Origin of the sequence: Pseudomonas sp. URMO17WK12:I6, from assembly GCF_003253625.1 — a bacterium.
Taxonomy (GTDB): domain Bacteria; phylum Pseudomonadota; class Gammaproteobacteria; order Pseudomonadales; family Pseudomonadaceae; genus Aquipseudomonas.
The window spans coordinates 115,343-172,043 of sequence record NZ_QKYZ01000002.1 but is presented as its reverse complement, the minus strand read 5'-3'; the positions used below and the strand labels follow the sequence as shown (position 1 = coordinate 172,043).

Annotated in this window: 55 protein-coding genes, 2 tRNA genes and 4 pseudogenes (2 of these 61 cut by a window edge); 29 read left to right on the top strand and 32 right to left on the bottom strand. The window is 59.9% G+C overall.

The genetic code is table 11. The features are described 5' to 3' along the window. Positions 1-1,019 carry the 3' portion of a sigma-54-dependent Fis family transcriptional regulator gene (locus F475_RS04460; protein WP_111453240.1) on the top strand. It extends 85 nt beyond the left edge of the window, so 1,019 of the gene's 1,104 nt are visible here — the last part of the coding sequence; its start codon lies beyond the left edge, outside the window; the stop codon is at positions 1,017-1,019. Between the two features lie 10 nt (positions 1,020-1,029). Here F475_RS04460 and F475_RS04455 read toward each other — a convergent pair whose 3' ends face one another. From F475_RS04455 to msuE, 8 genes are all read right to left on the bottom strand, one after another. Next, positions 1,030-1,800, bottom strand: a complete 771-nt coding sequence (locus F475_RS04455; protein WP_018929026.1) for an ABC transporter ATP-binding protein — start codon at positions 1,798-1,800, stop codon at positions 1,030-1,032. 148 nt (positions 1,801-1,948) lie between these two features. After that, a complete protein-coding gene (locus F475_RS04450) occupies positions 1,949-3,274 on the bottom strand; it encodes an ABC transporter substrate-binding protein (protein WP_018929025.1) in 1,326 nt (441 codons plus the stop codon). 80 nt (positions 3,275-3,354) lie between these two features. Beyond that, the gene (locus tag F475_RS04445; RefSeq protein WP_064617655.1) at positions 3,355-4,422 is read right to left on the bottom strand and encodes a branched-chain amino acid ABC transporter permease; all 1,068 of its coding nucleotides are present in this window, start codon (positions 4,420-4,422) and stop codon (positions 3,355-3,357) included. 11 nt (positions 4,423-4,433) lie between these two features. Continuing rightward, on the bottom strand, positions 4,434-5,315 hold the full coding sequence (locus F475_RS04440) for a branched-chain amino acid ABC transporter permease (RefSeq protein WP_111453239.1): 882 nt from the start codon (positions 5,313-5,315) through the stop codon (positions 4,434-4,436). 76 nt (positions 5,316-5,391) lie between these two features. Further along, complete coding sequence (locus F475_RS04435; protein WP_111453238.1) at positions 5,392-6,183, bottom strand: ABC transporter ATP-binding protein; 792 nt, start codon at positions 6,181-6,183, stop codon at positions 5,392-5,394. Between the two features lie 14 nt (positions 6,184-6,197). After that, positions 6,198-7,352 carry an AMP-binding protein gene (locus F475_RS04430; RefSeq protein ID WP_111453237.1) on the bottom strand — a complete coding sequence of 385 codons (1,155 nt, stop codon included), beginning with the start codon at positions 7,350-7,352 and terminating at the stop codon, positions 6,198-6,200. 15 nt (positions 7,353-7,367) lie between these two features. Continuing rightward, the gene (gene sfnG / locus F475_RS04425) at positions 7,368-8,468 is read right to left on the bottom strand and encodes a dimethylsulfone monooxygenase SfnG (RefSeq protein ID WP_018929020.1); all 1,101 of its coding nucleotides are present in this window, start codon (positions 8,466-8,468) and stop codon (positions 7,368-7,370) included. Between the two features lie 46 nt (positions 8,469-8,514). Beyond that, positions 8,515-9,078 carry an FMN reductase gene (msuE, locus tag F475_RS04420; RefSeq protein ID WP_018929019.1) on the bottom strand — a complete coding sequence of 188 codons (564 nt, stop codon included), beginning with the start codon at positions 9,076-9,078 and terminating at the stop codon, positions 8,515-8,517. 392 nt (positions 9,079-9,470) lie between these two features. Between msuE and F475_RS04415 the strand changes: the two genes are divergently transcribed. After that, on the top strand, positions 9,471-10,709 hold the full coding sequence (locus F475_RS04415; protein WP_018929018.1) for an acyl-CoA dehydrogenase family protein: 1,239 nt from the start codon (positions 9,471-9,473) through the stop codon (positions 10,707-10,709). Between the two features lie 103 nt (positions 10,710-10,812). On the opposite strand, the gene F475_RS04410 is transcribed toward F475_RS04415, so the two are convergent. Both F475_RS04410 and F475_RS04405 read right to left on the bottom strand, forming a co-directional pair. Next, positions 10,813-11,046, bottom strand: coding sequence for an NIL domain-containing protein (locus tag F475_RS04410; protein WP_225609182.1), 234 nt, complete (start codon positions 11,044-11,046; stop codon positions 10,813-10,815). A gap of 104 nt (positions 11,047-11,150) precedes the next feature. Then, positions 11,151-13,277: a TonB-dependent siderophore receptor gene (locus F475_RS04405; RefSeq protein ID WP_111453236.1), complete on the bottom strand. Its 2,127-nt coding sequence runs from the start codon at positions 13,275-13,277 to the stop codon at positions 11,151-11,153. Between the two features lie 215 nt (positions 13,278-13,492). On the opposite strand from F475_RS04405, the pseudogene F475_RS30585 reads away from it, so the two are divergent. After that, positions 13,493-13,721: pseudogene (locus F475_RS30585) on the top strand (integrase); the annotation flags it as partial. On the opposite strand, the gene F475_RS04395 reads toward F475_RS30585, so the two are convergent. Beyond that, positions 13,705-13,923, bottom strand: coding sequence for an RHS repeat domain-containing protein (locus F475_RS04395; protein ID WP_371924249.1), 219 nt, complete (start codon positions 13,921-13,923; stop codon positions 13,705-13,707). The pseudogene F475_RS30585 and the gene F475_RS04395 sit on opposite strands and share 17 nt — an antisense overlap. A gap of 3 nt (positions 13,924-13,926) precedes the next feature. After that, positions 13,927-14,010 (bottom strand): annotated as a pseudogene (locus F475_RS30940) (terminase small subunit); the annotation flags it as partial. 314 nt (positions 14,011-14,324) lie between these two features. On the opposite strand from F475_RS30940, the gene F475_RS04390 reads away from it, so the two are divergent. Together F475_RS04390 and F475_RS30935 are read left to right on the top strand one after the other, a co-directional pair. Continuing rightward, the gene (locus F475_RS04390; protein WP_111453234.1) at positions 14,325-14,846 is read left to right on the top strand and encodes a GNAT family N-acetyltransferase; all 522 of its coding nucleotides are present in this window, start codon (positions 14,325-14,327) and stop codon (positions 14,844-14,846) included. A 183-nt stretch (positions 14,847-15,029) separates the two neighbouring features. Beyond that, positions 15,030-15,605: pseudogene (locus F475_RS30935) on the top strand (tyrosine-type recombinase/integrase); the annotation flags it as partial. 82 nt (positions 15,606-15,687) lie between these two features. Here the strand turns inward: F475_RS30935 and F475_RS04380 are convergent. The 3 genes from F475_RS04380 to F475_RS04370 all read right to left on the bottom strand — a co-directional run bounded on the left by F475_RS04380 (position 15,688) and on the right by F475_RS04370 (position 17,187). After that, a tRNA-Leu gene (locus F475_RS04380) sits at positions 15,688-15,774 on the bottom strand. A 195-nt stretch (positions 15,775-15,969) separates the two neighbouring features. Further along, positions 15,970-16,043 (bottom strand) — tRNA-Cys (locus tag F475_RS04375). 241 nt (positions 16,044-16,284) lie between these two features. After that, a complete protein-coding gene (locus tag F475_RS04370; RefSeq protein ID WP_018929012.1) occupies positions 16,285-17,187 on the bottom strand; it encodes an AraC family transcriptional regulator in 903 nt (300 codons plus the stop codon). Between the two features lie 301 nt (positions 17,188-17,488). On the opposite strand from F475_RS04370, the gene F475_RS04365 reads away from it, so the two are divergent. Beyond that, positions 17,489-18,799, top strand: a complete 1,311-nt coding sequence (locus F475_RS04365) for a sugar ABC transporter substrate-binding protein (protein ID WP_111453233.1) — start codon at positions 17,489-17,491, stop codon at positions 18,797-18,799. A 262-nt stretch (positions 18,800-19,061) separates the two neighbouring features. After that, complete coding sequence (locus F475_RS04360) at positions 19,062-19,835, top strand: L-iditol 2-dehydrogenase (protein ID WP_111453232.1); 774 nt, start codon at positions 19,062-19,064, stop codon at positions 19,833-19,835. Between the two features lie 30 nt (positions 19,836-19,865). Here F475_RS04360 and F475_RS30930 read toward each other — a convergent pair whose 3' ends face one another. The 5 genes and pseudogenes from F475_RS30930 to nirB all read right to left on the bottom strand — a co-directional run bounded on the left by F475_RS30930 (position 19,866) and on the right by nirB (position 25,029). After that, complete coding sequence (locus tag F475_RS30930) at positions 19,866-20,591, bottom strand: methyl-accepting chemotaxis protein (RefSeq protein ID WP_371924247.1); 726 nt, start codon at positions 20,589-20,591, stop codon at positions 19,866-19,868. Between the two features lie 132 nt (positions 20,592-20,723). Next, positions 20,724-21,479: pseudogene (locus tag F475_RS30925) on the bottom strand (MCP four helix bundle domain-containing protein); the annotation flags it as partial. A 130-nt stretch (positions 21,480-21,609) separates the two neighbouring features. Continuing rightward, positions 21,610-22,050, bottom strand: coding sequence for a CBS domain-containing protein (locus tag F475_RS04350; protein ID WP_018929008.1), 441 nt, complete (start codon positions 22,048-22,050; stop codon positions 21,610-21,612). 31 nt (positions 22,051-22,081) lie between these two features. Next, complete coding sequence (nirD, locus tag F475_RS04345; protein ID WP_018929007.1) at positions 22,082-22,468, bottom strand: nitrite reductase small subunit NirD; 387 nt, start codon at positions 22,466-22,468, stop codon at positions 22,082-22,084. Beyond that, the gene (nirB, locus tag F475_RS04340; RefSeq protein WP_064617631.1) at positions 22,468-25,029 is read right to left on the bottom strand and encodes a nitrite reductase large subunit NirB; all 2,562 of its coding nucleotides are present in this window, start codon (positions 25,027-25,029) and stop codon (positions 22,468-22,470) included. Before nirB ends, nirD begins: the two co-directional genes overlap by 1 nt. Before the next feature lie 786 nt (positions 25,030-25,815). On the opposite strand from nirB, the gene F475_RS04335 reads away from it, so the two are divergent. The 3 genes from F475_RS04335 (at position 25,816) to F475_RS04325 (ending at position 28,005) form a co-directional block, all read left to right on the top strand. Beyond that, positions 25,816-26,421 carry an SCO family protein gene (locus tag F475_RS04335; protein WP_018929005.1) on the top strand — a complete coding sequence of 202 codons (606 nt, stop codon included), beginning with the start codon at positions 25,816-25,818 and terminating at the stop codon, positions 26,419-26,421. Further along, positions 26,421-26,909 carry a copper chaperone PCu(A)C gene (locus F475_RS04330; protein WP_018929004.1) on the top strand — a complete coding sequence of 163 codons (489 nt, stop codon included), beginning with the start codon at positions 26,421-26,423 and terminating at the stop codon, positions 26,907-26,909. Before F475_RS04335 ends, F475_RS04330 begins: the two co-directional genes overlap by 1 nt. A gap of 169 nt (positions 26,910-27,078) precedes the next feature. Further along, entirely contained in the window at positions 27,079-28,005 is a 927-nt protein-coding gene (locus F475_RS04325; RefSeq protein ID WP_177431087.1) for a bifunctional 5,10-methylenetetrahydrofolate dehydrogenase/5,10-methenyltetrahydrofolate cyclohydrolase, read from the top strand. Positions 28,006-28,063: 58 nt separating this feature from the next. Here F475_RS04325 and F475_RS04320 read toward each other — a convergent pair whose 3' ends face one another. Next, positions 28,064-28,582, bottom strand: coding sequence for an SgcJ/EcaC family oxidoreductase (locus tag F475_RS04320; protein ID WP_064617629.1), 519 nt, complete (start codon positions 28,580-28,582; stop codon positions 28,064-28,066). Positions 28,583-28,754: 172 nt separating this feature from the next. On the opposite strand from F475_RS04320, the gene F475_RS04315 reads away from it, so the two are divergent. The 4 genes from F475_RS04315 to F475_RS04300 are packed head-to-tail and all read left to right on the top strand — an operon-like array spanning position 28,755 to position 33,371. Then, positions 28,755-29,939, top strand: coding sequence for a sensor histidine kinase (locus F475_RS04315; protein WP_111453230.1), 1,185 nt, complete (start codon positions 28,755-28,757; stop codon positions 29,937-29,939). After that, positions 29,936-30,586, top strand: coding sequence for a response regulator transcription factor (locus tag F475_RS04310; protein ID WP_111453229.1), 651 nt, complete (start codon positions 29,936-29,938; stop codon positions 30,584-30,586). The genes F475_RS04315 and F475_RS04310 overlap by 4 nt, the downstream gene beginning before the upstream one ends. Further along, positions 30,583-32,910, top strand: coding sequence for an ATP-binding protein (locus tag F475_RS04305; RefSeq protein WP_111453228.1), 2,328 nt, complete (start codon positions 30,583-30,585; stop codon positions 32,908-32,910). The genes F475_RS04310 and F475_RS04305 overlap by 4 nt, the downstream gene beginning before the upstream one ends. Continuing rightward, positions 32,907-33,371, top strand: coding sequence for a response regulator (locus F475_RS04300; RefSeq protein WP_018928998.1), 465 nt, complete (start codon positions 32,907-32,909; stop codon positions 33,369-33,371). Before F475_RS04305 ends, F475_RS04300 begins: the two co-directional genes overlap by 4 nt. On the opposite strand, the gene F475_RS04295 is transcribed toward F475_RS04300, so the two are convergent. Then, entirely contained in the window at positions 33,348-34,268 is a 921-nt protein-coding gene (locus F475_RS04295; protein ID WP_064617623.1) for an alpha/beta fold hydrolase, read from the bottom strand. The genes F475_RS04300 and F475_RS04295 overlap by 24 nt on opposite strands. A 285-nt stretch (positions 34,269-34,553) precedes the next feature. On the opposite strand from F475_RS04295, the gene F475_RS04290 reads away from it, so the two are divergent. Then, positions 34,554-35,234 carry a glutathione S-transferase family protein gene (locus F475_RS04290; RefSeq protein ID WP_111453227.1) on the top strand — a complete coding sequence of 227 codons (681 nt, stop codon included), beginning with the start codon at positions 34,554-34,556 and terminating at the stop codon, positions 35,232-35,234. Positions 35,235-35,354: 120 nt separating this feature from the next. On the opposite strand, the gene F475_RS04285 is transcribed toward F475_RS04290, so the two are convergent. The 3 genes from F475_RS04285 to F475_RS04275 all read right to left on the bottom strand — a co-directional run bounded on the left by F475_RS04285 (position 35,355) and on the right by F475_RS04275 (position 37,393). Continuing rightward, positions 35,355-35,684 carry a hypothetical protein gene (locus F475_RS04285; protein WP_111453226.1) on the bottom strand — a complete coding sequence of 110 codons (330 nt, stop codon included), beginning with the start codon at positions 35,682-35,684 and terminating at the stop codon, positions 35,355-35,357. A gap of 75 nt (positions 35,685-35,759) precedes the next feature. Next, the gene (locus tag F475_RS04280) at positions 35,760-36,440 is read right to left on the bottom strand and encodes a phosphoribosyltransferase (protein WP_111453225.1); all 681 of its coding nucleotides are present in this window, start codon (positions 36,438-36,440) and stop codon (positions 35,760-35,762) included. Between the two features lie 65 nt (positions 36,441-36,505). Then, positions 36,506-37,393: a universal stress protein gene (locus tag F475_RS04275; RefSeq protein WP_111453224.1), complete on the bottom strand. Its 888-nt coding sequence runs from the start codon at positions 37,391-37,393 to the stop codon at positions 36,506-36,508. Between the two features lie 261 nt (positions 37,394-37,654). Between F475_RS04275 and F475_RS04270 the strand changes: the two genes are divergently transcribed. Continuing rightward, complete coding sequence (locus F475_RS04270; protein ID WP_111453223.1) at positions 37,655-38,878, top strand: DUF3422 domain-containing protein; 1,224 nt, start codon at positions 37,655-37,657, stop codon at positions 38,876-38,878. Positions 38,879-38,896: 18 nt separating this feature from the next. On the opposite strand, the gene cobF is transcribed toward F475_RS04270, so the two are convergent. Together cobF and F475_RS04260 are read right to left on the bottom strand one after the other, a co-directional pair. Continuing rightward, positions 38,897-39,652 (bottom strand): precorrin-6A synthase (deacetylating), encoded by a 756-nt coding sequence (gene cobF, locus F475_RS04265; protein ID WP_111453222.1) that lies wholly within the window; start codon positions 39,650-39,652, stop codon positions 38,897-38,899. Next, on the bottom strand, positions 39,652-40,224 hold the full coding sequence (locus F475_RS04260; RefSeq protein ID WP_111453221.1) for a histidine phosphatase family protein: 573 nt from the start codon (positions 40,222-40,224) through the stop codon (positions 39,652-39,654). The genes cobF and F475_RS04260 overlap by 1 nt, the downstream gene beginning before the upstream one ends. A gap of 478 nt (positions 40,225-40,702) precedes the next feature. On the opposite strand from F475_RS04260, the gene F475_RS04250 reads away from it, so the two are divergent. The 11 genes from F475_RS04250 (at position 40,703) to F475_RS04205 (ending at position 50,854) form a co-directional block, all read left to right on the top strand. Further along, a complete protein-coding gene (locus tag F475_RS04250; protein WP_018928989.1) occupies positions 40,703-41,557 on the top strand; it encodes a MurR/RpiR family transcriptional regulator in 855 nt (284 codons plus the stop codon). A 2-nt stretch (positions 41,558-41,559) separates the two neighbouring features. Continuing rightward, entirely contained in the window at positions 41,560-42,204 is a 645-nt protein-coding gene (locus F475_RS04245) for an isochorismatase family cysteine hydrolase (protein WP_018928988.1), read from the top strand. Further along, positions 42,201-43,532 (top strand): glutamine synthetase family protein, encoded by a 1,332-nt coding sequence (locus F475_RS04240; protein WP_111453220.1) that lies wholly within the window; start codon positions 42,201-42,203, stop codon positions 43,530-43,532. The genes F475_RS04245 and F475_RS04240 overlap by 4 nt, the downstream gene beginning before the upstream one ends. Next, the gene (locus tag F475_RS04235; protein ID WP_111453219.1) at positions 43,516-44,268 is read left to right on the top strand and encodes an N-formylglutamate amidohydrolase; all 753 of its coding nucleotides are present in this window, start codon (positions 43,516-43,518) and stop codon (positions 44,266-44,268) included. The genes F475_RS04240 and F475_RS04235 overlap by 17 nt, the downstream gene beginning before the upstream one ends. Positions 44,269-44,321: 53 nt before the next feature. Continuing rightward, positions 44,322-45,671 carry an APC family permease gene (locus tag F475_RS04230; RefSeq protein WP_064617606.1) on the top strand — a complete coding sequence of 450 codons (1,350 nt, stop codon included), beginning with the start codon at positions 44,322-44,324 and terminating at the stop codon, positions 45,669-45,671. A gap of 119 nt (positions 45,672-45,790) precedes the next feature. Beyond that, the gene (locus tag F475_RS04225) at positions 45,791-46,807 is read left to right on the top strand and encodes an arginine N-succinyltransferase (protein WP_018928984.1); all 1,017 of its coding nucleotides are present in this window, start codon (positions 45,791-45,793) and stop codon (positions 46,805-46,807) included. Positions 46,808-46,868: 61 nt separating this feature from the next. Continuing rightward, entirely contained in the window at positions 46,869-47,903 is a 1,035-nt protein-coding gene (astA, locus tag F475_RS04220) for an arginine N-succinyltransferase (protein ID WP_111453218.1), read from the top strand. A 249-nt stretch (positions 47,904-48,152) separates the two neighbouring features. Further along, positions 48,153-48,929 carry a hypothetical protein gene (locus F475_RS04215; RefSeq protein WP_256597050.1) on the top strand — a complete coding sequence of 259 codons (777 nt, stop codon included), beginning with the start codon at positions 48,153-48,155 and terminating at the stop codon, positions 48,927-48,929. Then, positions 48,926-49,567 (top strand): transposase, encoded by a 642-nt coding sequence (locus tag F475_RS04210; protein WP_111453217.1) that lies wholly within the window; start codon positions 48,926-48,928, stop codon positions 49,565-49,567. Before F475_RS04215 ends, F475_RS04210 begins: the two co-directional genes overlap by 4 nt. Positions 49,568-49,603: 36 nt before the next feature. Then, a complete protein-coding gene (locus tag F475_RS30395; RefSeq protein ID WP_168206166.1) occupies positions 49,604-49,780 on the top strand; it encodes a hypothetical protein in 177 nt (58 codons plus the stop codon). 204 nt (positions 49,781-49,984) lie between these two features. Further along, positions 49,985-50,854 (top strand): oxaloacetate decarboxylase, encoded by an 870-nt coding sequence (locus F475_RS04205; RefSeq protein ID WP_018928982.1) that lies wholly within the window; start codon positions 49,985-49,987, stop codon positions 50,852-50,854. A gap of 51 nt (positions 50,855-50,905) precedes the next feature. On the opposite strand, the gene hcnC is transcribed toward F475_RS04205, so the two are convergent. From hcnC to F475_RS04180, 5 genes are all read right to left on the bottom strand, one after another. Further along, a complete protein-coding gene (gene hcnC / locus F475_RS04200) occupies positions 50,906-52,165 on the bottom strand; it encodes a cyanide-forming glycine dehydrogenase subunit HcnC (protein WP_111453216.1) in 1,260 nt (419 codons plus the stop codon). Further along, positions 52,158-53,567, bottom strand: a complete 1,410-nt coding sequence (hcnB, locus tag F475_RS04195; protein ID WP_111453215.1) for a cyanide-forming glycine dehydrogenase subunit HcnB — start codon at positions 53,565-53,567, stop codon at positions 52,158-52,160. Before hcnB ends, hcnC begins: the two co-directional genes overlap by 8 nt. After that, positions 53,564-53,878 carry a (2Fe-2S)-binding protein gene (locus F475_RS04190; RefSeq protein ID WP_111453214.1) on the bottom strand — a complete coding sequence of 105 codons (315 nt, stop codon included), beginning with the start codon at positions 53,876-53,878 and terminating at the stop codon, positions 53,564-53,566. The genes hcnB and F475_RS04190 overlap by 4 nt, the downstream gene beginning before the upstream one ends. A gap of 428 nt (positions 53,879-54,306) precedes the next feature. Continuing rightward, entirely contained in the window at positions 54,307-55,257 is a 951-nt protein-coding gene (locus F475_RS04185) for a hypothetical protein (protein ID WP_111453213.1), read from the bottom strand. A 182-nt stretch (positions 55,258-55,439) separates the two neighbouring features. Further along, complete coding sequence (locus F475_RS04180; RefSeq protein ID WP_007934993.1) at positions 55,440-55,763, bottom strand: hypothetical protein; 324 nt, start codon at positions 55,761-55,763, stop codon at positions 55,440-55,442. A 160-nt stretch (positions 55,764-55,923) separates the two neighbouring features. Between F475_RS04180 and F475_RS04175 the strand changes: the two genes are divergently transcribed. Further along, complete coding sequence (locus F475_RS04175) at positions 55,924-56,607, top strand: response regulator transcription factor (RefSeq protein WP_007934994.1); 684 nt, start codon at positions 55,924-55,926, stop codon at positions 56,605-56,607. Continuing rightward, positions 56,585-56,701: the beginning of a HAMP domain-containing sensor histidine kinase gene (locus tag F475_RS04170; protein ID WP_018928976.1), read on the top strand. 1,278 nt of this gene lie beyond the right edge of the window; only the first 117 of its 1,395 coding nucleotides appear in the window; the start codon lies at positions 56,585-56,587; its stop codon lies off the right edge, out of view. The genes F475_RS04175 and F475_RS04170 overlap by 23 nt, the downstream gene beginning before the upstream one ends.

Sequence of the window (56,701 nt, the reverse complement as noted above, 5' to 3'; positions counted from 1 at the left end):
AGGCGCTGCTGGCGCACCTGCAACAGGTTGCGCCCAGTGATGCCAGCGTGTTGATCATCGGCGAAACCGGGACCGGCAAGGAGCTGGTGGCCCGTCACCTGCACAACCTCAGCGCTCGTCGCAACAAACCGTTTATCGCGGTCAACTGCGGCGCGTTTTCCGAAAGTTTGGTAGAGGCCGAACTGTTCGGCCACGAAAAAGGCGCCTTCACCGGCGCCCTGAGCGCCAAAGCCGGCTGGTTCGAGGAAGCCAACGGCGGCACGCTGTTCCTCGACGAAATCGGCGACTTGCCGATGCCAATCCAGGTCAAGTTGCTGCGGGTGCTGCAGGAGCGTGAAGTGGTTCGCCTGGGTTCACGCAAAAGCATCCCAATCGATGTACGGGTGCTGGCTGCGACCAACGTGCAGCTGGAAAAAGCCATCAACGCCGGGCACTTTCGCGAAGACCTCTATTACCGGCTAAACGTGGTCAGCCTGGAACTCAGCCCGCTGCGCGAGCGACCGGGCGACATCCTGCCGCTGATCCGCCACTTCATCGCCGAGTACAGTCGTCGGCTGGGCTATGGCGAAGTGGTGCTGGATACCGAAGCCGAACAGAAGCTGGTGAATTACTCATGGCCGGGCAATATTCGCGAGCTGGAAAACGTCATTCACCACACCTTACTGATCTGCCGTAACAATCTGATCCGCGTCCAGGACTTGCACCTGTCCAACCTGCGTATCGAACGCCTGGACGCCAGCAATACCGTCCAGGACGACAGTGCCGACGCCCTGTTGCAGCAAGCCTTCAAGAAGCTGTTCGAGGAAGAAAGCGGCGCCCTCCACGAGCGGGTCGAGGAAGCGCTGTTGCGCGCGGCCTATCGCTTCTGCCACTACAACCAGGTGCACACCGCCAGCTTGCTGGGGCTGAGTCGCAACATCACCCGCGCGATGCTGATCAAGGTCGGTGAACTGGTGGTGAACAAACGCCGCCCGGTACAGGACTCCCAGACGGTCAAAGTGGTCAACCTGTCGATCTGACTGGTGGCGGTCAAGCAGCAGCTCCTTTACCCGCTGTCCCGCCCCCCAGGTAGAAGTCCTGAATATCACTGCGCGCGGCCAACTGCCCGGTCGTGCCTTCGCTGACAACCCGGCCGCTTTCCAGCACGTAGCCGTACTGGGCGTAACGCAGGGCCAGGTTGATGTTCTGCTCGGCAATCAGGAAGCTCACGCCGTCGCGCTGATTGAGCTGCTGGATGATCTCGAAGATCTCCTCGACGATCTGCGGTGCCAGGCCCATCGAAGGTTCGTCCAGCAATACCAGCTGCGGCCGGGCCATCAGCGCCCGCCCGAGCGCAACCATCTGCTGTTCACCGCCGGAGGTGTAGCCGGCCAGGCTTTTGCGCCGCAGCTTGAGGCGCGGAAACTGGCTGTAGATACGCTCAAGATCGGCCTTCAGTTGCCCGCGGGACACCTGACGCGCAAAGGCACCCGTCAGCAAGTTTTCTTCCACTGTCAGTTGGGCAAAGCAATGCCGGCCTTCCAGTACCTGCACCAGGCCGCTGGCCACCAGGCTATGGGGCGTGCTACGGGTGACATCCTCGCCTCGATAGAGGATCCGCCCCTGCACTACCTCGCCCCGCTCGGCGCGCACCAGATTGGAGGCGGCCTTCAAGGTGGTGCTCTTGCCGGCACCGTTGGCCCCCAGCAACACCACGATCTGCCCTTGCGGCACCGCCAGCGATACCCCGCACACCGCGAGGATGGCCTGTTCGTACAGGACTTCAATCGCGTCGATCCGCAAGATCGGTACTTGGTTCATACGCCTATCCCCATGCTGTTCAATTAATAAAAGCTTGAAACAAGTGACTTGTGGCGAGTGACTTGCTCCCTCGCCACGGGATGTGTATTGAGCAGACATTGCCTTAACGGAAAAGCATTGGGGACGCCTCCCCGACCCGATTCACATCTCAGCTGTCCTGGCTGCAATCGCGCGGTGTGATGCCTTTTTCCTTGGCGTACTGGTGCGACGAGGCTTCGATGATCGGCCTGAGCAAGGCACGGTCGGCCTGCACCCAGTCACTGATCAGTTTCCACTGGCTGCCATCCCACTGCTGGAAGCGCACGGCACCACCCCCTTCATGGTCCGAGCACGACAGCTGCAATGGTTGCACCAAGCCCAGTGCACCCAGCTCCTTGAGGCGGGCATCGTCCAGTTTGAGGTGCTCGAAGCCCCAGCGCACCTGCTCGCCGGTGAGCGGTTGCTTGCCGAATTTCTCCTGGGCAATGCGCACCGCTTCGACATTGAGAATGCCGTTCACCACACCGAGGTTGTAATACACGGTGCCGAAGCGTTTCGGATCGGCCAGGTCACCATTACCCCTGGCCACCACCTGCTGCTGGATGCCTTGCAGGACCGGGAAATCGGTGCCCGTGGGGTGCGTGGTGATCGCGATAAAGCCTTTGGCGGCGGCACCGGCCGGTGCGGCATCGTCCTCGGAGTTACTCCAGATGTTGCCGATGATGTGATCCGCCGGGAAGCCGACTTTCTGCGCGGTTTTCAACGCCACCGGGTTCATCACGCCCCAGCCTCGCAGAATCACCCAGTCGGGTTTTTCCCGGCGAATGTTGAGCCATTGCGACTGCTGTTCGTTACCCGGATGGGGCACTTCCAGCAGGGTCAGCTTGAACCCGTACTTGTCGGCCAGGGTCTGCAACACCTCATTGGTTTCCTTGCCGTAGGGCGAGCCATGATACAGGGTGACTATCTTCTTGCCCTTGAGCTGGTCCAGCCCCCCGGCCTGCTGGCCGATGTAGTTGATGATCGCCGAGACTTCGGAATACGGGTTCAGCTGCAACGGGAAGACATAGGGGAAAACGCTGCCGTCAGTGGAGTCGGTGCGGCCGTGGTTGATGGTGATCAGCGGCAGTTTGTCCGCGGTCGAGCGCTCCAGGGTGGCATAGGCGATTCCCACCGACAGCGGGTTAGTGGCGGCAGCCGGCGCACCATTGAGGCCTTTTTTCAGACGCTCGTAGCACTCCACGCCCTTCTCGACCACGTATTCGGTTTCGCACTCGCTCCAGGTCAGCTTGACGCCGTTGACCCCGCCATTGGCATTGACGTACTTGAGGTAGTCGATAAAACCACCAAAAAACCCGGTACCACCGGCGGCATAAGGACCGACCCGATAGCTCTGCAGCGGGAAGTACTGTTCGTTATCCGCCTGCGCAGTCAATGTGGCAACGCTCAGGCTGACGGCCAGGGCGAGGCTACTGAGTAGAGATCGTTTCAACATCGGTATTTTCCTTATCAATGATTCAATCGCACGTTTGCCGCAGGAGGATCGAAGCGCAGTCCATGCCTGCGCCGGTTTGCTCAGTAGCGCAGGGGCCACAACCGAGCGCGCTCGCGGAACTTCTGCCAGAGGCGCGCCAGGCCCTCCGGCTCCTTGACCAGGAACACAATGATCAGGGCGCCAAATGCCATCTTCTGCAGGTTTTCTATCTGCCCGGCATCGATCAGCCCGGCCGGCAACAAGGCCACCAGGTTCGACAGCAGCACCGGAAACAGCACAATGAACGCCGCGCCCAGGAAGTTGCCGAGGATGCTGCCCAGGCCACCGATAATGATGATGAACAGGATCTGGAAGGACCGATTCAGATCGAAACCGTGGGGCTCCACGGTGCCCAGGTAAGTGAAGGCCCACAGCGCTCCGGCCACCCCGAGAAAGAAGCCGCTGATGGCAAACGCCAGCAGCTTGGTCTTGAGCAACGCAATGCCCATCACTGCAGCGGCCGTGTCCATGTCACGCACGGCCATCCAGTTGCGTCCCAGTTCACTGCGCACCAGGTTCTTGCCCAGCCAGAACAACGCCACCACCACCCCCAACGTCAGCAGATAACGGCCCACCGGTGAGTTCAAATCCACCCCGAGTATCTCCAGGCGCGGTGCACTGATCACCCCCGAGGCGCTGTTATTGGAGAACCAGCTGAAGCGGGTCAGCGCCCAGGTCACAAAGAACTGTGCCGCCAGGGTCGACACCAGCAGATAGAAGCCCTTGATCCGCAGGCTCGGCAGGCCGAACAGCACCGCCACCAGCGCTGCCACTCCCCCGCCCAGGGCCATGCTGAGCAATAACGGCGAGCCCGGCACCCGCAGTTCAACGTTGTAAGTGGCAAAGGCGCCCACAGCCATGAAGGCCGCCGAGCCCAGCGACAACTGCCCGGCATAGCCGGTCAGCAGGTTCAGCCCCAGCCCGGCCAGTGATAGCACCAGAAACGGAATCAAAATGGCGCTGAACCAATAGTCGTTACCCAGATACGGCACACCTACAAAGGCCAACAGCAGCAAGGCAACCAAGCCGTAACGGTCCTGCCGCAGGCGAAACACCCGGCGGTCCTGGGCATAGCGAGTACTGAACTGACCAGCTTCCTGATAAAACATCACGCCTCTCCTTAAACCCGCTCGATCGCGCGGTCACCAAATAGCCCGGCCGGCCGCACCAGCAGGAACAGCAACGCCAGCACATAGGGAAACCAGTTCTCGATACCGCCGCCGATGACGGGGCCCAGGTACACCTCGGCCAGCTTCTCCGAGGCGCCGACGATCAAGCCGCCGACAATCGCCCCACTGATCGAGGTAAAACCGCCGATGATCAGCACCGGCAATGCCTTGAGTACCACCAGCGACAGCGAAAACTGCACCCCCAGCCGCGCGCCCCAGAGCAGGCCGGCCACCAGACCGACAAACCCGGCCACCGTCCACACCAGCACCCACACCCGTTGCAGGCGGATGCCCATGGCCAACGCCGCCAGCGGGTCATCGGCCACGGCACGCAACGACAAACCGATACGGGTCTTGTTGAACAGCAGCGACAGCGCCAACACCAGCAGCGCAGCGGTCACGGCGGCAAAAATGTCGAACTGCGACAACAGCATGCCGCCCAGTTCCAGTGGCTCGTCACTGATGCCCAGTTCCAGGCCATGCACCTGGGCGCCCCACAGCGCCTGGGCGCCCCCTTCGATCACGTAGGACAAGCCGAGGGTGGCCATGAACAAGGTGATTGGCGAGCGGTTGACCAGCGGACGCAATACCACCCGCTCCACCGCCAACGCCAGCAGCACCATCGCCGCCAGGCTAATGACAAACGCCAGCCAGAACGGCACCCCGCGCTCCAAGAGGCTGACAAAGGTCAGCGCCGAAAACAGCACCATCGCCCCCTGGGCGAAGTTGAAGACGCCGGAGGCCTTGTAGATCAGGACAAAACCGATGGCCACCAGGGCGTACATCACCCCGGCCAGCAGCCCACCGATCAACACCTCTAAGAAAAATTCCATGAGCCTTCCTGTTTTGCGGGCAAAGGGTTCCTGGCCACCAGGCGGCTGGCGGCTGGCGGCGCTATCGACCCAGGGGTTAGTGGCGCGTGCCGAGGTAGGCGGCGATCACCTCGGGGTTTTGTCGCACTTCTTCGGGTGGGCCGTCGCCGATCTTGCGGCCGTAGTCGAGCACCACCACGTGATCGCAAATGCCCATGACCACGCCGATGTCGTGCTCGATCAACACCACCGTAGTGCCCAACTCACGGTTGATGTCGACGATGAAGCGGCTCATCTGCTGCTTCTCTTCGGCGTTCATCCCGGCCATCGGTTCGTCCAGCAACAGCAAACGCGGTTCGGCGGCCAGGGCACGGGCGAGTTCCACCCGTTTCTGCAAGCCATAGGGCAGCTTGCCGACAAGGGTGTCGCGCCAGGGCTGGATGTGCAGAAAGTCGATCATCCGCTCGGCGGCCTCACGTTGGCGGTCGTCCTCGCCAGCGGCGCGGCCGATGCGCAGAGCCTGCTCGATCCAGCTGCTGCGACGCTTGAGGGTGCGTCCGGTGAGCACGTTGTCGAGCACACTCATGCCTTTGAACAAGGCGATGTTCTGAAAGGTGCGGGCAATGCCGCGCACCGCCGCATCATGCGGGCTCATGCGCCGGCGCCCTTCTCCGGCAAAGCGGATGCGCCCCTGCTGGGCCTGGTACACGCCGTTGATCACATTCAGCAGTGAGCTTTTACCCGCGCCATTGGGGCCGATCAAGGCGCAAATCTCGCCGGCGGCCACGGCAAAGCTGATGTCGGTCACCGCCTTGACGCCCTTGAACGACAAGCCAATATTTTCCAACACCAGCAGATGTTCAACCTTTGTCGCCTGTGTCTGTGCCATGAGTCATGTCCTTGTCAGGCCGGTTGCGTGCTGTCTTCGATCCAGCCGTTGACCAACGGGGCTGGCCAGCGCGCGGGCCGGTGCCACTGTGCCGGGTCAGGCCAGGTGCGTACTTCAATCGCCAAGGCCTGGAAAAACGCCTGGGTGTGTGGCGCCAGCGCCTCGCCCACCACCAACGGCGCGCGGGTGCGGGAAAAGCCGAGGATGTCGCGCAACGGCCGGCGGATCAGCCAGTACCCCAGATGCCGTTGCAGCGCACCGGGGTGCGCCACCAGCGCCCAGTCCACCAGACGCCGACGCCAGCTGCCTGGCTCCGGCAAGCGGGCCAGGACCTGGGCATGCAGGCGCTCGTAGGTTTTCCGGGTGCCGGCCACCAGCGTCGGGCCCAACTCGCGACGGTCCTGGTCGCGAGTCGCCAGGTTCTCCGGAAAATTCAGTCGAAAGCCGGCAATCAACCAAGGCGCCAGCAAGTAACGCGCTTGACTACCCGCGGCAAACGCTCGCGCCGCCAGGGCTTCTTCCTGCCGCCCCAGCTGCTCGCTGTGCACCAGGCGCCGGCCTTCCTTTAGCAACTCGGCGTGGCTAATGCGCTGCTGCTCGATGCGCTGCCCCACACCCAAACGGTAGAAGGTAAAAGCTGTGCGCTCGGCTCGGGCCTGGGGTTCCAGCCGGTGATCGCTGCCCAGCAGCAGTTGTGCGAACGCCAGGGTGTCACCGGTCTGACTCACCTCAGCCATGCCGCGGCCGTCGGCGTAAATCAGCAGCCTGGGCGCCAGTCCGGCGGCGCGCAGGCGCTGAATCTCCTCATGGCCTTCGGCGAACACCCATTCACTGTGCAGCTCACGCAACAGCGGCACCTGTGCAGCCGCTGCCTCCAGCGGATCCAACAGCGCGGCCACCCCGCCCAACCACTGTGCCGCCAGTACAGCGATCAACGCCTCCGGCCGCGGGCGGCTGACAATCACCAAGCTCGCGCCAGGCACAAAACCACGCACCTGCAAGGCCATTGCCAGGTGTTCAACCTCAGCGGCCAGTTGGCGCCAGGTTCGCACCTGCCACACCCCCAGGCGCTTATGTCGCAGGGCAATGCCCGTCCCTTGCTGACGTGCCTGCTGTTGCAGCCACTGCGGCAAGGTGTCGGATTGCGTGTTATCAGTGAATGTCGCCATGACCTTTCCCGTCCTTTAGGCGAGCGCCGCAGCCTTGGCCGCGACCGCCTCGCGCTCCAGCTCACGCACCAACGGCAACACCTTGCGGCCGAAGTACTCCACTTCTTCATGAAAGTGCAGGAAGCCAGTGAGCACCAGGTCCACGCCCACCGCCTTGAGGGCGACGATGCGTTCGGCAATCTGCTGCGGCGTACCGATCAGGTTGGTCTTGAAGCCATCGTTGTACTGCACCAGGTCTTCGAAGGTGGACTTGGCCCAGTTGCCTTCGCCTTCAGGGCTGGAGGCGCCGGCGTTCTTCGCCTCGCTGCCGAAACCATTGACGGCCTCCGGATCGGCCTTGGCGATAATTTCCTGCAATACCGCTCGGGCTTCAGCCTCGGTTTTGCGGGCAATGACAAAGGCGTTCACCCCAACTTTCACTGAGTGGCCATTGATCGCGGCCTTGGCCCGAATGTCGTCGACCTGGGCCTTGATGCCTTCGACGCTGTTGCCGTTGGTGAAGTACCAATCGGAAACCCGCGAAGCCATGTCCCGCGCCGCGCGCGAGCTGCCACCCTGGAAGATTTCCGGGTGCGGTTGCTGCAGTGGCTTGGGTTTGAGGGTGTAGTCATGGAAGCGGTAGAAATCGCCATGAAAACTGAAGTTGTCCTGGGTCCAAATGCCCTTGAGCGCCTGGATGAATTCTTCCGAGCGACGATAGCGCTCATCGTGGTCCAGCCACGGCTCGCCAATGGCCCGGAACTCGCCCTTGAACCAACCCGACACGATATTCACCGCGACCCGACCGTTGGTGAATTGGTCGATGGTGGCCAGCTGTTTGGCCGCCAGCACCGGACTCCAGGGCCCAGGCAGGATGGCGGCGATCACCTTGAGCTTCTCGGTGGCGGCCAACAGCGCGTGGCTTATGGTCACCGACTCGTGCTGGTTTTCGGCGCCATAACCGGCGGTAAAGCGGATCTGTGACAAGGCGTATTCGAAGCCGGCCTTTTCGGCGATTTGCGCCAACTTGCGGTTGTAATCGATGTCCCAGCTGGTGCGCTGTTCGATCTTGCTGACCACAAGGCCACCGCTGACGTTGGGAACCCAATAGGCAAACTTGATGTTGTCCTGGCTCATTGTACGTACTCCATTTACTCGTTGAAATGAGGGTTGACCCGGGACGTCAGGCAGCGCTGGCATCCCGGTGAACTTTCGGATTGAGGCTCAGGACCGCCGACTCGACAGCGCGCTCGATGCGTTCGAGCAACTGGGGGCTGGTGATCTGGTAGTCGGTGAAATCGGCTTCGGCGGCATACACACCGATGGGCAAGCTCAGGGCCTGGAAGAAACCAAACAGCGGGCGCAACTGGTGATCGATGATCAGGGCGTGGCGGTCCGAGCCACCGGTGGCGGCCAGCAACACCGGCACGTTGTTCAACGCCTGGTGATGGACGAAATCGAACAGGTGCTTGAACAGTCCGGTGTACGAGGCGCGGTACACCGGGCTGGCAGCAATCAGCAGGTCGGCCGTTTCAATGGCCTGCAGATCGGCCTCTACCGCAGCGGGCAAGTCTTCACGGCACAGCACCCCGGCAAACTGCGGGCCGACCTCGGACAACTCGATCAGGTGCAGCGCGATCGGCAGCTGTTGCGCAAGACCGGCGACCAGAGCCTTGAGCAGCACCAGGGTGCGCGTAGGCCGCTGCACGCTCCCGGATACCGCGACCACTTTCAGTGTGTTGCTCATTGCCCGTCCTCATGGTGGCAGAGGCCACCGCGGCACCTGCACAAGGACTAGAGCAGCAACCGTGCCATCTCTATAATTCAATAAAAATCAATAAGTTATACGGTTTTTCGCAAAACGCCGCAGTGTCGTCCACCGGGCAGGCTGTTGATCAACTGTTGCGCTCACAACAGCTGCCTCACTGCCCATGCCGTGCAGCGCGCCCAGGCCGCTGTTGCCGGGCAGTCAGCGCTTCAGCAAGTTGCCCGGCAGACGACAGCAACCACCCTGGCGAACAGCCCTGCGCGCCCGATTAAACGGCTTTTGCAGTGCCAGGCACGACCTGTGCACTGGCAGTAGTACGCAACAGATCGACTGCACTGTTGCTTCTCTTGCCTTCCATAAGGAGCTGCACCATGACTGTCCAGCAACAGCACCTGCCACACCCCCTCTCCAGCGGTACCGACTACCAGGCCCTGGCCGAGCGCTTCCGGCCGATCTTTGCACGCATCGCCGCCGGCGCACTGGAGCGCGAGCAAACTCGCAGCCTGCCCTTTGAACAAGTGAAGTGGCTGAAGGAAGCCGGCTTTGGCGCCGTGCGCGTGCCGGTGCAGTACGGTGGCGCCGGCGCTTCCCTGCCCCAGTTGTTTGAGTTGCTGATCGAACTGGCCGAAGCCGATTCCAATCTGCCGCAGGCGTTGCGCGGTCACTTTGCCTTTGTCGAAGACCGCCTCAACGCCCATGCCGATGCGCCCCAGGACACCTGGTTCAAGCGTTTTGTCGACGGCGATCTGGTGGGCAACGCCTGGACCGAAGTCGGCAGCATCAAGATCGGCCAGGTTGGCACCCGTGTCTCGCGTCTGGGTGAACAATGGGTGGTCAACGGCACCAAGTACTACAGCACCGGCAGTATCTTCGCCGACTGGATCGACCTCTATGCCCAGCGCGATGACAACGGCGCCGATGTGATTGCCGCCGTTCGCGTGCAGCAACCGGGTATTGTGCAGAGCGACGACTGGGATGGCTTTGGTCAGCGCACCACCGGCAGCGGCACCTCGGTATTCGAGAACGCCGTGGTGGAGCCCGAAAACCTGCTGGACTTCACCACCCGCTTCAAATACCAGACGGCCTTCTATCAACTGGTGCTGTTGGCGGTCCAGACCGGTGCCGGCCGTGCCGCGGTGCGCGACATCACGGAAGAAGTACGCAAGCGCACGCGCATCTTCAGCACCGGCAACGCCAGCCACGTCAGCCAGGATGTCCAGGTGCAGCAAGTGGTGGGCAAGGCTTCAGCGCAGGTCTATGCCGCACACGCCACCACCCTGCGCGCCGCGGCTGCCTTGCAGGTGGCCTACGAAAGCCGCTTCGCCCATAACGACGAAGCCGAACGCGATGCCAACATCGCCGCCGAACTGGAATCCGCCCAGGCCCAAGTGGTGATCGCCGACCTGGTGCTACGCGCCACCAGCGACCTGTTCAACGCCCTCAGCGCCTCGGCCACCAGCACCGGCAAAGCCCTCGATCGTCACTGGCGCAACGCTCGCACCGCGGCCTCGCACAACCCGCTGATCTACAAGGAACGCATCATCGGCGACTGGGAAATCAACGGCACCGAACCGCCCTACGTCTGGCAGATCGGTGGAGGATCGAAGTAAGTCGACATCACGCGGGTGCCAGATACCCCGGCACCTGATCGGCCAGCGACGAAGCACGGGCCAGCAACGCGCCTGGCCCCTGGCTCGTCGCTACGCCCAGGAGTCAACGTCCCTGGGCGCGGCTCTGGATACGCTCGATACCGCCATGCAGCAAGCTGACCTGCCCACCCAGTGCCTGGGCGATGCCCAGCAGATCGGTCGCCACGGCCGGTGACACCTCGTGTTGCGGGTCACCAAAAATCTGCCACACCTCGCCCTGCTCCACGATCCGCCCACGGTCAAGCACCAGGCACGAGCGACCTGAGATAAGCTGACGGCTGACCTGTCTGTAGCTCAAATCTGCAACTGTCGCCTTTGCAGGATCCACAGACTCTACTGCTGACGCACATCGCCTCACTTCCAGCGTTATCGAGCTTGCTCAGCGTGCGCCAGCAGAACGCACTACAACGTGTAGGAAATGCCGACTTGCACAGTTCGTGGCGCACCCGGATAAGCGTAAACATTGCCGAACGCGCCTTCTTCATAATCGCGATCAAACAGGTTTTTCACGTCAAGATTGAGCCGCACCTTGTCATTGATCTTGTAGAAGCCAAGCAAGTCGACAACGGTGTAGCTGCCCATCGAAAACGCAGTGTTGGCGGTTTGTCCGGCGCGCTCGTCGACGTATTTGAATCCGGTGCCCAAGCCCAATCCCTTGAGGGTGCCGTCCTGGAACTCGTACATATTCAGCAGGCTGAAGCTGTTTTTCGGGATGTTCAGCAGCCGCGTGCCAGAGCGCAGTACGTTGTCTTTGGTCACTTCGGCATCGACATAGGCGTAGCCGCCAATCACGCGCCATTCGGGAGTGAGGTTGCCGGCAACGTTGATGTCGAAACCACGGCTTCGCACTTCACCGGCAGCAACGCTGAAGGTGGAATCGACAGGGTCGGTGGTCAGCACGTTACGCTTCTCGATCTGATAGATCGCCGCATCGACACTCAACCGCTGATCCAGTGCTTCCCACTTGATACCCATTTCGTACGACTTGCCCTTCTCCGGCGCAAACCCTCCCCCGAGGCGGCTTGCGCCGGTGTTGGGCTTGAACGAGCGCGCGGTGTCGGCATAAACCGCTAATGTCTCGGTCAAATCGTAGGTCACGCCGATGCGCGGGGTCACGGCGTTGTCACTCGCCTGCCAACTCTTGCCGCCCGGGACATAGGTTTCGTAGTCATGTTCGAAGCGTTCGAAACGCGCCCCTGCCAGCACCTTCAGTTTGTCGGTCAGTGCCAATTGATCCTGCACAAACGCGGCATAAGTTTTGAGGTTTTCCTTGTCGTGGGTCGGCGTACGAGTCAGTGCTGGACGCGACTGGCCGTACACCGGATCGAAGATGTCGATCGGATACGCATCGACAGCACCGCTGGAGCGTTGAATGATCGACTTGTAGTCATAATCTTCGTACTCGATACCGGTGAGCAACGTGTGCTGCAAACCAGCGGTATCGAAATGGCCGGTCAGATTGAGCTGGGTATCCTTGTCGGTCCACTCCAGCTTGCGATAGTTGAAGTTGCGCCCCAAGGTGCGGCCGTCAGCGGCAATACCGTTGGCCTCGACTGCGTTGCCCTTGAGCGAACCATCGAGCCACTGGAAGCCACCACCCAGCGTCCAGTCGTCATTGAGCATGTGCTCGAAACGCAGCTGCGCCATGTTGTTGTCGTTATGCAGTTTGCCAGCGTCTTTTTCGCCGAAAAAACTGTCGCGAGAGGCGGTACCTGCCTGCCTCGGGTAACGTGTAACGCCTCGATCCAGAGGCGCGTTGTTACGCATGAAATCGCCTTCGAAAATCAGCTTGGTCGCGTCGGTTGCCTGCCACGTGAGCACCGGCGTGATACCGTAGCGCTCGGTTTCGACGTGATCGCGGAAGGTGTCGCCGCCCTCGCCCACTACGTTCAGTCGATAGGCCAGGCGCCCTTCTTCGTCGAGCGGGCCGGAAGCATCCAGCGTGCCACGCTTCATGCCCTGATCGTTCAGTTGACTGCCCAAGGTGACGGTGCGCTCGGGCAACGGCTGTTTGGAAATCACGTTGAACGTGCCGCCAGGATCACCCCGACCGTAGAGCATGGTTGCCGGACCGCGTAGCACTTCGAGTCGCTCGATAGTGTTGGCATCCGGCATGTTCGGATAACCGCGGTTGATCGGAAAACCGTTGCGATAAAACTCGCCAGTGGTGAAGCCACGAACGGTAAACGTGGTCAGACCCTGTCCACCAAAATTGTTCGCCCGCCCCACGCCCCCGGCGTAGTCCAGCGCGTCCTGCAAACGGGTGGCTCCCAGATCCTCGACCGCATCTTTCGAGACCACACTGATCGATTGCGGGGTTTCGTGGATCGACGTGTCGGTGCGTGTGGCGCTGGCCGAGCGCGTAGCCAGATACCCCTGCACCGGGCCGTCCGCCCTTTCGTAATTCGCTGTACCGATAACATCGGTTGCGTCCAGCTCAAGCGTTGAGGGTGACACCTCCGTTTGTTCAGCCCATGAGGTAGACGACAATGCTTGCAGCACACAAATGGAAAGCAGGGTTCGACGCATGAAGAGAAAAACCTTTACGAATAGGCCAATGCAGGGAGTGAAACCGCCAAAAACTGCGGCGCATGCTATACAAAATCATTCGTAATTAACACTGATTCCCATTCACGCAGAAAACAATCATCGATAAAGTCATCACTTCATTGAAGCAATGGCCATTGCAGCGTCACTCGCGCCACGGCCGAAATCATCCAGCGCTGCCGACATTGGCGGTGTAGCCGATGACGACGAGCATGGTCAGGAAGTCGTTTGATGATGCCCGCGAGGTTTGCCGGCATTCCCAAGGCTGATTTCCAAATGCGCGTACGGGCGAAGGCCGCGACGGATAAGGAAGAATCGATAGGCAACATTCGTGCTGCACGCGATCAACTTGGGCACACCACCGTAGGCATGACAGAGAAGTACATTCGAATGCGTAAAGGGATGAAAGTCACGCCCACAAAATGACCAGTGGTAGCGAATTGCGGAGCAGAGATAGATTTTTGCGGTGGTACTCGATGCTCTGCCCCGCCGCGTAGGTAAAACAGATCATCAGGCCGCGCTCGTCGTATTCCCAAGCACTGGTTTTGCCGGAGCAGTCGGTATATTTCACGAGTTGGCCAGCGTCGTTGTATTCGAGCTCTTTCTCGTTGCCGTTTGCATCCTTAATAACGATCACCAACCTGCCGTTCGTCTTCAACCAGGTGATGGTGCTCGGCGACCTGCCGATCCGTGCCGCGAAGGCGCTCTTGTACAGGTAGTCGAATACGCTTAGGAGCTCTCCTTTTCAGCGGCTTCTCAATGAATCCTTTCAAGATTTCAGTGATTGAAATTTCAGTAAGCTGGCAGGCCTTCCACTAACAAGATCCCGCGGGTTTCCGACCCTGTGTCCTTTGCAAGTCCCCAGGGGCCCCGCCGGTTTTCTGCCGGGCCGGCTACCGAAGTCGGACAGGTCTGACAGTTCAAGCAGTGACATAGGAGGGCGTGGCCTGTTCATGGGCTACCTAATACTTGAAATACTGGCGCGTTGTAGGTATTGGTCGAGATCAACTCAACGCAAGGAGCGAGACAGTGATCAAAATTCGAGAGGCGACCATTGAGGATATCCACACACTTAGTGATATCGGTATAGAGACGTATCGAGACCACTTCTCCGACATATGGACCCCCTCAGGCATGCAGCATTTCTTGAGTGAAGACTTTTCAGTCCTGGCGCTTCAGGAATCGATAGGGGCACCCGCACGTCACTGTTGGCTCATAGCACTCGATGAAGACGACAGAGCGGTAGGGTTCTCAAAGGTTAACTGGTCGAAGCCGATGCCTATTTCCGGCAAGGCCGGTGCGGAGCTCCAAAAAATTTACTTCCTCAAGACCCAAGCAGGCAAAGGCTACGGGAAACAGCTTCTGCAATTCCTCCGCAAACTTGCCGAAGATCGTAAAGAGCATTTCATTTGGCTCGACGTACTTAAAACCAACGCCAGTGCGAGGCGTTTCTACGAGGGCTTCGGCTTCGAAGTACTAGGTGAGATCCCATTTAGCACCGACAAGACCGAGATCGGAATGGTTGTGATGTGCTGCGACATTTCCCGGTAGGCACGCTCGATCGACTCCCAGTTGCTTGGTTGTCATATTTCGTTACCTGTTAAGCCTAAAGCAGGGATTGAACTAGCGGCGTGTTGCCGATATTGGTGTTGACCCAACTCAAAGCAAGGAAAGCAACATGTCAGACTTCTCTAAGTACACTTTAAACGCGTCGTAGTATCAGAATGAGGATCCAGCCCTCTAGAAACGATCGAACCTCTGCACGTTCGCCAGTACCTAACCTGGCGCAAATCAGCGCCGGTCCGAGCGAACCGTGAAAAGCCCCTCCTCAGGGCGATCTGGAACTACGTGCGGGACAAAGGCTACACATCGCTGGCCAATCCTTGTGCCGGCATCAAGGGCAATAAAGAAACTGGACGAGACACGTACGCCGAGGGGCAAATTTGGATTCTGCAGGGGAAAACAAAGGCGAAGCGCCGGATTGAAGTCACTGGCGAGCTGAAGTTTTGATTGATCGAATCATGCCCCGAAAGTCAGAAGGTAGGCTCGACACGGCTGATCGTTACAGAGGATGGCACACCAATGACGGTGGCGATGTTGCGGAGAAGGTTTGATTTGACCAGAGAAGCGGCCGGCGTCCAGAAATCTGAATTTCAGATGCGGGATTTACGCGCCAAAGCAGGTACAGATAAAGCCGAATCCAGCGGTGACATCTTGCAGGCGAGAGATCAACTTGGGCATACGACGGTGGTGATGACGGAGCAATACATCCGTCATCGCCTTGGCAAGAAAGTCACTCCTATCAAGTGAATTGCGGAGCAACTCCAAAATAGCGGACCAGAAACAAACAAGGGTTTGCATTAGCTTTCGCCCGCAAACCCTTGATTTTAGATGGTGCCCGAAGCCGGAATCGAACCGGCACGCCCTTACGAGCGGGGGATTTTAAGTCCCATGCGTCTACCAGTTTCGCCATTCGGGCGGTAGCGCGGTAAGCAGTCTGAAGACTGTCCAAATAACGATCTGGCAGTTCTGACGCTTGTGCAACAGAGGGGGAAATATATACATCCCGCCCCGCTGAAGCAAGTTCGCAAATCCCCTTTTCAAGACTAAATCTTGCAGGACTGCGAAAATAAAAAAGCTCCGTAGATCATGGATCTACGGAGCTCGTTTAAAGTGGAGGCCGAAGTCGGAATCGAACCGGCGTAGGTGGATTTGCAATCCACTGCATAACCATTTTGCTATTCGGCCTCAAACATCTGATGTTCAGTAGCGCAACATCAAACGTGTAAACTCGTATCTGGAAACAAGATTCTAATCTAGCTTCCAACCCTTTGAAATCTAAGGGGTTTTCGTGTTCCTGAATCAGGAATGGACGCAATTCTGGACTGGTTCGAAAGGCATGTCAAGAACTGGAAGAAAATAATTCCAGATGCGCTAACGCCACTACCCGGTTGCTTTCGAGACTAACACTTCAGCGCCACAGAAAGCGCTACCCACCGCAAGATGCGCGCTGCAACCGCTGCCGATACTCGCTGGGTGTCTCATGCATTTCATGGCGAAAGTGCCGATTGAAATTCGACAAGTTGGCGTACCCCACCTCAAAACAGATATCGGCAACGCTGAAACTGCTTTGCGCCAGCAAACGGCAGGCGCGCTGGACTCGTAGTTTGCGCGTCAGGTCGACGAAGGTATGGCCGGTGGCGCGCTTGAAGAATTTGGAGAAGGCCGGCTCGTTCATGTCCAGCCGCTGGGCGATGACCGACATCCGCAACTCGTCAGCGAGGTCGTTCAGGATGTAGTCGAAGACAATGCTCATGCGCTGGGCCGTCAATGCGTCGAGCATGGGCGCGTATTGCAGGCTGGCGAGCGTCTGTCTCTCGCTGTCGGGGGCCGATGCCAGCAGTTGCAGCAACGACAGGAACAGGCACAGTCGCTGCAAGCCATGGCACTGGCCGATCTCTTCCAGCAGTCGGGCCGCCTTCTTGCGGGTGTTGCCATGAAATTCGATGCCCTGCGCCGCCTGGCGAAACAGGCTTTGTAACTCGCTGAGTTCCGGGACCTTGTCACGCAGTTGCATCAGCATCTGGCCATCGAACTGCAAAACGACGTCACGGCCGGTAATCACCTCGCCTTTGCCCAGATCGCTGATCCAGTCGTGAGGCAGGCCCGGGCCGATGAGGGCGACATGCCCGGCTTCGAATACGCCGATGTAGTCACCAGCCAGTAGCCGACCGCTGCCTTCGCGGATCAGGTGGATCTCGAACTCCGGATGATGGTTCCAGCGCGCCAGGTCGAACGGATAGTCGTGCTCATACCAACGAAAGCTGTGCTGGGGCTCGTTGAGGATGACTTCAAGCGCTGGCGGCTTGTCTGCGGTTACGTGATGGTTCATCACCCTGGCGATTCCGTTTTTGTTGGTTTTATCAAGGTACCGCGAAGCCTGGGACGAGTCGAAGTCTCGGGACGCTGACATGAGACTCGCACTAACGACGCCCGGCGCCTAGCACGTTACATGGCGCCCACTGATACTTTTTTTCCACGGTCAAAAAAGTATCAGCGGCGCGTATGCCATTCATTTGTTCGCTGCTTGGGTAGCTGCAATTCTGTGGTCATCCCGGTGCGGCTATGACCTGCACCGGGATCTACAACAACAATAAAGCTTCTGCCGCCCCAGGCGCAGAGCGGAGATCACGATGAAGATCATTCCAAGCGCGCTTTTTCTGTCCGCCGGCCTGTGCTCTGCCCTGCCCTGCCAGGCAGGTGAAACGGTGACCATCGCCACCGTGAACAACAGCGACATGATCCGCATGCAGCGACTGTCCAAAACTTTCGAACAGCTGCACCCCGACGTGAAGCTCAACTGGGTGGTGCTTGAAGAGAACGTGTTGCGTCAGCGCCTGACCACCGACATTGCCACTCAGGGCGGCCAGTTCGACGTGCTCACCATCGGCACTTACGAAACACCCTTGTGGGGCGCCAAGCATTGGCTGGAGCCAATAAAGGACCTGCCCGCCAGCTATGACCTCGAAGATATTTTCCCTGCGGTTCGCCAAGGGTTATCGGTCAATGACACGCTCTACGCCCTGCCGTTCTATGGCGAAAGCACCGTCACCTATTACCGAACCGACCTGTTCAAGAACGCCGGCCTGAGCATGCCCGAGCACCCGACCTGGACGCAGCTCGGCGAGTTCGCCGGCAAGCTGCATCAGCCGGATAAAGAACAGTATGGGATGTGCTTGCGCGGCAAGGCCGGTTGGGGTGAGAACATGGCGCTGCTGACGACCATGTCCAACGCCTTTGGCGCGCGCTGGTTCAATGAGCAGTGGCAGCCGCAACTCACCGGGCCGCAATGGACTGCTGCCGCCAACTTCTACGTCAACACCCTCAAGCAGTACGGCCCTCCGGGTGTGTCGAGCAATGGCTTCAACGAGACGCTCGCCCTGTTCAACAGTGGCAAATGCGCAATCTGGGTCGATGCCAGCGTCGCCGGCTCGTTCATCACCGACACAACGCAAAGCAAGGTGGCCAATGATGTTGGTTTTGTCGCCGCGCCCACACAAGTCACCGACAAGGGCTCGTCCTGGCTCTATGCCTGGTCACTGGCCATCCCGGCGACATCCAAACACAAGGAAGCCGCCAAAGCCTTTGTGACCTGGGCCACCTCCAGAGAATACATACAACTGGTTGCCGAGACGGATGCCATCAGCAACGTACCGCCTGGCACCCGCATGTCGACCTACAGCGATGCCTATTTGCAGGCCGCGCCCTTCGCCGGCGTCACGCTGAAAATGATGCAGAACGCCGACCCGGCGCACCCTTCGGTCCAGCCCGTGCCCTACGTCGGTATCCAATACGTGACCATTCCCGAATTCCAGGCGATTGGCACGTCGGTCGGCAAGCTGGTATCCGCGGCGCTCACCGGGCAGATGCCGGTGGAACAGGCCCTGGCCTCCGCGCAGCAAAGCACCGAACGCGAGATGAAGCGCGCCGGTTATCCCAAGTAGCAACGGCGTGGCGCAATCACTGCGGGTGCGAGCTTATGTGGCGAGGGGGCTTGCCCCCGTTGGGTCGCAAAGCGTCCCTAAAACCAGTCACCGCGATCTTTAGTCAGCAACGCGGTGTCCGGTTTACGACTGCTGCGCAGCCGAACGGGGGCAAGCCCCCTCGCCACATAGCCCGCTGCTACAGGTTTTTTTCGCAGACTAACGACTGGTTTTGACGCCCTCGATTGGGCAACTCTTTAGCTCTTACGATTGGATGGGAACAATGAAACGTCTAGAAGGAAAAAGCGCCCTGATTACCGGTTCCGCCAGAGGAATAGGCAGGACATTCGCGCAAGCCTACATCCGCGAAGGCGCTACGGTCGCGATCGCCGACATCAACCTGGAGCGTGCCCAAGCCACGGCAACCGAGTTGGGGCCCAATGCTTATGCAGTCGAGATGGATGTGACCGATCAGCAATCCATCGACGCTGCCATCGCCACGGTGATCGCCACCACAGGCAAGCTCGACATCCTGATCAATAACGCGGCGCTGTTTGATCTCGCGCCGATCACAGAGATTTCTCGCGACAGCTACGAACGGCTGTTCTCGATCAACGTTTCCGGCACCCTGTTCACACTGCAGGCCGCGGCCAAGCAGATGATCCACCAAGGCCACGGCGGCAAGATCATCAATATGGCCAGTCAGGCCGGTCGGCGCGGTGAAGCGCTGGTCGCGGTGTATTGCGCGACCAAGGCGGCGGTGATCAGCCTCACGCAATCGGCCGGTCTCAATCTCATTCCCCATCACATCAACGTGAACGCCATCGCGCCGGGGGTGGTGGACGGCGAGCATTGGGACGGCGTCGACGCGCTGTTTGCCCGCTATGAAAACCGCCCGCTCGGGGAAAAGAAAAAACTGGCGGGACAGGAAGTGCCGTACGGGCGCATGGGCACGGCGGATGACCTTGTCGGCATGGCGATCTTCCTGGCATCGGCCGAAAGCGATTACATCGTGGCGCAAACCTATAACGTCGATGGCGGCAACTGGATGAGCTGACTGGCCCTGATATCAGGGCCAGCCAATGCCTCAAAGGCGAAACCGATCCACCGACTGCGAGAGCTGTCCGGCCAGGCTGGACAGTTCATCGGTGGTCGAGGCGGTCTGGTTGATCACCTTGCTGTTGCCTTCGGACATGCCGGCAATCATTTCCACCTGATGTGCGATTTCGTTACTGGCCAGGCTCTGTTCGCCGATCGTGCGGCTGATGTCATTGACCAGCTCCGTGGTATTGAGCGTGGCCTGGAGGATTTCGCGGATGGCGCGCTCGACGTCGGCGGTCACCGCCATGCCCTTGTCGACCTGCGCGACGCCCGCCTCCATGCTGCTGACCGCCTCGCGGGTGCTTTGCTGGATACGCGCGACCATGGTGGCGATTTCCTGGGTGGAGGCGCTGGTGCGGCCCGCCAGGCTACGCACTTCATCGGCGACGACAGCGAAACCACGGCCCTGCTCACCGGCACGGGCGGCCTCGATGGCGGCGTTAAGCGCCAACAGGTTGGTTTGATCGGCGATGCCCTTGATCACCTGAATGATGCTGAAAATCCCCTCGGACTCCTTGTCCAGGGTGCGGATCACCTGGGCCGACTGCTGCGCCGAACGGGCAATCCCGTCCATGTCGCTGACCACTTGATGAATCACCCGACCGCCGTCCTTGGCCAGTTCCTCGGCCTGGTTGGCCATGTTCAGAGCACGCTCGGCATGCCGGGTGATTTCCTCGATGCTCGCAGTCATTTCGCTGGCCGCCGCGGCCATGGTGCTGGCGGCAACGCTTTGCTGCTGGCTGCTGCCCGCGACCTGATGGCAACCGCTGCTCAACCGCTGGCTCATGCCACTTACGCCGTGGGCGTTGCTGCGAACCACTTCGATCATGCCGCGCAGGTCACGCTGCATGGTTGCCAGGCTGCGAATCAAGGTGCTGGCTTCATCCTTGCGGGTGGGCTCGACGATAGGCTCGCTCAGGTTGCCATGGGCGATGCTGTCGGCAATCCGGCTGGCGATCTGCAACGGCCCCATGATGCTCAGGATGACCGAGCGTCCCAGGGCGAGCAGCAGCAACAAGCTGGCAATGAGTACGACACCGAGGGTGAAGTTGGCACTGCTGATGGTTTGCCGAGTGCCCGCGCTTGTCTGTTGAGTGTTGGTTTCGATCAGCTCACTGAGGGTGGCCATCTGGCTTTCCAGTTGGCTGAACGCGTTATTGAACGTACCCAGTTGCTGTTGTGCGGAATCAGGATTATCCAGCGCCAGCCCGACAATGCGCTCGGCGGCACTGATGTACGTATCGAGGCTTGGCTTGATCTTGTCCAGCGCGGCCTTGAGGGTGTCGTTGACCGGCAGCTTGAGGTTGTCACCGAGCATCTCGCGAAAATGCGCGGCATGCTCATTGAGTGAACTGCGCACCTCGGCCTTGCTGCTGGGGCTCTTGCCCAACCCTACCAGCATCGCCGACAGCACATCGGCGCGCAGTGCATCGTGCATCATGTCGGCTTCGAGGTGGTTGCGCAGCGCGGTCATACTGACCTCGTTGTCACTCACCGCTTCAGCCATCCGAGTGTTACCCACATAGCTGACCAGACTCACGATCAGGGCGGTGAGCAAGCCAGTGCCGATCAACAAGATCAAACGTAATTTTATGGACACTCGATGGTTCCCCTGTCGGCAGGTGCGTGGTCGGCTAATTGCCTACTGCTGGGGTTATCGACTGTTCCAACCGGTTACTTAGGTTTATTTCCACGCCAGCCGATTTTTGCGACCTACGGTATGCGCGGGCTCAATGCCCGCGAATGTAGTGCTCAAGTTGCCGTATCAAATCGGCCTGCTCGACGATGGCTTCCTTGACCAGATCGCCGATCGACAGCAGCCCGATCAGTTCCCCGCCTTCCAGCACCGGCAGATGACGCAAATGACTGTCGGTCATGACCTCCATGCAGCGCTCGATGCTCTGCAAACTGTCGGCAGTCACCACCGGTGCGCTCATGATCTCGCGCACCGGCGTGCCGACCGAAGAACGCCCCTGTAGCACTACCTTGCGCGCATAGTCGCGCTCGCTGATGACGCCGACCACCTGCCCTTCTTCGATCACGGGCAGCGCGCCGACGTTCTTCTCGGCCATCATTTTCAGGGCGTCGAGCACCATCTGATCCGGTGCGATGCTGTGCACCTGCTGGTTTTGCACGATCTTCAGTTTCAGCAACTGTGCGGCTGTTTTCATCAACGTTCTCCGATACGGTCCAGGGCGACGGTCAAGCCGCCGCGACTTCCACGACGCCGGCGTTCAAGCGCACCGGCCACACCCGCAGGCGCTGTTCCGGGTACTCCAGGCAGCTGCCGTCTTCAAGACGGAAATGCTGCTTGTAGATCGGCGACGCCACCACCAGATCACCCTTGAGACTGCCGATCAGTCCGCGGCCAATGACGTTCGCGCCAGATTGCGGATCATGGTTGTCGATGGCGTAGAGGGTGCGGCCTTCGGCTTGTGGCAGGTAGAACAGCGCGACCTGGGCGCCGTCGAGCCAGACGACAACGCCGGAGTTGCTGACCAGATCCTGCTGGCTGCACACCGCCTGCCAGGCTTGGGCATTGGCTGCGGTGGCAAGGGCATCGACACGCTGGGTATTGGACTGGCTCATCAGGCATTCTCCTCGGTGACAGGGATAAGGTTGAGTTCGGCGGCCATGATCGGCCGGCGCTGACCGCGCTCCTGGACAAAATGAATGTCCGGGTCCGGGCGTTTATCGTTGACGAAGGTGCGGAAGCGCTTGAGTTTTTCCGGGTCTTTGAGGGCATTGGCCCATTCGCATTCGTAGCGGTTGACCACCAGTTGCATCTGCGACTCAAGTTCTGCGCCAAGCCCCAGGCTGTCGTTGATGATCACGTCCTTGAGGTAATCCAGCCCGCCCTCCAGGCTTTCGCGCCAGACCGAGGTGCGCTGCAATTTATCGGCGGTGCGGATGTAGAACATCAAGAAACGGTCGATGTAACGGATCAGGGTTGCATCGTCCAGGTCGGTGGCGAACAACTCGGCGTGACGCGGACGCATGCCGCCGTTGCCGGCCACATAGAGGTTCCAGCCGTTCTCGGTAGCGATCACGCCCACGTCCTTGCTCTGCGCCTCGGCACATTCACGGGTGCAACCGGAGACGGCGAACTTGAGCTTGTGCGGCGAGCGCAGGCCTTTGTAGCGATCTTCGAGGGTCAGGGCCATTTTCACGCTGTCCTGCACGCCGTAACGGCACCAGGTGCTGCCCACGCAAGACTTCACGGTGCGGGTCGACTTGCCGTAGGCGTGCCCGGTTTCGAAACCGGCCTCGATCAGCTCGGACCAAATGTCCGGCAACTGATGCAACTGCGCGCCGAACAGGTCGATCCGCTGGCCGCCGGTGATCTTGGTGTAGAGGTCGTATTTCTTCGCCACCACGCCGATCGCGATCAGTTTGTCGGCAGTGATCTCACCGCCAGCAATGCGCGGCACGACCGAATAGGTGCCGTTTTTCTGCATGTTGGCCATGAAGGTATCGTTGGTGTCCTGCAACGGCACCAGCGAGGCGTCCATGATCGGCTGGTTCCAGCACGAGGCGAGGATCGAGCCCACTGCCGGTTTGCACACGTCGCAACCGGTGTGTCCACGGCCGTGCTTGGCCAGCAGTTCTTCGAAAGTGATCACCCCTTCTACCCGCACCAGCGCATAAAGCTCTTGGCGGGTGTAGGCGAAGTGTTCGCACAGGCTCTTGTCGACGCTGACGCCACGGGCAATCAGTTCATGCTCGAAGACTTGCTTGAGCAGCCCAGCGCAACCGCCGCAACCGGTGCACGCCTTGGTCTGCGACTTGAGCAGGCCCAGGTCGGTGCAGCCGCCATCGATGGCCGAGCAGATCGAGCCCTTGGTGACGTTATGGCACGAGCACACCGTTGCCGACTCGGGCAACGCGCCCGGGCCCAGGGTTGGCGCGCCGGTGGAGGACGGCAGAATCAGGCTGGCCGGTTCCGACGGCAAGGCAATGCCGTTCTGCATGTATTGCAGCAAGGTGTCGTAATAGCTGTTGTCGCCGACCAACACTGCGCCAAGTACACGCTTGCTGTCGGCATCCACCACCAGGCGGCGATAGCTGGCCGTCGCTTCATCGATGAACTGATAACTGCGCGCGCCCGGTGTCTGGGCATGGGCATCGCCGATGGAGCCGACGTCAACACCGAGCAGTTTGAGCTTGGTCGACATATCGGCGCCCTGGAACGGCTCGGCGGCTTGATTGCACAGCAGCGACGCGACGCCACGGGCCATCTGATAACCGGGGGCGACCAGGCCGAAGAGGCTGCCATTCCAGGCGGCACACTCGCCGATGGCGTAGATGTTCGGGTCGCTGGTCAGACACTGGTCGTCGATCACCACGCCGCCGCGAGGACCAATGTCCAGCGCGCATTGGCGGGCCAATGCATCTTGCGCACGGATGCCGGCGGAGAACACGATCAGGTCGGCTTCAAGAAATTCGTCGTTGGCAAAATTCATCCGGTAGCGGTACTGCTCGCCGGCACTGATCGACTGCGTGCCACGGGACAGGTGCACACCCACACCGAGCCGCTCGATTTGCGCCTTCAGCGCCAGACCGCCCTGCTCGTCCAGCTGCACCGGCATCAGGCGCGGGGCGAACTCCACCACATGGGCTTCCAGGCCCAGGCTTTTCAGGGCGTTGGCGGCCTCCAGACCGAGCAGGCCACCGCCGACCACCACGCCACGCCGGGCATTGGCCGCCGCAGCACGAATCGCGTCGAGGTCTTCAAGAGTGCGATACACCAGGCGCGAGTCGCCTTCGGCACCTTCAATAGGTGGCACGAAAGGATAAGAGCCGGTGGCCAGAACCAGTTTGTCGTAGGCGACGCAACCTTGCGCGGTAATCACCTGGCGCCGGGCGCGGTCGATTTCCAGCACCGGCACACCCAAATGCAGGGTGACGCCCGGCGTTTGATACAGGGAGGCTTCGCCCAGGGCCAGCGATTCGGCATCGCGACCGCCGAAATACTCGGACAGATGCACACGATCGTAGGCACGCATCGGCTCTTCGCTGAAGACATGCAGGCGGTAGTGGTCGAGGGCGCCGCGCTCGATGAGCTGCTCGACACAATGATGTCCGACCATGCCATTGCCGATCACGATCAGCGTTTGCAGTTTGTTCAATGCGGCAACATTGGAATTCATAGTAAGCACCCAGCCAAAGCCAATCACGGATAAAAAAGCAAAAAAAAACGCCTGAAACCTCTCGGTTTCAGGCGTCTTTGCCTGTTCTTCGCGGTGTTCGACCTGGCGCCTTCGCCTGATCCACCGATGTTGCCCACGACCTGCCCGGCCGGTCGATCTTCGTTGATCGAGTGGGCTGCCCCTCTTTTTCAGATGAGGCTGAAGGGAGAATGCAGCCTTTGTGCCAGTCTGCAGCGCATGACTTCCTCAGTTCTGGAAAACCAACGGCTGAACGATGGGAGAGTTTGATAAAGACCGCGCCCCGGGCGGGTCTCATCAGGCGCGAGTCAACTTTGCAGCCCCCCGCGAGCGGGTGGGCGGACGTTGGGACTGAAGGAAGGAACAGCTCAGGAAACCGCTTCGCACTGGTGCATGTTGTCAGGCGTGGCTCTTTAAAAGTGCATGCGCTACACCCTGCCGGGCATTTCCCGGTGCCATTCGGGCAAGCGTCAATGCCGATCTGTAGCAGCTGCCGAGCCTGCGAGGCTGCGTTCGGCTGCGCAGCAGTCGTCAAATCAGTAATTGCGGCTCGTCGCTGCTCAACTTACCGGCCCGGGTAAGCGTTGCCTTCAGCAGCATCGCGTATTTGTATTTTCAGATATATCGAGGCCGCGACCTTTTGGCGCATGCCGCCAAGCCATCGATTAAGCGTTACAGGGCAACAGTTTGTTAACATCCATGCGCTTTTTTTCGTCTGATTGATCAGCCACTGTAGATTCCCGGTCGCTACACAGGATGCTTTTGTTCATGAGTACGTTGTATACCCGTCGCACGGTCCTGCGCGGCATGAGCCTGCTGAGCCTCGGCCTGCTCGCTGGCTGCGATGACAGCAGCAAGCTGTCGTTCAAGTACGGCAAGGACCTCAGTGACAAGATCATGGGGCGTACCTTCAAGCTCAAGGACGCCCAGGGCGAATCCCGGATGCTGACCAGCTATCGGGGCCTGATGCCGATGGTTTTTTTCGGTTTCACCCAATGTCCGGCGGTCTGCCCGACGACGCTGGCCCGTGCGGCACAGGCGAAAAAACTGATGGGCCGCGATGGCGAACGCCTGCAAGTGATCTTCATCACCCTGGACCCCGAGCGCGATACGCCGCAAATGCTCGACGCCTACGTCAAGGCCTTCGATCCCAGTTTCGAGGCACTGTACGGTACGCTGGAAGAAACCGCCGCCACCGCCAAGGAGTTCGGTGTGTTCTATGAAAAGATCCCGAGCGGTTCGACCTATACCCTCTCCCACACCGCGACCAGCTTCGTTTTCGACTCCCGAGGCAATTTGCGCCTGGGGCTGTCCGCGTCCCTTACCGCTAAAGAGTGTGCAGAAGACCTGCTCACCGTCATGGAGGTCTGCTGATGACTTCGATTTGCGCACCACGTATTAAACAGCTGGGTATCAAACAACTGGTCCTGGGTCTTTCCCTGATTGGCATGGCCTGGCAGGTGTCCGCTCAAACCCAGGTGAGCGACGCCTGGGTCCGCGCGACGGTGGCCGGTCAGCATTCGACCGGCGCCTTCATGACCCTGCAGGCCGACAGCGATAGCAAACTGCTCAGCGTGCAGTCGCCGGTAGCGAACACCGTGCAAATTCACCAATCCAGCATGAAAGACGATGTGATGAGCATGAGCCAGGTCGAGTCCGTCGCGCTGCCGGCCGGCAAACCGGTAAGCTTCGATCCCCATGGCTATCACATCATGTTGATGGATTTGACGGCCCAGGTTAAGGAAGGCGGCAAAGTGCCCCTGACCCTGACCGTGGAAAACGCCAAGGGCGAAAAAGAGACGATCACCGTTGACGCCGAGACTCAGGCGCTCGGCATGCCTGATCACAGCAAGATGCATTGAGAGCTCGATCCCAGCCTGTCTGATCGCTGGCTGGTGTTCCGGTGGCGTATGCCTGCCCTCACCTGATAGCCTGAGCACCCTTGCCTGCATGTCTCTGATGGATCATCGGCGCGTGAAGACGCCGCGATGATCACTTCACCCCCATTCAATCAAGACAACGGTGACTCTCTTGATCAGCAGCACCCCCACATTTGCCCGCGATATCGACGGCAAAGCCATTTCTGCCAAGGTTCTCGACGAGGTCCGGGAAGAGGTTCTGGCCCTGGCTGGCCAACAGATCTACCCCGCCCTGGCGGTCTTGTTGGTCGGCGACGACCCGGCCAGCCATGTGTATGTGCGCAATAAACTGCTGCGCGCCAAGGAAGTCGGTATCCGCTCCCTGGAATACCGCCTGCCGGAAACCGCCAGCCAGGCCCAGGTCCTGGAACTGATTGCACAACTCAATGCCGATCCCACGGTGAACGGCATCCTGGTGCAACTGCCCTTGCCGGCCCCTATCGATGAGCAGGCAGTGATTCATGCCATCGACCCGATCAAGGACGTGGACGGTTTTCACCGGGAAAACGTTGGCGGGCTGGTGCAAGGCATCGAAGTGCTGACTCCGTGCACGCCCAGCGGCTGCATGCGTCTGTTGCACGAAACCTGCGGTGATGACTTGAGTGGTTTGCACGCGGTGGTCATCGGCCGGTCGAACATCGTCGGAAAACCGATGGCGACCTTGCTGTTGCAGGCTAACTGCTCGGTCAGCGTGGTGCATTCGCGCAGCGTCGATGCCCCGGCGTTGTGCCGGTTGGCGGATATCGTGGTCGCGGCGGTGGGCCGGCCAGCGTTGATCGATGCCAGTTGGCTCAAGCCCGGCGCGGTGGTGATCGATGTCGGCATCAACCGCATCATCAGCGAGTTCGGCAACCGTCTGGTGGGCGATGTCGACTACGCCAGCGCCCGCACCGTCGCCAGCGCGATCACCCCGGTGCCCGGTGGCGTCGGGCCGATGACCATTGCCTATCTGTTGAAGAACACCTTGATCGCCAGCCGGTTGCAACGCGCGGCACAGGCTCGCGGGCAGCAGCCCGAAGACGACCTGGCGTTAAACTGAGCACAATGCAAACGGCCCACCTGAGTGTGGGCCGTGTCAGTTTTGCACATCCTCTTGTTTATTTCCCCGCGTGCAACACCTGCGTTTGCGGCATCGCCGAAGAGTGGTGGTTGAGAATCTTCCACTGACCGCCCACCTGCTCATATACGAAGGTGTAGCGTGCCTGCACCTGACGGGTCTTGCCATCGGCTTCGGTCAACGTAAAGGTGTAGACGCCACTGTCCATGGCCACGTTGGCGCCCAATGGGCGGATCTCACGGAAGTTGATCAGCCCTACCGGCTTGAGCGCCATGAAGTGATCGAAGTAGTCCTTGATCTGTGCCGGCGTGGTGCGCACCTGATTGGATACCGTCGGTTGCAGCACCGCGTTCGGCGCATACAGGTCGACCACGCTCTGAACATTGCCACTCTTCAACGCGCTGTTCCAATGGTCAAACAGGGCGGCGATTTCACGATCCTTCGCGCTGGTCGGTTGCTGCGCCACGCTGCTGTAAACGTAAGGCACCGCTTCCAACGCCTGAGCCAACGGGGCGGTCAGGGCGAATAACAGGGCGATGGTCGAGGTCTTGAATTTCATTGCGCTATTCCAATGATGGTCGATGGGCACACTGTGCCGCCCTGAACGCGGCCCGCCATCGGCCAACCGGAGCCATTTGCCTATGCCATTCGGCAGATAGCGCCCTGCCCCGCTAACAAGGTTTAATGGCGCCCCTGCCCGAACGGGCGTGCCCGCGCCGGAACCTGCCCCCATGCAAAACCCTGATCATGACCCCGGTAGCGCCCTGGCCATTCGCACTCAATATCGGCAGTCGCAAAGTCGCGCCGCGCGGCTGCGGCTGCTGGTGGATACCGGCCAGGAGCTGACCCAACTGGCTCCCGAGGCCATGCGCCAACGGGTGCTGCAACGGGCCTGCGCCTTCCTGGCGATGGACCATGCGCTACTGCTGGAATGGGACATGGATGCGCAGGTCCGGACCACCGCCAGTCACGGCAGCCGTGATCGTTTGCACAGCCTCGAGCACCTCGCCGACACCGCAATGTGCGCACCGCAATGGCAGGAACAGCCGAGCGCGGATCTGCCCAATGTGTTGCGGGTGCCTTTACGCGGTGGCGATGGTGCCGCCTTCGGTGCGTTGGTGCTGGCCAACAGCGTCAGCATCAGCGCACCGGACACCGAAGACCTCGAATCCCTGCAACTGCTCGCCACGCTGCTCGCCGCGCACCTGGAAAACCAGCGCTTGCTCGACGCATTGGTGACCCGCGAGCGCACCATGTCCGATCTGGTCCACCGACTGTTCCGGGCACAGGAAGACGAACGCAAACGCATGGCCTACGACCTGCACGACGGCCTGGCACAAACCCTCGCCGGGCTGCATCAACGCCTGCAAGGTTTTGCCGGTCGCTGCCCGCCATTGCCCGACGAACTCGGTGCGGACTTACAGACGATTCTTCAACTGGCCCAGCATTGCGTCGGTGAAGGCCGGCAATTGATCCGTGGCCTGCGTCCGACGGTGCTCGACGACTTTGGCTTGCTGAAAGCGGTCGACAAAGAGGCCGATCGCCTGCGCGAGGCGGGGATCAAAGTGAACTGGAATGCGCGTTGCGAAGCACGTTTGCCCAGCCAGGTGGAGATCGCCCTGTTCAGGATCGCCCAGGAAGGCATCAACAATATTCTCAAACATGCGCAGGCCAGCCACGTCGTGCTGGCGCTGCAACTGCATGACGGACACGCCTCGCTGCGGGTGGACGATAACGGCCAGGGCTTTGCCATGGAACAACCCCTCGATACCTGCGGCGCCCGGCACCTGGGGCTTGCCGCGATGCAGGAACGCGCGAGCCTGCTGGGCGGCGAGTTCACCTGCATCAGCCATGCGCACGGCGGAACGCAACTGCGCGCCACCGTCCCCTCCGGCCTGAATGGAACCCCTCAATGACTGACGTTATACGACTGGTGGTCGCGGACGACCATGAAGTCACGCGCACCGGCTTCGTCTCGTTGCTCGCCGGCCTGACGCAATTCGAAGTGGTCGGCCAGGCGTGCAATGGCCAGCAAGCACTGGATTTATGTGAACGCCTGTTGCCCGACATCGTCATTCTCGACATCCGCATGCCGGTGCTCAACGGGCTGGGCGCGGCACGCCTGCTTCAAGAGCGCCTGCCGAGCCTGAAAGTGATGATGTTCACCATGGACGACAGCCCCGATCACCTTGAAGCCGCCATGAACGCCGGCGCCGTGGGCTATCTGCTCAAGGATGCCAGTCGCCACGAAGTGATCGACGCCTTGCAACGTGTCGCTGACGGCGAGCAGGCCCTCAACAGTTCAGTCAGCGCGCAGTTGCTGCGCCGCCTGACCGAGCGCAACGCCAGCGGCGCCGCCCCCGTAACCCTGACCCCACGGGAACGCCAGGTGCTGGGGCTGGTGGCCAGCGGCATGAGCAACCGTGAAATCGGTGCAAAACTCGGCATCACCACCGGCACGGCCAAAGCCCATGTGGAACGAGTCATCGGCAAACTCGGCGCCGCCGACCGCACCCAGGCCGCTGTGCGTGGTATTGCGCTGGGTCTGGTGACCCAGTCATGAAAGTGTCAAACGCCCGCCGCTGGGCCGATCTGCCGTTACGCGGCAAAGCCCTCGTGGTGATTTCCCTGCCGTTGGTGATTCTGTTGCTCTCGCTGGTGCTGATCTACACCACCGAACGGCAGACCGCGCGCGCGGAAGAGGACGTGCGCCGCGTGCTGCTGGTGCAAGGCGATATTCAGGCGGTGCACACCCTGCTCGCCGAGGCCGCCGCCAGCGTGCGCGGCTATCTGCTGACCCATCGCGAGGATTTCCTGCCGGGTTACCGGCAAGCCAAGCCCCTGATCGAATCGGCCCTGCAGCGGCTCGACCGCAACGTTCGCGATCAGCGGGTGCGTAAACATCTGGAGGCGATCACGCCGCTGATCGACACCAAGGTCGAAGGTCTGGTTGAACTGCTCGATGATCGCAACGCAACCCCAGAGTCGATCACCACGATCCTGATCAACAACAAACATGTCCTCGACGAATTACGCGAACGCATCAGCGCCATGCGCACGCTTGAGGACACCCTGCTGGCCGAGCGCACCGCAGCGGCGGCCTCCACTCGACAGCGCCTGTTGTTCTCCACCTTGCTGGCCGCCGTTTGCGGGTTGTTCGGCGCCATTGTCGCGGTGCTGTTTCTGTCCAAAGGCATCGTCGCCCGGGTGCAGCAGGTTCAGCGTAACGCCCAACGGCTGGCACTCGGTCAGCCGTTATTGCCGCAACCGCCGGAGAACGATGAGATCGGTCAATTGGGCACGCGCCTGGTCGAGGCCGGGCTGTTACTGGCCGAACGTGAACGAGCCTTGCGCGACAACGAAGAACGCTTGCGGCTGATCATCGACGGGGTGAAGGACTACGGTATTTTCGCCCTCGACACACGCGGCTTCGTCACCAGTTGGAATGCCGGCGCCGAACGGATTAAGGGCTACACCGAACAGGAGATCGTCGGCCAGCATTTCTCGGTGTTTTATCTGCCGCAAGAATGTCCGCAGCATCCCGACATGGCGCTGCGCGAGGCCACACGCAATGGTCATTACATGGAGGAGGCCTGGCGTTGCCGCAAGGATGGCAGCCGCTTCTGGGCCAGCGTGGTGATTACCGCGCAGTACGACAGCAGTGGCGCCCTGCGCGGGTTCTCCAAGATCACCCGCGACATCACCGATCGCCGTGTTGCCGAGATCGCGCTAAGTACTGCGCGGGAAGAAGCGGAACGCGCCAGCCGCGCCAAAAGCGAGTTTCTGTCGCGCATGAGCCACGAACTGCGTACTCCGCTCAACTCGATTCTCGGCTTCGCACAACTGCTTGATATGGATTCGCCCAAAGGGCAGCGGGCGCAGATCGGTCACATCCTGCGGGCCGGGCAACACCTGCTGACCCTGATCAACGAAGTGCTGGACATCGCCAAGATCGAAGCCGGGCGGCTGCCGCTCAACGTTGAAGCTGTGCCCCTGGCGGTGGTGCTGCAAGAAGCCCTGACGCTGGTGTCACCCATGGCCTGCGACGCCGGCATTCAACTGGTGGAACTGCCGATACTGGCCGCCGACAGCGGGATCGTCGCCGATCGGCAACGGCTGGTTCAGGTGCTGCTGAACCTGTTGTCCAACGCGATCAAATACAACCGGCCCCAGGGTCAGGTGCACATTGAGGTCAGGGTTCATCAACAACGAATTGCAGTATCGGTCTGCGATACCGGCAAGGGCATTGCAGCTGATCGGCAGGACCAACTGTTCAAGCCGTTCGAGCGCCTGGAGACCGACCCGAACGTGGAAGGCACGGGCCTCGGCCTGGCGTTGAGCAAGAGTCTTCTGGAAATGATGAACGGCAGCCTGACCGTCAAAAGCCAACCCGGCAACGGCTCCAGTTTCACCCTGGAGCTACCCTTCGAGCGATTGCCGTCAACCACTGAGCCACCCGCGGCACTGATCAGCCCGCCAACCGCAACGCCCGCCCTCGCCGCCCCCGATTACCAGGGCAAAGTGCTGTGCATCGAAGACAATCTGTCGAGCCTGGCCCTGATCGAAACCCTGCTGCAACGACGGCCACACATCCAGTTGCTCTCAAGCATGCAGGGGCAAATGGGCCTGGACCTGGCCCGGCAACATGCACCGCAGCTGATTTTGCTGGATGTGGCGCTGCCGGATCTTGATGGTTTCAACGTTCTGCAGCGCTTGCGTCTGTCCTCCAGCACCCGCGCCACGCCCGTGCTGATGATCACCGCCGATGCCAGCGACCTCACTCACCAGGCCTTGCTGGAAGCAGGAGCGACCGCGGTGCTGACCAAGCCGATTCATATTCCTTCATTCCTCGCCCACCTTGACCAGCACCTACCGGAGCCCGTGTGAACACCGACCTGCGTATTCTGATCATCGACGACCAACGACCCAACCTCGATTTGATGGAGCAGTTGCTGGTCCGCGAAGGCCTGACCAATGTACTGAGCAGCACCCAGCCGCTGCGAACCCTGGACCTGTTCAACAGCTTCGAGCCGGACCTGGTGATTCTCGACCTGCACATGCCGGAGTTCGACGGCTTTGCCGTGCTCGAACAGCTCAACCGGCGCATTCCAGCCGGCGAATACCTGCCGATCCTCGTGCTCACCGCCGACGCCACCCGCGATACCCGCCTGCGCGCGCTGGCCCTGGGCGCCAAAGACTTCATCAGCAAGCCATTGGACGCCCTGGAAACCATGCTGCGGGTGTGGAACCTGCTAGAGACCCGCGCACTGTATAAAGCCCTGCGCACGCTGGTCCCTGCGGATCAAATCGAGTTGCTGCGTCAGTTAAGGCCGCAGCCAGTTAGCTGATTGCAGGGGCGGAATCACTGACGATTTGCCGCTGAAAGCCAGGTTGCGTGGCTGGTTCGGTGTCCTCACGGCTGGTGGCTGCAGAAAGCCCAGCAAGGCTCGCTGCGTGTCATGCCAGGCCGTGGGGTGTTCCATGTCGAGGAAATGCCCGGTGTTCTCGATGGTCTGAAACTGCGCCTTGGGGGTATGCGCCGCAAACAGACGGGCGTCTTCCACCGAGGTGTACTCGTCCCATTCACCATTGATAAACAGCAGCGGGACTTCGATGGCATCGGCACAAGACACGTAGCAGTGGGTGTCCTGGGTCAGCACCTCATTGACGTGGAAATGCATCTGACGGTATTCGTGTTCGTCCAGGCTGCTGACATGGCGCTCATTGAAACGCTTGAACAGCGACGGCAGGTGCTTGCCGATCGTGCTGTTGATCAAACGCCCGACGTTGCGCCGATCGCAGGCATGGAGAAAGTGCCGCCCGCTCTCCAGATACTCACGCATCGGTGTGTTGATCCGCGCGGCGAATGAACTGATCACCGCCTTTTCGATCCGGCGGGGCCGCTGGGCCAGCGCTACCAAGGTCGCCGCGCCGCCCCAGGAAAAGGACAGCACATGCTGGGCGCGAAAGTGCTCGATCAACTCCAGCAGTATTTCGGCCTCGTCTTCCTTGCGGATCGGTTGGTCATGCCGGTTGTGTTGTTTCGATTGACCGGCGTAGGGCTGATCGTAGAGAACCACATTGAAGCGTGGCCGCAGGTAACGCACCGTTTGCGCAAAGGATGCGGTCGTTGCCAGCGAGCCATTGACCAGAATGATCGTCTTGTCAGCAGCGGCGTTGAGATAGTGCTCGGTATAAACCTTGTACTTCTTACCAATCTCGACGATGGCAGTTTTCGGCATCATTTCATTCTATTCCTTGAACAAATTGGACCAGACACACAGCGTGATCGACTGTCCGGCTTCCTCCGGGCAAGCCTGACAGCACAAACCAGCGACAACGGTACAAGGGCGCTGAGATGAACGCCATGACCAATGAGTCACAACCCGACCAGCGGTTTCCAGTTAAGCAGGAATTCTCCCGTGTGCAAGCTCACAAGCTCGAAAGCATCTGCCCAGACGCTTCGCCGGCATCAGCCTATGCTTGTTGATTGCCCCACCCTTTTCATCTGCCCAACAAGGAGTTGAAAAATGTCGCTAACGCTTTACTACCATCCGCTGTCGGCGTACTGCCACAAAGTGCTCATCGCGCTTTACGAAAACGGCATCGAGTTCGACAGAAGAATCATCGATCTCACGGACGCCGCCGACCGCGCAGAGCTTCAGGCATTGTGGCCAATCGGAAAATTCCCGGTACTTCGCGATCATGCTCGTCAACGTAATCTGCCGGAGTCCAGCGTCATCATCGAGTACCTGGATCGCCTGTATCCAGGTGAACAGCGCTTGGTTCCGGACGATTGGGAGACCGCGTTGGAGGTGCGCTTATGGGACCGGTTTTTCGACAATTATCTACAAACGCCGGTCCAACAGATTGTCAGTGATCGACTACACGCGACCAACGGTGATTTGACCAGGGAACGGGCCACACTTGCGACGGCGTACAGCATGCTCGAGCGCCGAATGGCGTCCAGGATCTGGGTGGCCAGCCCGGACTTCAGCCTGGCCGATTGTGCCGCCGCCCCGGCGCTGTTCTATGCCTGCACACTGGTGCCGTTCCCCGACGACTACCAGCACTTGAGCGCCTATTTCGACCGGTTGATACAGCGACCGTCATTCCTGCGTGTGATCGACGAAGCCAGGCCCTGGTTTTCGTTTTATCCGTTTGCGGATCGCCTTGCACAACGGTTTCGTGAGGCGCCGGATAATGCATGACCAGTCATTGGCCGCAATGCGATCCGTAGACAACCCGGCGTTTGCGATGTTGCTGAAGGGGATTCGCAAGGCTGTGCGGGAGGGATGGGGGTCGTAGGAACGGCCCCTGCGACCGGCGGTTTACCGTTGCGCCAACTCATGCCGGATGCATTGCTCATAATACGTTTGCTTGATGCCGGCAGGCTTGAGACGCGAAGGGCTGTTATAGGTTTGCTCCGTGATGCCCATGGCCGTCATGCGCATCCACGGCCGGGGAAACTTGCGCGATTGCAGCTTCTTGCGTGCTCCGTAAAGCGTAAGCCCGGAAAGTTTCGAGGCTTGCGCGCCCTCGGCTATTTCCGAGCCCCAGCTGCATACATAGCGAGAGTTCTTGCTCAGTTCCTTTGCCTGGGCTCCAAACGAGATAACCACCAGGACAAACGTTGCAGTCATCCATACCAAAGTCCGCATATCGCCAATGCCTAACCTGCTGAAAAGAAAGCGAGTTTGACAACGAACCAGAGATCGGGGGGCCAGCAGTTTGCCTCATTTCATCACTGATTCTCTCTGCCAGGCCCGATGTAAAAGATCGATGACTTCCTGATCCGACGTCTGAGTAAAGTCCGTGTACCAATGGCCGATCGATACCAGCCAATCGGGGGTGAGCGGGCAAATCAGCTCGTCCACTTCGTCGCGCAGTGCCTCTGCCGTTTCCATGGGGGCCACCGGCACGGCGACGACGATGCGCGATGGTGCTTGCAAGCGCACGGCCTGTATCGCAGCCATCATCGTGGCCCCTGTCGCCAGGCCGTCGTCGATCAGAATCACCACCTGATCCTTGAGTGCCAAAGGCCCGCGGGATACCCGGAATAGCTGCTCGCAACGCAACATTTCCTGCGTTTCCTTCGCCACCACCGCGTCGAGCGTACGCTGGTCGATGCCGTTAGCCCGCAGCGCATCGTCATTGACGATTTGAATGCCACCGCTGGCGATAGCACCCATGGCGAATTCCTGGTGGGACGGCACCCCGAGCTTGCGGACCAGCATCAGGTCCAGGCGAACCTCCAGGGCCGTGGCCACTTCATAGGCGACCGGTACGCCGCCACGGGGCAAGGCCAGGACGATGACATCGGCTCTTTTAGCGTATTTAAGCAACGGTTCCACCAGGCTTCGGCCGGCATCAACCCGGTCATGCAAGATGGTTTGCAATGAAGGACTGTGATTCATCTGAAAACCTCCCTGGGGTAGGAACCCCGAAACGGGCAAGTCAATTTCGCCAAGGATGCTTGCGACTACACCGCCAGAACGCTGCAAGGCACCTGGTACAGAATATGTTCGGTCGTGCTGCCGAGCAGTTTCTCCAGGCTGCCGTATTGCGTTCTACCCATCACGATCACATCTATCTGGTGTTCGTGGGCGAACTCACTCAGCGCCGACACCGGATGCCCCGTGATGAAATGCCGGCATTCAGCGGGCACGCCGAACCGGGCGGCCAACTTGAGGAATGAGGTTTCCAGGTCCTTGCGCAATTCCCGGGTAAGCTCCGATAGCGTCAGGCCACCACCCAGATCCGCCAGAAAAGCGGCCGGAATGTCACACGCGAACAGCAGATGCAACTCGGCATTGCATTGCAGCGCAAGGGCAGACGCCTGCAGGATGATCCGGTCATTGAGTTCGCTGTTCGAAGGCTCGGTATCGACAACATCAACCGCGGCCACCACCTTCTGCGGCAAGGCATGGCTTTCGGCGCCCACCAGATAGACCGGCACCGGACAATGGCGCAACAAACGCCAGTCCAGCGGCGTAAAGAACGCGCGCTTGAGCACGGGCTCATGCTGGACTTGCTTGATCAACAGATCGGGGTGCATTTCCGTGACGTGATCAAGGATGTCCTGGCGCATGTTGTCGGCCCAGGCGACCTCGGTTGTCACCTCGATCCCCCTGCCCTGCATTTTTTCCGCCTGTTCCTTGAGCCAGTCGCGGTGTTCCTGCAGGTAGCTCGCCCGAGCCACTTTCCGGTCGCCTTCTTCAAGTAACGAGAGAATGTCCAACGAGGGGATCAGCGCCGCAATATGCAAACTCGCTCCACTGGCCTTGGCCACGGCAGCAGCATGGTTGAGCGCGGGAGACTGGCGCAGGAGCGGGTTGATGATCAGTAATAACCGTTGATACTGGCTCATGATCTGACTCCAGACAGCGATAGCGTTTTCGCCAGGTCAACACAACCCGGCTTCAGCCCAGACTCCCCCCTTAAAGCCTCTTGGGCCTTGATTCATATCAATTCCCTGTGGGCGTCATTGAAGGTGCCCACTTGGGAAAGAATAGTTCACAACGGTGTTGTGGAAATGCCCACCGGATGGTCGATGGCTCGGGTTTGTTTGTGACCCAAGAATCGGTCTCCCAGTCCCAAGAACAAACAACTCCAACATGGCCTCGACAGCATGCACCCGCAAAGACTGACCCTGCACAATGAGTTGCACGCGCGCCCTTCGCTGTATTTCGACGAGCCCGCCCACGTGTTTCATCTGGCGTTTCTGGCTAATGACGGGCAATGCGACACCCTGCTGAGTCGCTGCTGCCCCGGCCCCGTCGACCCGGATGCGGCCCAGGGCATCACCCGGCTGGAGGGGCATGCCTTGAAATGGGAGCGACACGCGGAGTTCCTGACGCTGACACTGGTGGTGCCCTCCTCCAGTCAGGAGCCTGACTGGAGCCAGCCCCCCAAGACCTTGATGGACCGCGTCGAACCCTTCATGCAGCACGTGATCAACGCCGTGCAGATTGTGGTGCGCAACGATGCGTCTTTTTCCGGCGATCTGTCGGTTTATGGATTCAAAGACCCTTGCGGCTCATGCATAGGCGGTGGCGATGCGACGGTCTGGAGCGATTTTCGCCTGAGCGAGGACGGCACCAACCGTTTCCTGTTCGTCAACAAGCGCCTGAATGCCTATCGCCAAGGCCGGATGATCCGCCGTCTGCTGGAAATCGAAACCTACCGCATGATGGCGTCGCTTTCCCTTACCACCGCGAAAACCTTGAGCGCTCAGCTCAACGTCTTCGATAAGACATTGGTCAACCTTTCGGAACGTAACGCCGGCCCCGATACCGGCAATGCGAAAGCGTTGTTGACTGATATCGCCAGTCTGTCGGCGCAAGTGGTCAGCAGCACCGCGAAAACTAGACACCGCTTCAGCGCCACCCAAGCGTATGCCCAGCTGGTTTTCGAGCGTTTGGACGAACTCAGGGAAACTCACGTGGGCGATTGCCAGCGACTGGGGATCTTCATCGAAAGACGCTTCAAACCTACCGTCAGGTACTGTGACGTCACCGAACAACGCCTGGAGCAACTGGCCAAAAGCGTGGCCAACCTCGGGGATCTGCTGCAGGCGCGGGTGCAGGTTGAAATGGAAGAACAGAACTCGGAAATCCTGAGCAGCCTGAACGCTCGCGCCGATACCCAAATCAAAATCCAGCGTGCGGTCGAAGGCTTGTCGATTATCGCCATCACCTATTATTTGCTGAGCCTGTTCAAGCTGTTCTACTCGGGCCTGCACACCCTGGGCGCGGACATTTCCGCGCGGGACGCCATGCTGGCCATGACCCCGCTCGCGCTGTGCATCCTGCTGTTTATTTTGATCAGGATCAGAAAGGCCAAAGAACACTGATCAATCGGTTGGCGGCGTTCAAGGCTTGCGCAACAGGTAGGTATCCATGATCCACCCGTTGGCCAGCCGCGCCGCCTTGCGCACCCGCTCAATTTCATCGGCCACGTCTTTGAGCTTGCCGCTGATCAGGATTTCATCCGGCGTCCCCAGATAGGCCCCCCAGTAAATGTCTGTCTCCTGATCAGCCACGTGATGGTAGGCATCTTGCGCATCCAGCATTACCACCAGGCTGTCGGCATCGCTTACCTGGCCGGCCGCCAGCCGTCGGCCGGTGGTGATTTCAATCGAGCGGCCGATGCTGTTCAGCGGCACCTTATGTTGCGCCGCCAGCGCCTGCACGCTGGTGATGCCGGGAATCACCTCGAACTCGAACACACAACGACCAGACGCCAGAATCGCCTGCAGGATCCGAATGGTGCTGTCGTACAACGCCGGATCGCCCCACACCAGAAAACCGGCGCACTGGTCGTCGGTCATTTCCTCATCGATCAGTCGCTCGAACGTCTGCTGCTTGGCACGGTTCAGGTCTTCGACGCTGGCGTTGTAGTCCACTTCGCCGCGCTCACGCTCAGGGCTATTGGCTTCAACGAAGCGGTAGTCGCGATCGGTGATGTAGCGCTCGCAGATCTCGCGACGCAGATCGATCAGTTTGTCTTTGCTCTGGCCCTTGTCCATGAGGAAAAACACGTCGACCCGGTTCAGCGCCTTCACCGCCTGCATCGTGATGTAGTCGGGGTTGCCGGCGCCGACACCAATGACCAGAAGTTTTTTCATCACAGCGCTCCTTCAGGGTCCATGCCCATCAAGCGTAGCCGCCAGCGACCGTTGAACCGCAATTCGATGGCCGACAACGGTTCGACGTCGATCTGGTTGAACGCCGCACCCTGCAATACCTGCATCAGCGCGGCGCGAATGACAAACGGATGAGTGATGGCAACGATATGCTCCGGTGTCGCCTCAAGGGTCTTCAACCACGCGGCTACCCGCTCACCGAGCTGCGCCACCGATTCTCCACCGTGGGGCGCCGACGTCGGATCGCTGAGCCAGGTCTGAAGCGTCTCGGGTTCGGATGTTTGCAAGTCGTCGATCGACGTGCCCTTCCAGCGTCCGAAATCGCAATCCCCCAGTGCCGTGACAATCTCCACGTTGTCGCCAAACAGCTCAGCGGTTTGCCGGGTCCGCCGTTCAGGGCCGCAGAGTAAACGGGGGGCTCGCTTGAATAGACGACAGCGCGAGCCCTTCGCCGATTGCCAATCCATTTCCACGGGTTCATTCGTAGGAAAACGCGCCAGTTTCTGTGCGACGGTTCGAGCGTGACAAATCAGGGTCAAGCGGGTTGCCTGCACGAAGGTTCTCTCTGTCGATGGGATTAAAGATGGCGCGATGCCACGAACGATCGGCTCATTGTGCCGCAAGAGGCGCACTCTGGGCGCCTTCCTTGTAGCAGCTGCCGAGCCTGCGAGGCTGCGTTCGGCCGCGTAGCGGTCGTAAAATCAGGCACTGTGATCCGTCAGGCACACTGTGCACTCAGGGTTTACGACTGCTTCGCAGCCGAACGCAGCCTCGCGAGCTCGGCAGCTGCTACGGCGTGGGCTCACAACGCCCATTTTATTCCTGAGCTGGGTCGATATCTCACACCTCTATGGGCGATGTCCTACAAAGCCTGTCGACATCCACTCAGCCCCGCACGCACGGGGGTTTTGCCCCATTTTAGTGCTTTCAAAATCCGCACAAAAATTCACTAGACATGTAGCACACGTTACATAAATACTAATTTAGCGTTTTATGAAATGAAACCGACATACCCATCCAGCAGGAGCCCGGATGCCCCCTCTCAGAGACCTGATCACCGAGCCCGGCCTGGACTTCACGCCGTCGGAACGCAAAGTCATACGTGCCTTGCTGGACCAGTACCCGCGTAACGGACTGGGCCCGATGTCACGCTTGGCCGAACATGCCGGTGTCAGCGATCCGACCATCGTGCGGCTGGTAAAAAAGCTGGGTTTCAGCGGTTATGCCGACTTTCAGGAAGCCTTGCTCAGTGATATGGATCACCGCCTGCGCTCCCCCAGCACCCTGTTGCAGCCCCGCGCCCAACTCAAAAAAGATGACCCCTGGAGCCATTATCTGGCAGACAGCCATCGGGCACTGGTAGAAACCCAGGCCCTTACCCAGCCAGAAGATGTGCGGATTCTGGTGGAGTGGCTGCTCGACACCCGCCACCAGGTCCACTGCTTTGGCGGTCGCTTCAGCAGTTTCCTCGCCAACTATTTGCTCAATCACCTGCGCCTGTTGCGGCCCGGCTGTTTCGCCCTGGAAGACAACGCCCAATTACCGGACCGGTTGTTTGACGTGCAGCGTCAGGACGTATTGCTGGTGTTCGACTATCGCCGCTATCAGTCCCAGGCCCTGCGGGTCGCCAATGCCGCGAAGAGCCGACATGCGCGTGTCGTGCTGTTCACCGACATCTACGCATCACCGCTGCGGGAAATAGCTGACCTGATCATCAGCGCACCGGTGGAATCGGCGTCGGCCTTCGACTCGATAGTGCCGGCGCTGGCCCAGGTTGAAGCACTGATTGCCTGCCTGACCCTGCGTAGCCCCGATCTGGCCGATCGCCTGGAAGGCATCGATGCCCTGCGAGCCGACTTCGACACTCACCTGCTGGAGGATAAATAAGGATGTTCATGCTCCCCCACCATTCGCCCCGGGACTTGCCGTTTGCCGCCGACCACACCGCGCTGTTGCTGGTGGACATGCAACGTGCCTGGCTCGAACCGCAGTTCGACCCACACCTCAACGAACCGGATGCCGACTACTTCCTGACCCGCGCCCGCACGCAGGTGGTGCCCAATCAACGCAGGCTGCTCAATGCCTTTCGCAGCGCCCGGCAAAACGTGTTGCACACACTCATCGAAAGCCTCACCGCCGATGGCCGTGACCGTTCGCTGGACCACAAACTCTCGGACATGCACCTGCCCAAGGGCAGCCCGCAAGCGCAAATCATCGAAGAGCTGACGCCGACCGAAAACGAAATCGTGCTGCCCAAGACCTCTTCCGGGGTGTTCAACTCCACCAGCATCGACTACGTGCTGCGCAACCTTGAAACCCGCCACCTGATCATCGCCGGCATCGTCACCGACCAATGCGTCGACATGGCCGTGCGCGACGCCGCCGACCGCGGGTATCTGGTAACGCTGGTCGAAGATGCCTGCGCCACCTACACCGAGCAACGACATCACGCCTGCCTGAATGCTATCAAGGGCTACTGCTGGATCACCGACACCCAGACTGTGCTTGGCCGGTTGCAGGAGATCCAGCCATGAGCGAACGCCTGTCACCCCTGCCCATGACCACCATTGTCACCACCGACCTGATCGGCGTGACACGCGGCCGTTCCTTCCCCACCGACGAACTCGATGCCTATCAAGTGGCCGGTTGCGGCTGGGTGCCGGCCAATAGCGCCCTGACCCCGCAAGACATCATCGCCGCCAGCAACCCTTGGGGCGCTTATGGGGATTTACGGCTGATTCCCGACTTGAGCAGCCGGGTGACCGTCAACAACGGCCCGGATGCCGACGCCCCGGCGCTGGACTTCATTCACGGCGACATTCGCGAAACCGATGGCCGTCCGTGGGGCGCCTGCCCTCGTACGCTGTTGCGCAACGAAGTGGAGCGCTATCGCGACGAGTTGGGTTTGCAGATCAACGCCGCGTTCGAACACGAATTCAACCTCGACAGCGGCGCGGCGCAGCACCTGGCGTTCTCTCTGGAAGCCCAGCGCCAGGGCGCCGAATTCGGCGGCTGGCTGCTCAGTGCACTGCGAGCCGGCGGCGTCGAACCGGAAATGTTCCTGCCGGAATACGGCAAGCACCAATACGAAATCACCTGCCGCCCGGCCCTTGGTGTCGCCGCCGCCGACCGCGCGGTGAACGTGCGCGAGATCACCCGTGAGATTGCCCGGCAAATGGGCCTCAGCCTGAGTTTCGCCCCCAAGACGGCCGAGCATGCCGTGTGCAACGGCGTGCATTTGCACGTGAGCCTGCAAGACATGGCCGGCCAACCGGTGATGTATGACGCCGGCACCGCCAACGGCCTGTCGACCCTCGGCCAGCATTGGGCCGCCGGCGTTCTGCATTACTTGCCGGCGCTCTGTGCGTTCACCGCGCCAACGCCGATTTCCTATGAACGCTTGCAGCCCCATCACTGGAGCGCTTCCTACGCCTGCCTCGGCCAACGCAACCGCGAAGCGGCGCTGCGGATTTGCCCGACCGTCAGCCTGGGCGGCAAATCCGTGGCGATGCAGTACAACCTGGAATTTCGCGCCATGGACGCCACCGCCTCACCGCACCTGGCCATGGCTGCATTGCTGATCGCCGGGCGCCTGGGTATCGAGCAGCGCCTGGCGTTGAACGCCATCACCGATGAAATCCCTGACTCCCTGAACGAAGAGCAACGCCATGCCCGCGGCATCGTCGCCCTGCCCGCGTCGCTGTCCCGGGCACTGGATTGCCTGCGCAACAGCGAGGCGCTGATCGAAGCCCTGCCGAGCGCGTTACTGGACACCTACTTCGCCCTGAAAACCGAGGAACTGACGCTGACGGAACAGCTCTCGCCCGCCGACCTCTGTGAGCACTATGCGCGCCTGTACTGAATCCGCCGAACTGGGCCTCTACACCCGGCCTGCCTACACCCTGAGCCGGGAAGCTTCCGAGCACCCGCTGATTCTGGTGTGTGAACACGCCAGTCGTTTTATCCCGGACCGGTTAAACGACCTGGGCCTGAGCGAGGAGGCCGCCCGCGAACACATCGCCTGGGACATCGGCGCCCTGGCGCTGGCCGAGGGTTTGGCCGAAGCACTGGGCGCGACCCTGTTGGCGGCCAACTATTCGCGGCTGTTGATCGACCTCAACCGCCCGCGCCACGCGCCGGACAGCATTCCGTTGCAGAGCGAGATTTATCAGGTGCCGGGCAATCGCGATCTGGACGAGGCCACCCGTGAATACCGCCGGCACTGCCTGTTCAAACCGTTTCATGCACGCCTGCAAACCTTGATCGACGCCCGTGTGGAGCAAAATAAACCGGTTCGAGTGGTGGGGATTCACAGTTTCACGCCGATATATTACGGCCAGCCACGATCGCTGGAAGTCGGCGTGTTGTACGGCCAGGCCACGGAATACGCCCAGCGAATGATCGACGGCCTGAGCCGGCACCCATTGAAAGTCGCCGGTAATCAGCCATACAAAGTCGATCCGCTGGGTGACATGACCGTACCGGTTCACGGCGACGCACGCGGGCTGGACTCGGTGCTGATCGAGGTGCGCAACGACCTGCTGCGCACCTCTGAGGACGTCAGTCGCTGGACCGACTATCTGGCGCCACTGCTATAGCAACAGCTTCAAACTCGCAGCGTGTAGCTGCTTATATCAAGGAGAACGGCTTCATGGACATTGAAGAATTCGGCTACAGGCAAGAGTTGAAACGTAGCCTGTCACTGACCGACCTGGTGGTGTACGGGATGATCTTCATGATCCCCATCGCTCCGTTCGGCGTGTATGGTTACGTCAACGCCGAAGCACCCGGCATGGTGCCGCTGGCCTACATCATCGGCATGGTGGCGATGCTGTTCACCGCCCTCAGTTACGGCAGCATGGCCCGGGCCTTTCCGGTGGCGGGCTCGGTGTATTCCTACGCACAACGCGGCCTCAACCAACATGTCGGGTTTATCGCCGGCTGGCTGATGCTGCTCGATTACCTGCTGATTCCGCCGCTGCTCTACGTATACGCGGCGATGGCGCTGAATCATTTGTACCCGGACATCCCGAAAGTCGGTTTCATCCTGGCCTTTCTGGTCAGCGCCACTTTCGTCAACCTGCGGGGCATCACCTTCACCGCGCGGATGAACATCATTTTCCTGCTGGCGCAACTGGTGGTGCTGGGGATCTTCCTGTTCTACGCCTGGACTGCCTTGCACAGTGGCGGCGGTAACGGTCAGCTGACCCTGGCGCCGCTGTACAACCCCGAAACCTTCAACTTCGCCCTGCTGATGCAAGCGGTGTCGATTGCGGTGCTTTCGTTCCTCGGTTTCGATGCCATTTCCACCCTCGCCGAAGAGATCAAGGGTGATCCGGGCCGCAGTGTCGGCAAGGCTGCGCTGATTACGCTGCTGGTGATGGGCGTGATCTTCGTCGTGCAGACCTGGATCGCCACCGACCTGGCCGCCGGCCTGGGCTTCAAGTCCGCCGACACCGCGTTCTATGAAATCGCCGAAATCGCCGCCGGTAGCTGGCTGGCCACCCTGACCGCCGTGGCCACCGCGCTGGCCTGGGGTGTGGCGGTCGCCATCACCTCCCAAGCGGCGGTTTCGCGACTGCTGTTCGGCATGGCCCGAGACGGCAAACTGCCAAAAGTGCTGGCCAAAGTGCACCCGAAACACAACACACCGTACTTGAGCATTTATCTGGTGGCGGTGCTGTCGCTGGTGATCTGCTACCTGTTCATCAACTCGGTGGACACCCTCACCTCCCTGGTGAACTTCGGCGCCCTGAGCGGCTTCATGCTGCTGCACCTGACCGTGATCAACTACTACTGGCGCCGGCAGCAATCCGGCCAGGTGATCCGTCACCTGATCTGCCCGGTCATCGGCTTCATCATCGTCGCGGCCATCATGTACAACATGGGCGTCGATGCGCAGAAACTCGGCCTGATCTGGATTGCCCTGGGCCTGGTCTATCTGTTCTTCCTCAACAAACTGGGTGCCAGCACCGCACTGCCCGACCCAAGCAACGGCTGACAAGAAAAAGAGCAACGTCTGACATGATTTCAGGCGACTGCCGATTTTACGCGTGGAAACCGACAGTGATAGTCAGGTTCGGTGCAAGCCGCCGAACCCTTTGATACAGGAGTATGTCCATGCTGGTCTTACGTCCAGTCGAGTTAACCGACCTGCCCCAGTTGCAGCAACTGGCGCGTGACAGTCTGGTGGGGGTCACGTCCTTGCCGGACGACACCGAACGCCTGAGGGAGAAAATTCTCGATTCCTGTGCTTCGTTCGAAAAAGACGTCCAGGGCCAAGGTCCGGAGAACTATTTCTTCGTGCTGGAAAACCTGACGACTCGCCGTCTGGTCGGCTGCTCGGAAGTGCTCGCCACCGCCGGGTTCGGCGAGCCGTTCTACAGTTTGCGCAACCGCCATTTCACCAGCGCCTCACGGGAGCTGAACATCGAGCATGGGGTGCCGGCGTTGTCGTTGTGCCAAGACCTCAGCGGTCACTCTTTGCTACGCGGTTTCCATATCGACTCGGCACTGGAGCGCACGCCATTTTCCGAGTTGCTGTCCCGGGCGCGGCTGCTGTTCATCGCCGCCCACCCGGCACGTTTTGCCGAAGCGGTGATCACCGAGATCGTCGGTTACAGCGACGAACAGGGGCAATCGCCGTTCTGGGATGCGCTGGGCAAGCATTTCTTCGATTTGCCTTACGTCGAGGCCGAGCGGCTTTGCGGCCTGCAGAGCCGGACATTCCTCGCAGAATTGATGCCGCAATACCCGATCTACGTGCCGATGCTGTCGCAGGCTGCACAAGATTGCATCGGCCGGATCCACCCCGATGGCCAGGAGGCCTTCGACATTCTGGAGCGCGAAGGCTTCGAGACCAACAGCTACATCGACCTGTTCGACGGCGGCCCGACGCTGTACGCCCGCACCTCAAGCATTCGTTCCATCGCCCAGAGCCAGGCCGGCACGGTGCAGACGGGCTCGCCCATCGACGCCCGTGGCAGTTACCTGGTGAGCAACGATTCGTTGAAGGACTACCGCGCCATCGTCGCCGAGCTGGACTACAGCGCCGGGCAACCTATCGCCTTGAGCGCCGAGATGTGCGCGGCCTTGAACGTGACCGACGCCAGTGCGATCCGGCTGATCGCCCTGTGAGCGACAACCGGCCCCGAGCCCAACGACAGCGCCCGAGCAGGCGCGAAGAAGGAGCTGCATCATGATTTTGCGCCCGGTTCAAATGACCGACCTGCCCGCTTTACTGGATTTGGTACAACGGGCCGGCCCCGGGTTCACTACCCTGCCAGCCAACGAAGAGCGCCTGACCCACCGGGTGCGCTGGGCCCAGCGGACTTTCGCCGGACAGGTCGAGCGCGCGGATGCCGACTACCTGTTTGTGCTCGAAGACGATGATCAGCAAGTGGTCGGCGTCAGTGCCCTGATCGGGGCCGTCGGTCTGCGAGAGCCCTGGTACAACTACCGGGTCGGGCTCACGGTCAGTTCATCGCCGGACCTGGGTATTCAGCGCCAGATCCCCACGTTGTTCCTCAACAACGAAATGACCGGGCAATCGGAAATCTGCTCGTTGTTCCTGCGACACGATCAACGTTATGGCAGCAATGGTCGATTGCTGTCGCTGGGGCGTCTGCTGTTCGTTGCCGAATTCCCCCAGCTGTTCGGCGACAAGCTCATCGCCGAACTGCGCGGCAGTGCCGACGAACATGGCTGCTCACCGTTCTGGGACAGCCTGGGCCGGCACTTCTTCAAGATGGATTTCAGCCATGCCGATCACTTGTCGGGGCTGGGCAGCAAAGCGTTCATCGCCGAACTGATGCCGCGCCAGCCGCTCTACACCTGCCTGCTTACCGAACAGGCCCAGGCGGTGATCGGCAAGCCCCACCCCAACACCGAACCGGCGCTGAAGATCCTCACCGCCGAGGGGTTTGCCCATAAGGGTTACATCGACATATTCGATGCAGGCCCGGTGATCGAAGCCCCGGTGTCGAGAATCCGCGCGGTGCGCGACAGCCAATCATTGGTGCTGGCCATCGGCACGCCCGACGATCAGGCTCCGGTATGGCTGATCCACAACCGTCGCCTGGAAAACTGCCGCATCACCACCGCTCGGGCGCGGCTGGTGGGCAATAGCCTGGTGGTCGACCGCCTCACCGCCAAACGCCTGCAATTGCAACCCGGCAGCTCGGTCCGTGCGGTGCTGATGCGCAACCAACAGCAGCAGGCTGTGGCGGCGTAAGCGGTCAGTAGAGTTTGAACGCATCATCCCGCGGCACCCGCTAGCCCTCAGCCGTCAGCCGTCAGCCGTCAGCCGGGCGACAGGTTTCCCGGAATTGCGCATAAGCCGCGGCAAACTTCAGCTTCATCACTATCAATCAACACATCAAATAACAACTAACAACATAAACTAACAATCGCCAAATTGCGTTTAAGCGAAGCCTTCCTCCATACTCCAAAGACATTAACCAATCACGCAATGTAGCGCCTCATGATCAGATCTTTAATTTCCAAAAAACTTCACCTGACCGAAATAACCTCACTCATTAAAACTTTCGACATGACAGCAGAAGTCAAAGACCTGATCAGCAACTTGAACGCTCAACCAGAGTTCACTACAACCGTTTCTCGTCGTGCAGCGATCATGAACATTACTAACCCGCACACAGGGACCATCACGCTGCATTACACCGACATCGGCAACATCAGCATCAAGACACCACAATCCCGATCAGCACCGTCACCGCTGTACTCAGTTCCCGGACAATGTGTTTTGTTTGCGATCAAAAACCAGTCTTTCATGACCCATCGATACACCATTGAAGATAACCGCCTGATAATGAACGACACCATCATCGTTGATGAAAACAACCCATTGGCGATCGATGGCACACAGACATTATTCGACTGCGCTCCAATAACCCAAGGGCACCCTGCATTTATTGGCAGTATCAACCTGCCAGACAGAAGTGCAGATATCAGTGTGTTTGATCGTACCTCGTTGCGCAAAATTGCCTGGTTCCCGCATGACGATAGCGCCGCACGTTATCTGGTGAGCCTTGAGTTGCTAGAAGCCGCCCAAGATCCCGGGGAGGAGAAAGTGGCAGAAGAATTGATTTATCACTACCACCCCGCCGTGGCATGGAAGGCGTTTCAGGTGCTTTACCAAGCCAACCGGCAGGCCGCGCTGCATTACATACCGCTATTGAGAAATCTGCAAAACCGTCGCCTTGACCATTTGCTCGATCAGTTCAAGGAAGCGGCATGAAACTGAAGACATTTATTGAGCGTATGTCGGCTTACGATCTGCAACGTGACAAGCCAAGAATAGTTGACGATCTACGTCGACTGGCTACAAACCGCACATTGCTGAGCGAGCACCTTTATACCGCCATACAGAGCGAAGGTTTCAGTACCCGAAACAATCTTTATAGCGCTTATGCATTTGTACTTCACTACAACGAACTGTTTACTGTTCGCCTGGGATTCTGGTCGCCGGTCACGTCACAAGACGAAAGCGAAACATTCATCTATAAACTGAACCACACCCACGATTTTGAACTCTACGCGGTGGGTTACAGCGGCGACGGGTATACAACTATCACCCGAAAAATACTTGATCACACGCCGCCAAGAGTCGGAACAAGACCCACTCTGGGTGAAGAACAGGCACTTAAACTTGCGCCCGGTGAAGTTCTGCACATGCTTCCATTGCAAGATGTACACAGACAACTTCCGCCTCAAACAATGTCCGCATCGCTGAGCTTGCTTATCCACCCTCAGCGTTCGGTTAAAACCGGAGAAGCCTGGTGCTTTGACGAAAACCATATGCCGACTTACCCCGGCATAGCTACGCAGGAAACAGCGCTCTTTGAAGATACGCTGTCACTGCTTCAATATGGGTAGTCATTCGCTATCCAAATAAAACCAAAGGAAAACTGTATGAACAAGCCAATGAATAACTGGAACGAAACCCCACTGCTACGCGCAGCTACCAACGTGATCAACACCCCGGTCAAGACCACTATGGAAGCCCCGTGCTCCGGTTTCATGCCTCGCTATAACGTGGGCAATATCCACGAAATCAAACAAATCTGGAGTGTGCCAACCAAAGGCTGAAAGCGCTCTCGTTAAACGTACTACCAGGCTGCAGACAGAAAAGGTCTGCAGCCTTTTTTTAATCTAGCAATGGCATTGACGAAAATACCGCTTCCACCGACAAATTCGTCATCATCCTTTACCCGCCCGCGTGATAGCCTTTTGTTCCTTCGGCGTTGACACTTTTGCTCAAGCCCTTCCATTCCTTTATATGGTGGAACTCGTATGTCCAGGCTTTCTCATCAAGATTTGCGCCGTAATTTCCGCCAACTGCTCGCTTCCGGCATCTGCTACCACACGGCCTCGGTCTTCGACCCGATGTCGGCACGCATCGCCGCCGACCTGGGTTTTGAGGTGGGAATCCTGGGTGGTTCGGTGGCGTCGTTGCAGGTATTGGGCGCTCCCGATTTTGCGTTGATCACCCTCAGTGAGTTCGCCGAACAAGCCACCCGCATCGGCCGAGTGGCGCAATTGCCGGTCATTGCCGACGCCGATCACGGCTACGGCAACGCGCTCAATGTCATGCGCACCATCGTCGAACTCGAACGCGCCGGCGTGGCCGCCCTGACCATCGAAGACACTCTGCTGCCGGCGCAATTCGGTCGCAAGTCCACCGACCTGATCACGGTCGCCGAAGGTGTCGGCAAGATCCGCGCGGCCCTGGAAGCCCGGGTCGATTCGGAAATGGCGATCATCGCCCGCACCAACGCAGGGATCCTGCCGGTCCAGGAAATCATCAGCCGCACCCAGCATTACCAACAGGCCGGGGCCGACGGGATTTGCATGGTCGGCGTGCAGGATTTCGATCATCTGGAACAGATCGCCGAACACCTGAGCGTACCGCTGATGCTGGTCACCTACGGCAACCCGTTGCTGCGCGACGACAAACGCCTGGCCGAATTGGGCGTGCGCGTCACCATCGACGGCCATGGCGCCTACTTCGCCGCCATCAAAGCCACTTACGACAGCCTGCGCGAACAACGCCAGATCTTCACCCAAGCCTCCGACCTGAACGCCACCGAACTGACGCATACCTATACGCAGCCGGAGGACTACATTCGTTGGGCCAAGGAGTTCATGAGCGTTAAAGAGTGACGGCACAAGCGCCCTCACCACAGCGCTCGCGCGTCTGTGGTGAGGTTGCGGTCAAGCCATCTGCGCCTCTTTCGGTTCAACCTCCGGCGCCACCTCAAACCGATCCGCCAGAAACGGTGTGATATCCAGCGGCAACGGCTCGTTATTCACCAGTTTGTCCAGCACCACGCCGGTAATCGCCGAGGTCAGGATGCCGGTGCGGAAATGTCCGCAGGCATTGAGATAACCCTGCACGCCTTTCATCGGCCCGAGAATCGGCAGTTCGTCCGGCGAACCAGGACGTAACCCGGCCCAGCAACGTTTCAGGTTGATGTCGACGAGCGCAGGAATGCAGCGCACCGCGCCTTGCACCAGACCGCTGATTTCAGGGTAGGTGGTGGTCACGTCGAAACCTTTGTCTTCGGTGGTGCTGCCGATCAGGATTTCGCCATTGTCTTTCTGCGCCACGTAACAGTCGCTGGTGGTCAGGCAACCGCGCAGGATCTTCGGCATGCGCTCGGTCAGCAGGATCTGGCCCTTCACCGGTTTCACCGGAATGCGAATGCCGGTGGCATGCTCGCTGAGGTCGGCGGCCCACGCACCCGCAGCGTTGATCAGCGTATCGCAACGGAACACACCGGCCTCGGAGGTCTGCACGCCAGTGACCTGCGAGCCGTGGTGCAGCACCCCGGTGACGTTGGTGTTGAAATACAGGTCCACACCGTTTTGCCGCGCGCCTTCGGTGTAGGCATCGGCCAGGCGGAACGGGCTGACCTGATGGTCGCAGAGAAACTCCAGCGCCCCCCTCGCCTCATGGCTGACACTTGGCTCGGCTTCGCGCAGTGCCGCTTGATCGAGCCAGCGCACCTGATCCGCCAGGTGCGGAATGCACGCCACGATGTGCTCGGCGTAGAGCCGGTCTTCATCGTCGTAGATCACGAATTTCAAGCCGGTCTTCTCGAACTTGAAATCCATCCCGTGATTGTCCTGCAGCTCCCGGTGCAAATCCGGGTACATCGCGTTGGACTGCAAGGCTAAATCGAAGAACGACTGCGGCAGGATATGCGGCGTGCTGGAGTCCACCGCCACCGCCGCGCCCTGGGCTTCGCGCTTGCGATTGGCCGACATCATGCGGAAGAAAATCACCCCGCAGCCCAAGCCCACCGACTCACCGATCGCCCACAAGCCACCGGCCGAAGCACGGGTCGCGTTGCCGGGTCGCTTGGCGTCGATCAGCGCGACTTTCAGGTGTTTGCGCTTGGATAACTGATAGGCGCAGGACGCCCCGATCACACCGCCGCCGGCGATGATCACGTCGTAGAACTTACTCATGGCTTGCAGCCTCCGTGCCGACAGACTGGAATGCTGAAAAAGGAATCGGATCGACGGGAAAGCGCGGTCGCAACCAGCCCACATCTTGCCGCCCGGTGGCTTCGCGCAAACGGTCGGTGCAATAACCGACGCACATCCGCCCCTGACAGTCGCCCATGCTCACGCGGGTGCGCATTTTCAGACTGGCCAGGTCTTGCACACCCTGCTCCAGCGCCCGATCGATATCGGCGCGGGTCGCGTGCTCACAGCGGCAAATCACCGTGTCGGCGACCGGCAATGCGGTCTGCCCGGCACCGCGTTCGGTGTAACGGTCGACGGCGGCGCGAAAGCGCACGATGGACTTGAGTTTCGACAGGTAACGGTCACGTCTGACCCGCGCCAACTCCGCGTCCAGCACGTCACGTTGCAGCAGGATCGACACTGCTGCGATTCGTCCCGCGAGCATGGCCGCCTCGCCACCGCGAATTCCGCCCATGTCACCGGCCAGATGCACATGGGGTTCGCTGCTTTGCTGCCAGACATTGGCGCTGGCCCGTAGGTAGCCGTCATCGCTGAAGCCGTGGTCCAGGCCCATTTGCTGGCTGAGTTGGGTGCGAGGAATGAAGCCATAGCCGACCGCCAGGGTCTGCGCGGCAATCCGTTCAGCGCGGCTCAGGTCTGGCTCCCAGGTGCTGGAGTACGGCGCAACGGTCACTGATTTCAACTCTTCCTCGCCTTGAGCCTCGACCACGCCCCAGCCATAGTGCATGGGAATGCCGTGCAGTTTCAGGTATGCGAGCATGCTCAAACCGTCGAGGAACAACTGCGGCTTGTTCAATAGCGCGAGGCTTTCCCGGGCGATCTTGCCGAACGCGCACGCCTCGTAGACTCCGGCGACGCTCACCCCCGAAGCGTGTAGCTGGCAGGCCACCAGCGGCAACAGCGGACCGGTACCAGTAATCACCACCGGCCCCTGGGGTTGAACGACGCCGCTCTTGATTTGCAGTTGCAAACCACCCAGCAGAATCACCCCAGGCAAGGTCCAGCCGGGGAACGGTACGCTGCGCTCATGGCAACCGGCAGCCAACAGCAGCTGCGGGTATTGGACCTCCTGCAAATGCTCATTGACGTCCAGCACCACCAACGCCCGGGTACCTTCGGCGCCGACCACGCGGTGGTTCAAGCGCACGTCGATCAGGCCCGACTGCTCGTGGAATTCTCCATGCAGTTTGGCCAGCACTTCCGAATAGCGCGGCCCCAGGTAATCCAGTTGCACGTTATCGCGCAAGGGGCCGCGATAGACCACCCCGCCAAGACGCGAAGCCTCTTCGAGCAAGGTACAACGCACACCATGGCGCGCCAGTTCAATGGCCGCGGCCATACCCGCCGGCCCGCCGCCGACGATCACCGGTTGCAGGCTCATAAAACCTCCTGCCCGGCGATACGGTTGACCCGGGTTTCGATGCTCATGCCCTCACGCACGATTGTCTGGCAGGCGCGCCGTTTGTGGCGCCCATCGATTTTCACCAGGCAGCATTGGCACACGCCCATGCCGCAATAGGCACCGCTGATTTGATCGTGATCGTTACGGGCCACCTGGCGAATGCCCAGTGATTGAATGACCGTCAGGACGGTTTCGCCGATGGCGGCGCTGACGGTCTGGCCATTGATGCACACAGTCATATCCGCCCGCACCAGTGGCTGGATATCGAAGGTTCGGTTTATGCGTTGCATTGCGATTGTTCATCCGTGAAAGGTTCAGGTGAGATTCTTCAGCTCCATGCTGCACTACACCTTGCGGGCCACCTGACTGATAAAACGGGAAGGTCTGCACTGGTACTTCGACAACGCATCAGCTGCGCGCCCAAGCAATGTAGTCGATACCGCGAGATGGGGCTGGATCGTTTTATGTTAGGAAATATCGCCGAAGGAAATATTGATCCAGGCCAGTAAAAACACCTGAGCCGACGAACTAATCTGCAAACACCGTCTTCGCCGCCCGCAGCGCAAAAAAAGCAAAACGCCGCTTCTACCGGAGGCAGAAGCGGCAGAGGCCAAATGCCTCGAAGGGATCAGTGCATGAACAAGGCAATCAGAATGATGATCGGGATCGGCACGCCGAGCAGGAACAGCAGTAATGAGCGCATGGGGGTTCTCCTGGGTTAGCGAACAGGTGGTAGCGTCGTGGTCGTGGTGGTGGTCACATAGGCATCGGCCTCCAGATACTCCACGGCATCCCGGCGACGACCGCCGAAGGTCGCGGCGAGGCTGGCGAAAAACGCACCGGCCAACAGCGCGATAAACATCCACAACGCCGTCCATGCCGCAACTTTCGCGGCAGTGTCAGCCGCTTGTTGCGCGGCCAGTTTGGCGTCGGCCACGGCTTTTTGAGTACGGGCATACACTTCATCGACACGACGCTCGGCGTCCGCTTGCGTGAGGTTGGTCCGCTGGGCCACCAATTGCGCCAGATAAGCCCGATCTTCGGTGGCCAATTGACCGTCGTTGCTCAGGCTGCGCGCGAAGATGCGGGTGACGGTGCCGTGGGTGGCGTCATCACTGACAGCCACCGGGCGGTCATCGCGAAACAGACTGTCGATGAAGTAACCGTACGGATCATTCGCGGGATTGCCGATAGCGCTGCCGGCAGCCTGGGTCATGGCGCTGGCGGCACCGCCGGCGACCACTGCCCCGGCCCGCACACCACCGCTGACGACGCTACTGACCGAACCGACCACCAGGGTCGCGGTCACCAGCGTCGCCACACACCAGGCCAGGAAGCCATGGGCCGTGTCACGGAAATAAACCTCATCGCCGTGCATGAACGCCCACTTCACCCGCAAGCGGCCGGCGATGTAACCGCCGAGACCGGACGCCACGATCTGTGTAAAGGCCAGCCAGACAATCGTCGAAATACCCAGGCCCTTGGCACTCATACCTTCATTGGCCCACGGCGAGACCGCCGTGAAACCCAGGCCAAAACCGAGCAGTACGAGGATCAGCGACAACGCCGCGGCCGCTGCGGCCCCGGCGAAGATTGCGGGCCACGAGACGCCCGATAGTGTGCTGGACTCTTCGGCGACAGGATAAAAACCATCGGGGGATCTATTCATTGTTGTTGTACTCCAGGCAGTTGTTACAACTCGTCAAAGGAGCCGTTGCAGACAGCGTGCCAGTCGCACCACTTAAATAAATCTTTGAATTTCAACAAGTTGAAAACAATGAACTTCTCAGGACCATGCACTTTGCAAGGAGCCGACGCTGGCGGCGGGTTTTATGCATTGCGCCAACCGAACTACTTGCGCTTGTAACTCTTGTTGCCGCTGGGCGTCAGGCAATACACCCCGCCTCTGGGCCCGGTGCAGAACGTACCGGTGCCGCAGGCGCAGCCGTCGGTTTCCTGTAACAGCGTCTGCGGCCGCGCCTGGCTTTTTGTGCCAAACATCGCCGAACAGCTTTTCTTTGAACCGCTGATGGAGCCGTCATTGCACAGGAACAGATCGCCGTCGCAACGATCAATACCGCCCTTCTTCCCGGAACACGGTGTGTTGGCAGCCCACGCAGATGAGCCGAACAGGCATACCAACAACAGAAATATTGGCATCCAGCCACGAACCATTAAAGTGCGCACAGTGCAGCTTCCCTTTAGAGTCATGGCTGGATGATATCAATGTTGCGACCAGCCTCACGAGACCACATGAAAGTTAATTTAATCAGCCGCATGTAATTCTTGGCAAAATGCCTCAACTTCGTATTGAACCGATTATCAGGCAAGCCCTATGACCCGTATTTTGACCATCGAAGACGACGCCGTGACCGCCCGGGAAATCGTCGCCGAACTGAGCAGCCACGGCCTCGAAGTGGATTGGGTCGACAATGGCCGCGAAGGCCTGGAGCGCGCCGTCAGCGGCGACTACGACCTGATCACCCTCGATCGCATGCTGCCGGAGCTCGATGGCCTGGCGATTGTCACCACCTTGCGCACCATGGGCGTGGCCACGCCGATTCTGATGATCAGCGCCCTCTCCGACGTCGATGAACGCGTGCGTGGCTTGCGCGCCGGCGGCGATGATTACCTGACCAAACCATTCGCCACCGATGAAATGGCCGCCCGGGTCGAAGTCTTGCTGCGCCGGCAGAACACCGTGACCGCCCAGGCCACCACGTTGCGCGTGGCCGATCTGGAGCTGAACCTGATCAGCCACGAGGCCAGCCGCGACAGCCAGTTGCTGACGCTGTTGCCCACCGAGTACAAGTTGCTGGAATTTCTGATGCGCAACACCGGGCAGATTCTGTCGCGGATGATGATTTTCGAAGAAGTCTGGGGTTATCACTTCGACCCCGGCACCAACTTGATCGACGTGCACATCGGCCGTCTGCGCAAGAAAATCGACCCGCCAGGCAAAGTCCCACTGATTCGGACCGTGCGAGGCTCGGGTTATGTCATTGCTGAACCCCTCTAAAGGCTGGCGTTCCTCCAGCAGCCGTTTGCTGGCGCTTTACAGTTCGCTGTTCGTCGCCTGGAGCGCGATTCTCATGGGGGTCATGTATTACGAG

Coding starts and splice junctions, on each gene's coding strand:
- F475_RS04295 (WP_064617623.1), bottom strand. CDS start 34,268: ATGATGCCGAAAACTGCCATCGTCGAGATTGGTAAGAAGTACAAGGTT.
- F475_RS04450 (WP_018929025.1), bottom strand. CDS start 3,274: ATGTTGAAACGATCTCTACTCAGTAGCCTCGCCCTGGCCGTCAGCCTG.
- msuE (WP_018929019.1), bottom strand. CDS start 9,078: ATGAGCAACACACTGAAAGTGGTCGCGGTATCCGGGAGCGTGCAGCGG.
- F475_RS04370 (WP_018929012.1), bottom strand. CDS start 17,187: ATGAACCATCACGTAACCGCAGACAAGCCGCCAGCGCTTGAAGTCATC.
- F475_RS30395 (WP_168206166.1), top strand. CDS start 49,604: ATGAACAAGCCAATGAATAACTGGAACGAAACCCCACTGCTACGCGCA.
- F475_RS04180 (WP_007934993.1), bottom strand. CDS start 55,763: ATGGTTCGTGGCTGGATGCCAATATTTCTGTTGTTGGTATGCCTGTTC.
- cobF (WP_111453222.1), bottom strand. CDS start 39,652: ATGAAAAAACTTCTGGTCATTGGTGTCGGCGCCGGCAACCCCGACTAC.
- F475_RS04175 (WP_007934994.1), top strand. CDS start 55,924: ATGACCCGTATTTTGACCATCGAAGACGACGCCGTGACCGCCCGGGAA.
- F475_RS04270 (WP_111453223.1), top strand. CDS start 37,655: ATGCACCCGCAAAGACTGACCCTGCACAATGAGTTGCACGCGCGCCCT.
- F475_RS04275 (WP_111453224.1), bottom strand. CDS start 37,393: ATGAGCCAGTATCAACGGTTATTACTGATCATCAACCCGCTCCTGCGC.
- F475_RS04430 (WP_111453237.1), bottom strand. CDS start 7,352: ATGGCGACATTCACTGATAACACGCAATCCGACACCTTGCCGCAGTGG.
- nirB (WP_064617631.1), bottom strand. CDS start 25,029: ATGAATTCCAATGTTGCCGCATTGAACAAACTGCAAACGCTGATCGTG.
- astA (WP_111453218.1), top strand. CDS start 46,869: ATGATTTTGCGCCCGGTTCAAATGACCGACCTGCCCGCTTTACTGGAT.
- F475_RS04435 (WP_111453238.1), bottom strand. CDS start 6,183: ATGGCACAGACACAGGCGACAAAGGTTGAACATCTGCTGGTGTTGGAA.
- F475_RS04190 (WP_111453214.1), bottom strand. CDS start 53,878: ATGCAACGCATAAACCGAACCTTCGATATCCAGCCACTGGTGCGGGCG.
- F475_RS04225 (WP_018928984.1), top strand. CDS start 45,791: ATGCTGGTCTTACGTCCAGTCGAGTTAACCGACCTGCCCCAGTTGCAG.
- hcnC (WP_111453216.1), bottom strand. CDS start 52,165: ATGAGTAAGTTCTACGACGTGATCATCGCCGGCGGCGGTGTGATCGGG.
- F475_RS04280 (WP_111453225.1), bottom strand. CDS start 36,440: ATGAATCACAGTCCTTCATTGCAAACCATCTTGCATGACCGGGTTGAT.
- F475_RS04185 (WP_111453213.1), bottom strand. CDS start 55,257: ATGAATAGATCCCCCGATGGTTTTTATCCTGTCGCCGAAGAGTCCAGC.
- F475_RS04245 (WP_018928988.1), top strand. CDS start 41,560: ATGTTCATGCTCCCCCACCATTCGCCCCGGGACTTGCCGTTTGCCGCC.
- sfnG (WP_018929020.1), bottom strand. CDS start 8,468: ATGAGCCAGGACAACATCAAGTTTGCCTATTGGGTTCCCAACGTCAGC.
- F475_RS04350 (WP_018929008.1), bottom strand. CDS start 22,050: ATGAAAACAGCCGCACAGTTGCTGAAACTGAAGATCGTGCAAAACCAG.
- F475_RS04305 (WP_111453228.1), top strand. CDS start 30,583: ATGAAAGTGTCAAACGCCCGCCGCTGGGCCGATCTGCCGTTACGCGGC.
- F475_RS04230 (WP_064617606.1), top strand. CDS start 44,322: ATGGACATTGAAGAATTCGGCTACAGGCAAGAGTTGAAACGTAGCCTG.
- F475_RS04210 (WP_111453217.1), top strand. CDS start 48,926: ATGAAACTGAAGACATTTATTGAGCGTATGTCGGCTTACGATCTGCAA.
- F475_RS04405 (WP_111453236.1), bottom strand. CDS start 13,277: ATGCGTCGAACCCTGCTTTCCATTTGTGTGCTGCAAGCATTGTCGTCT.
- F475_RS04360 (WP_111453232.1), top strand. CDS start 19,062: ATGAAACGTCTAGAAGGAAAAAGCGCCCTGATTACCGGTTCCGCCAGA.
- F475_RS04235 (WP_111453219.1), top strand. CDS start 43,516: ATGCGCGCCTGTACTGAATCCGCCGAACTGGGCCTCTACACCCGGCCT.
- F475_RS04445 (WP_064617655.1), bottom strand. CDS start 4,422: ATGTTTTATCAGGAAGCTGGTCAGTTCAGTACTCGCTATGCCCAGGAC.
- F475_RS04330 (WP_018929004.1), top strand. CDS start 26,421: ATGACTTCGATTTGCGCACCACGTATTAAACAGCTGGGTATCAAACAA.
- F475_RS04205 (WP_018928982.1), top strand. CDS start 49,985: ATGTCCAGGCTTTCTCATCAAGATTTGCGCCGTAATTTCCGCCAACTG.
- F475_RS04285 (WP_111453226.1), bottom strand. CDS start 35,684: ATGCGGACTTTGGTATGGATGACTGCAACGTTTGTCCTGGTGGTTATC.
- F475_RS04315 (WP_111453230.1), top strand. CDS start 28,755: ATGCAAAACCCTGATCATGACCCCGGTAGCGCCCTGGCCATTCGCACT.
- F475_RS30930 (WP_371924247.1), bottom strand. CDS start 20,591: ATGGCCGCGGCGGCCAGCGAAATGACTGCGAGCATCGAGGAAATCACC.
- F475_RS04320 (WP_064617629.1), bottom strand. CDS start 28,582: ATGAAATTCAAGACCTCGACCATCGCCCTGTTATTCGCCCTGACCGCC.
- F475_RS04250 (WP_018928989.1), top strand. CDS start 40,703: ATGCCCCCTCTCAGAGACCTGATCACCGAGCCCGGCCTGGACTTCACG.
- F475_RS04365 (WP_111453233.1), top strand. CDS start 17,489: ATGAAGATCATTCCAAGCGCGCTTTTTCTGTCCGCCGGCCTGTGCTCT.
- F475_RS04240 (WP_111453220.1), top strand. CDS start 42,201: ATGAGCGAACGCCTGTCACCCCTGCCCATGACCACCATTGTCACCACC.
- F475_RS04415 (WP_018929018.1), top strand. CDS start 9,471: ATGACTGTCCAGCAACAGCACCTGCCACACCCCCTCTCCAGCGGTACC.
- F475_RS04215 (WP_256597050.1), top strand. CDS start 48,153: ATGATCAGATCTTTAATTTCCAAAAAACTTCACCTGACCGAAATAACC.
- F475_RS04455 (WP_018929026.1), bottom strand. CDS start 1,800: ATGAACCAAGTACCGATCTTGCGGATCGACGCGATTGAAGTCCTGTAC.
- F475_RS04310 (WP_111453229.1), top strand. CDS start 29,936: ATGACTGACGTTATACGACTGGTGGTCGCGGACGACCATGAAGTCACG.
- F475_RS04335 (WP_018929005.1), top strand. CDS start 25,816: ATGAGTACGTTGTATACCCGTCGCACGGTCCTGCGCGGCATGAGCCTG.
- hcnB (WP_111453215.1), bottom strand. CDS start 53,567: ATGAGCCTGCAACCGGTGATCGTCGGCGGCGGGCCGGCGGGTATGGCC.
- F475_RS04440 (WP_111453239.1), bottom strand. CDS start 5,315: ATGGAATTTTTCTTAGAGGTGTTGATCGGTGGGCTGCTGGCCGGGGTG.
- nirD (WP_018929007.1), bottom strand. CDS start 22,468: ATGAGCCAGTCCAATACCCAGCGTGTCGATGCCCTTGCCACCGCAGCC.
- F475_RS04290 (WP_111453227.1), top strand. CDS start 34,554: ATGTCGCTAACGCTTTACTACCATCCGCTGTCGGCGTACTGCCACAAA.